At 61.1% G+C, this 57671-nt stretch carries 48 protein-coding genes and 1 tRNA gene (1 of these 49 only partly in view); 22 read left to right on the top strand and 27 right to left on the bottom strand.

The window, feature by feature from the left end:
- Positions 1–117: 117 nt before the first annotated feature.
- Genes BRA49_RS07430 through BRA49_RS07410 form a run of 5 tightly spaced genes read left to right on the top strand, consistent with a single transcriptional unit; the run spans position 118 to position 8507 of the window.
- On the top strand, positions 118–2025 hold the full coding sequence (locus BRA49_RS07430) for an ATP-dependent nuclease (RefSeq protein ID WP_292384804.1): 1908 nt from the start codon (positions 118–120) through the stop codon (positions 2023–2025).
- Positions 2015–3940, top strand: coding sequence for a UvrD-helicase domain-containing protein (locus tag BRA49_RS07425; protein WP_292384801.1), 1926 nt, complete (start codon positions 2015–2017; stop codon positions 3938–3940). Before BRA49_RS07430 ends, BRA49_RS07425 begins: the two co-directional genes overlap by 11 nt.
- A complete protein-coding gene (locus BRA49_RS07420; protein WP_292384799.1) occupies positions 3937–4092 on the top strand; it encodes a hypothetical protein in 156 nt (51 codons plus the stop codon). Before BRA49_RS07425 ends, BRA49_RS07420 begins: the two co-directional genes overlap by 4 nt.
- A 45-nt stretch (positions 4093–4137) precedes the next feature.
- Positions 4138–5526, top strand: coding sequence for an RNA-binding domain-containing protein (locus BRA49_RS07415; protein ID WP_292384797.1), 1389 nt, complete (start codon positions 4138–4140; stop codon positions 5524–5526).
- Positions 5523–8507, top strand: a complete 2985-nt coding sequence (locus BRA49_RS07410) for a type I restriction endonuclease subunit R (protein WP_292384795.1) — start codon at positions 5523–5525, stop codon at positions 8505–8507. Before BRA49_RS07415 ends, BRA49_RS07410 begins: the two co-directional genes overlap by 4 nt.
- 171 nt (positions 8508–8678) lie before the next feature.
- Here the strand turns inward: BRA49_RS07410 and BRA49_RS07405 are convergent.
- The 6 genes from BRA49_RS07405 to cfbA form a co-directional block, all read right to left on the bottom strand.
- Positions 8679–8751: transfer RNA gene (locus BRA49_RS07405), tRNA-Glu, on the bottom strand.
- 110 nt (positions 8752–8861) lie between these two features.
- Positions 8862–9731: a branched-chain-amino-acid transaminase gene (gene ilvE / locus BRA49_RS07400; RefSeq protein ID WP_292384793.1), complete on the bottom strand. Its 870-nt coding sequence runs from the start codon at positions 9729–9731 to the stop codon at positions 8862–8864.
- A 104-nt stretch (positions 9732–9835) separates the two neighbouring features.
- Positions 9836–11203: a Ni-sirohydrochlorin a,c-diamide synthase gene (gene cfbB / locus BRA49_RS07395; RefSeq protein WP_292384791.1), complete on the bottom strand. Its 1368-nt coding sequence runs from the start codon at positions 11201–11203 to the stop codon at positions 9836–9838.
- Complete coding sequence (gene cfbD, locus BRA49_RS07390) at positions 11200–12264, bottom strand: Ni-sirohydrochlorin a,c-diamide reductive cyclase catalytic subunit (protein WP_292384790.1); 1065 nt, start codon at positions 12262–12264, stop codon at positions 11200–11202. The genes cfbB and cfbD overlap by 4 nt, the downstream gene beginning before the upstream one ends.
- A 2-nt stretch (positions 12265–12266) precedes the next feature.
- Positions 12267–13421 carry a coenzyme F430 synthase gene (gene cfbE, locus BRA49_RS07385; RefSeq protein WP_292384789.1) on the bottom strand — a complete coding sequence of 385 codons (1155 nt, stop codon included), beginning with the start codon at positions 13419–13421 and terminating at the stop codon, positions 12267–12269.
- Positions 13422–13426: 5 nt separating this feature from the next.
- Entirely contained in the window at positions 13427–13819 is a 393-nt protein-coding gene (cfbA, locus tag BRA49_RS07380; RefSeq protein WP_394339111.1) for a sirohydrochlorin nickelochelatase, read from the bottom strand.
- A gap of 65 nt (positions 13820–13884) precedes the next feature.
- Between cfbA and BRA49_RS07375 the strand changes: the two genes are divergently transcribed.
- From BRA49_RS07375 to BRA49_RS07340, 8 genes are all read left to right on the top strand, one after another.
- Positions 13885–14409, top strand: a complete 525-nt coding sequence (locus tag BRA49_RS07375; protein WP_292384785.1) for a Holliday junction resolvase — start codon at positions 13885–13887, stop codon at positions 14407–14409.
- Positions 14406–15545 (top strand): methanogenesis marker 9 domain-containing protein, encoded by a 1140-nt coding sequence (locus BRA49_RS07370; protein WP_292384783.1) that lies wholly within the window; start codon positions 14406–14408, stop codon positions 15543–15545. The genes BRA49_RS07375 and BRA49_RS07370 overlap by 4 nt, the downstream gene beginning before the upstream one ends.
- Positions 15532–16338: a triphosphoribosyl-dephospho-CoA synthase gene (locus BRA49_RS07365; protein ID WP_292384782.1), complete on the top strand. Its 807-nt coding sequence runs from the start codon at positions 15532–15534 to the stop codon at positions 16336–16338. Before BRA49_RS07370 ends, BRA49_RS07365 begins: the two co-directional genes overlap by 14 nt.
- A complete protein-coding gene (locus BRA49_RS07360) occupies positions 16326–16895 on the top strand; it encodes a DUF447 domain-containing protein (RefSeq protein WP_292385250.1) in 570 nt (189 codons plus the stop codon). The genes BRA49_RS07365 and BRA49_RS07360 overlap by 13 nt, the downstream gene beginning before the upstream one ends.
- Before the next feature lie 178 nt (positions 16896–17073).
- Positions 17074–17520, top strand: a complete 447-nt coding sequence (locus BRA49_RS07355; RefSeq protein WP_292384780.1) for a fasciclin domain-containing protein — start codon at positions 17074–17076, stop codon at positions 17518–17520.
- Positions 17521–17553: 33 nt separating this feature from the next.
- A complete protein-coding gene (locus BRA49_RS07350; protein ID WP_292384779.1) occupies positions 17554–17988 on the top strand; it encodes a fasciclin domain-containing protein in 435 nt (144 codons plus the stop codon).
- Between the two features lie 69 nt (positions 17989–18057).
- Positions 18058–18483, top strand: coding sequence for a fasciclin domain-containing protein (locus BRA49_RS07345; RefSeq protein WP_292384778.1), 426 nt, complete (start codon positions 18058–18060; stop codon positions 18481–18483).
- Positions 18484–18547: 64 nt separating this feature from the next.
- The gene (locus BRA49_RS07340; protein ID WP_292384776.1) at positions 18548–18973 is read left to right on the top strand and encodes a fasciclin domain-containing protein; all 426 of its coding nucleotides are present in this window, start codon (positions 18548–18550) and stop codon (positions 18971–18973) included.
- Here BRA49_RS07340 and uvsE read toward each other — a convergent pair.
- From uvsE to BRA49_RS07285, 11 genes are all read right to left on the bottom strand, one after another.
- Positions 18963–19883, bottom strand: coding sequence for a UV DNA damage repair endonuclease UvsE (gene uvsE / locus BRA49_RS07335; RefSeq protein WP_292384774.1), 921 nt, complete (start codon positions 19881–19883; stop codon positions 18963–18965). The genes BRA49_RS07340 and uvsE overlap by 11 nt on opposite strands.
- Before the next feature lie 33 nt (positions 19884–19916).
- Positions 19917–20801, bottom strand: coding sequence for an A/G-specific adenine glycosylase (locus tag BRA49_RS07330; RefSeq protein ID WP_292384771.1), 885 nt, complete (start codon positions 20799–20801; stop codon positions 19917–19919).
- Between the two features lie 628 nt (positions 20802–21429).
- Complete coding sequence (locus tag BRA49_RS07325) at positions 21430–25221, bottom strand: bifunctional RecB family nuclease/DEAD/DEAH box helicase (protein WP_292384769.1); 3792 nt, start codon at positions 25219–25221, stop codon at positions 21430–21432.
- A gap of 120 nt (positions 25222–25341) precedes the next feature.
- Positions 25342–25758: a HEPN domain-containing protein gene (locus BRA49_RS07320; RefSeq protein WP_292384768.1), complete on the bottom strand. Its 417-nt coding sequence runs from the start codon at positions 25756–25758 to the stop codon at positions 25342–25344.
- Positions 25745–26305 (bottom strand): nucleotidyltransferase domain-containing protein, encoded by a 561-nt coding sequence (locus tag BRA49_RS07315; RefSeq protein ID WP_292384766.1) that lies wholly within the window; start codon positions 26303–26305, stop codon positions 25745–25747. Before BRA49_RS07315 ends, BRA49_RS07320 begins: the two co-directional genes overlap by 14 nt.
- Before the next feature lie 75 nt (positions 26306–26380).
- Positions 26381–26977, bottom strand: a complete 597-nt coding sequence (locus BRA49_RS07310) for a fasciclin domain-containing protein (protein ID WP_292384764.1) — start codon at positions 26975–26977, stop codon at positions 26381–26383.
- Between the two features lie 81 nt (positions 26978–27058).
- Entirely contained in the window at positions 27059–28522 is a 1464-nt protein-coding gene (locus BRA49_RS07305; RefSeq protein ID WP_292384762.1) for a thioredoxin-like domain-containing protein, read from the bottom strand.
- A gap of 49 nt (positions 28523–28571) precedes the next feature.
- A complete protein-coding gene (locus BRA49_RS07300; protein WP_292384761.1) occupies positions 28572–29468 on the bottom strand; it encodes a hypothetical protein in 897 nt (298 codons plus the stop codon).
- Positions 29469–30212: 744 nt separating this feature from the next.
- On the bottom strand, positions 30213–31121 hold the full coding sequence (locus BRA49_RS07295) for a UbiA family prenyltransferase (protein ID WP_292384759.1): 909 nt from the start codon (positions 31119–31121) through the stop codon (positions 30213–30215).
- Positions 31122–31412: 291 nt separating this feature from the next.
- A complete protein-coding gene (locus BRA49_RS07290; RefSeq protein ID WP_292384757.1) occupies positions 31413–32243 on the bottom strand; it encodes a helix-turn-helix transcriptional regulator in 831 nt (276 codons plus the stop codon).
- Between the two features lie 79 nt (positions 32244–32322).
- A complete protein-coding gene (locus tag BRA49_RS07285; RefSeq protein ID WP_292384755.1) occupies positions 32323–32520 on the bottom strand; it encodes a hypothetical protein in 198 nt (65 codons plus the stop codon).
- Between the two features lie 7 nt (positions 32521–32527).
- Here BRA49_RS07285 and BRA49_RS07280 point away from each other — a divergent pair, with 7 nt between their 5' ends.
- The 5 genes from BRA49_RS07280 (at position 32528) to BRA49_RS07260 (ending at position 37138) form a co-directional block, all read left to right on the top strand.
- Positions 32528–33736, top strand: coding sequence for a lamin tail domain-containing protein (locus BRA49_RS07280; protein ID WP_292384754.1), 1209 nt, complete (start codon positions 32528–32530; stop codon positions 33734–33736).
- A gap of 2 nt (positions 33737–33738) precedes the next feature.
- Complete coding sequence (locus tag BRA49_RS07275; protein ID WP_292384752.1) at positions 33739–33972, top strand: DUF3006 domain-containing protein; 234 nt, start codon at positions 33739–33741, stop codon at positions 33970–33972.
- A 40-nt stretch (positions 33973–34012) separates the two neighbouring features.
- Positions 34013–35119: a geranylgeranyl reductase family protein gene (locus BRA49_RS07270; RefSeq protein ID WP_292384750.1), complete on the top strand. Its 1107-nt coding sequence runs from the start codon at positions 34013–34015 to the stop codon at positions 35117–35119.
- Between the two features lie 42 nt (positions 35120–35161).
- On the top strand, positions 35162–35443 hold the full coding sequence (locus BRA49_RS07265; RefSeq protein WP_292384749.1) for an ATP cone domain-containing protein: 282 nt from the start codon (positions 35162–35164) through the stop codon (positions 35441–35443).
- A gap of 273 nt (positions 35444–35716) precedes the next feature.
- The gene (locus tag BRA49_RS07260) at positions 35717–37138 is read left to right on the top strand and encodes an MATE family efflux transporter (RefSeq protein ID WP_292384748.1); all 1422 of its coding nucleotides are present in this window, start codon (positions 35717–35719) and stop codon (positions 37136–37138) included.
- A 9-nt stretch (positions 37139–37147) separates the two neighbouring features.
- Here BRA49_RS07260 and BRA49_RS07255 read toward each other — a convergent pair whose 3' ends face one another.
- The 3 genes from BRA49_RS07255 to BRA49_RS07245 all read right to left on the bottom strand — a co-directional run bounded on the left by BRA49_RS07255 (position 37148) and on the right by BRA49_RS07245 (position 41415).
- Complete coding sequence (locus BRA49_RS07255) at positions 37148–38737, bottom strand: sensor histidine kinase (RefSeq protein ID WP_292384746.1); 1590 nt, start codon at positions 38735–38737, stop codon at positions 37148–37150.
- A gap of 224 nt (positions 38738–38961) precedes the next feature.
- Positions 38962–40404 (bottom strand): heterodisulfide reductase-related iron-sulfur binding cluster, encoded by a 1443-nt coding sequence (locus BRA49_RS07250; protein ID WP_292384744.1) that lies wholly within the window; start codon positions 40402–40404, stop codon positions 38962–38964.
- A 378-nt stretch (positions 40405–40782) separates the two neighbouring features.
- Positions 40783–41415 carry a superoxide dismutase gene (locus BRA49_RS07245; protein WP_292384742.1) on the bottom strand — a complete coding sequence of 211 codons (633 nt, stop codon included), beginning with the start codon at positions 41413–41415 and terminating at the stop codon, positions 40783–40785.
- Positions 41416–41803: 388 nt separating this feature from the next.
- Here BRA49_RS07245 and BRA49_RS07240 point away from each other — a divergent pair, with 388 nt between their 5' ends.
- Entirely contained in the window at positions 41804–43345 is a 1542-nt protein-coding gene (locus BRA49_RS07240; RefSeq protein ID WP_292384740.1) for a glycosyltransferase, read from the top strand.
- Positions 43346–43382: 37 nt separating this feature from the next.
- Here the strand turns inward: BRA49_RS07240 and BRA49_RS07235 are convergent, their stop codons facing one another.
- Both BRA49_RS07235 and BRA49_RS07230 read right to left on the bottom strand, forming a co-directional pair.
- Positions 43383–45425 carry an acetate--CoA ligase family protein gene (locus BRA49_RS07235; RefSeq protein ID WP_292384738.1) on the bottom strand — a complete coding sequence of 681 codons (2043 nt, stop codon included), beginning with the start codon at positions 45423–45425 and terminating at the stop codon, positions 43383–43385.
- Between the two features lie 463 nt (positions 45426–45888).
- Positions 45889–46344, bottom strand: a complete 456-nt coding sequence (locus BRA49_RS07230) for a class I SAM-dependent methyltransferase (protein WP_292384736.1) — start codon at positions 46342–46344, stop codon at positions 45889–45891.
- A gap of 383 nt (positions 46345–46727) precedes the next feature.
- On the opposite strand from BRA49_RS07230, the gene BRA49_RS07225 reads away from it, so the two are divergent.
- On the top strand, positions 46728–47660 hold the full coding sequence (locus BRA49_RS07225) for an RNA-guided endonuclease InsQ/TnpB family protein (RefSeq protein WP_292384734.1): 933 nt from the start codon (positions 46728–46730) through the stop codon (positions 47658–47660).
- Positions 47633–47899: a zinc ribbon domain-containing protein gene (locus tag BRA49_RS07220; RefSeq protein ID WP_292384731.1), complete on the top strand. Its 267-nt coding sequence runs from the start codon at positions 47633–47635 to the stop codon at positions 47897–47899. The genes BRA49_RS07225 and BRA49_RS07220 overlap by 28 nt, the downstream gene beginning before the upstream one ends.
- 36 nt (positions 47900–47935) lie before the next feature.
- Here BRA49_RS07220 and BRA49_RS07215 read toward each other — a convergent pair whose 3' ends face one another.
- From BRA49_RS07215 to BRA49_RS07205, 3 genes are all read right to left on the bottom strand, one after another.
- Entirely contained in the window at positions 47936–49114 is a 1179-nt protein-coding gene (locus BRA49_RS07215) for an ATP-binding protein (protein WP_292384729.1), read from the bottom strand.
- Between the two features lie 214 nt (positions 49115–49328).
- Entirely contained in the window at positions 49329–50579 is a 1251-nt protein-coding gene (locus tag BRA49_RS07210) for a PAS domain-containing sensor histidine kinase (RefSeq protein ID WP_292384728.1), read from the bottom strand.
- A 13-nt stretch (positions 50580–50592) separates the two neighbouring features.
- Positions 50593–53568 (bottom strand): chemotaxis protein CheB, encoded by a 2976-nt coding sequence (locus BRA49_RS07205; protein ID WP_292384726.1) that lies wholly within the window; start codon positions 53566–53568, stop codon positions 50593–50595.
- A gap of 488 nt (positions 53569–54056) precedes the next feature.
- On the opposite strand from BRA49_RS07205, the gene BRA49_RS07200 reads away from it, so the two are divergent.
- On the top strand, positions 54057–55262 hold the full coding sequence (locus BRA49_RS07200; RefSeq protein WP_292384724.1) for an MFS transporter: 1206 nt from the start codon (positions 54057–54059) through the stop codon (positions 55260–55262).
- 84 nt (positions 55263–55346) lie between these two features.
- Here the strand turns inward: BRA49_RS07200 and BRA49_RS07195 are convergent, their stop codons facing one another.
- A complete protein-coding gene (locus BRA49_RS07195) occupies positions 55347–56609 on the bottom strand; it encodes an McrC family protein (protein WP_292384722.1) in 1263 nt (420 codons plus the stop codon).
- Positions 56610–56873: 264 nt separating this feature from the next.
- Positions 56874–57671, bottom strand: the 3' portion of a protein-coding gene (locus tag BRA49_RS07190) for a multidrug effflux MFS transporter (protein ID WP_292384720.1). The gene runs 411 nt beyond the window's last position; 798 of the gene's 1209 nt are visible here — the last part of the coding sequence; its start codon lies beyond the right edge, outside the window; it ends in the stop codon at positions 56874–56876.

The following is a 57671-nucleotide window of genomic DNA, read 5'->3' as shown; positions in this document are numbered from 1 at the left end:
TGTAAGAAAGAATGACCCTCACTATGCTGAATAACACCGAGACAATGATTTTCAACGCAGGTATTCGACCAAATGCCGCAGTAGAATGCCCGAATTTCCTCAGAACAAGCAGGTAACATGTATCTTTCTGAATTGAAACTCTGGAATTTCAGAAAACATGGGATTGGTGGTGGGTCAATCGAAAGTTCACCACCCGGATTAACTATCCAGTTCCATGAAGGAATGAATGTCCTCATTGGTGAGAATGACTCTGGTAAAACTGCGATTGTCGATGCAATCCGGTACACCTTAGGAACCCAGAGCAGAGAATGGATCCGCTTGGATGAATCCGACTTTCATACAGAAAGCGGACACAGAGCGGAAGAATTAAAAATCGAGTGCATTTTCCGTGGGCTTACAGATCAGGAAGCAGGGAGATTCCTGGAATGGCTTGGCAATGAGGACGTTGAAGGTGTCAAGCGTTATGTCCTTAAAGTTTCTTATACCGCACGAAACAAAGGAAACCGAATTGTTACCGACTTGCGAGCGGGCCAGGATTCAACTGGAACTCCTATAGATGGTGATCCACGAGCGCTCTTGCGCACCACGTATCTTAAGCCTCTACGCGATGCCGATGCGGAATTAACTCCTGGAAGGCGCTCACGATTTGCCCAAATCCTTAAAGCACATAAACTCTTCCAAAAAGACGGTACCAACAGGCATGAGCTGGAGACCATCTTTGATGAGGCGAATGAGGCTATCGAAGGTTACTTCAAACATAAAGAGGATGGCTCCAATGCTAGCGAGCTAATGGGGCTGCTGAATTCCTATGTTAGAGCATTTTTCCCACAGAACGAACACTATTCACCTTCCGTCACTGTTTCCGGAAGTGATCTATTTGATATCCTCCAGCGCCTCTCTCTATCACTCGACGTAAATCCTTCCGGCCTTGGGGCGGCTAACCTCTTGTTTATGGCGACAGAATTGTTATTATTACAATCTGAAGAGAATTTTGGCTTGAAACTCGCTTTGATCGAAGAATTAGAGGCCCATTTACATCCACAGGCCCAAATTCGCCTGATTCACTACCTCAAAGAAAAATCCACAACGGGCCAGTATATCCTTACTACCCACAGCACCACCATGGGATCAAGCATTCCGCTTGAGAATTTAATCCTGTGTAAGGGGAGTAAAGTATTCCCAATGGGGAGTAATTACACAAAACTTGAGAAAAAGAACTACGATTATCTCGATCGATTCTTGGATGCGACCAAGGCAAACCTCTTTTTCGCTAGGGGTGTGTTGCTAGTAGAAGGCGATGCTGAGAATCTTCTGATCCCCACTATCGCCAATATTGTTGATCGACCACTGCACCGCTACGGTGTTTCAATTGTCAATGTGGGTAGTACAGCGTTCTCGCATTTTGTGGGGATTTTCCATCGTCAGGATGGCGAATCAATGGGGGTCAAGGTTGCCCTCATCACCGACATGGATGTGAAACCTCTCGAGTATAATGAAATAACTGAGAAAAAGCAGACAGAAGAAGAGATAGAAACAGCAAAAGGAGAGAGAAAACTGAGCGTCTCAAAATTTGAGACCGATGACATCAAAGTATTTGTCTCACCGAACTGGACCTTGGAATATGAACTTGCTCTATCGTCGCAATTCCGTGCTGATTTCTATCGCTCGGTGTTATGGGCAGAAAAAATAGCAAATTCAAAGAATGGTGTTCCTCAAGAGGGCAAAGCAGAAGAAGTCCAAGAGATAGTTCAGTCTGACTTTGAAAGATGGTTAGACACCTGGGGCGACGATCCTCGAAAAGACGAAAAGATTGCTTTTGAGATCTACAAAAAGCAAATGCTTGACAAAGAAATATCTAAGGCCATGACCGCCCAAGCCTTCGCGCGGGTTTTAGATGATAAAAATGCAGTTGAAGGAGCAGTAAAATCAGTTAGGTCAGATCTAAAGGCGGCCTGCACCCTCCAATATCTTCTCGATGCCATCTATCATGTTACTGAGCCGCGGGAGGCCCCAAATGACTGTTGAGGTAACTGAAGATGACATCGCCTACGCAGAGAAACTGCTGCTTCCGGCAGGGCAATCCTTTGATGACGAGCGCAGGGCGTTCATTCGTTGCATGGAGTCACGCGATGTCATTGCCAGTCCAGGGAGCGGTAAAACAACCGCGTTGCTTGCAAAAATACTAATATTAGCCAAAAAGATGCCATTTGAGGATGATCGTGGCATCTGCGTTTTAACACACACTAATGTAGCAATTGATGAAATTACGCAACAAGCGGATCATATAGCTGCTGATACGTTATTCCGATACCCAAACTTTTTCGGGACGATACAAGGTTTCGTGGACCAATTTTTGGCAATGCCGAGTTATAGATCTGAATTCCAAAAACCAATTGTTGCAATCGATAATGACCGTTTTTTCTCGGAACTTGAGAAGCTTTACTCCAAAGACTACAAACTCAGAGGTTGGATGGAACGTAGAGGTGGAATTAGCACCCTCGGCAGATACTGGCTCCACCCAAAAACACTGAAGGTTGGAAAAAATCTAGATGAGCCAATAAGTAAACTGCGTGAAGATACCCCCACATATCAGAGAATAAATGAGATCCGAAAGGAAGTACTAGAGAGAGGTTTTCTCAGTTATAATGACGCGTATTCTATAGCACTAAGATACCTCAATTTTGTTCCGCCAATTTGTCAGGCATTCCAGGATCGCTTTCGTATGGTTTTCCTTGACGAGGCTCAAGATACATATGAGCATCAGTTCCGTGTGTTGGACGCCATTTTTCAGCCAGATAAACTCATGATTCAGCGCATAGGCGACCCCAATCAGGCCATTTTCAATTCGGGTACGGAGAGCGATACGGCCTGGTCGCCAAGATCTCCACTTCACTTCTCTGATTCCCAACGCTACGGCAATACAATTTCAAGGTTATTGAACTCGGTCCGACTTCGTGATGACATCTCTTTACGGGCCTGTCTATCGAGACACTCTCACCCACCACAGATAATTACATTTCCATTGGGTAAGGAGCATCAAGTCATCCACGCCTTTATAGAACTGATCCGTAAGTTTGAGTTATGTGAAAATTCATATTATGCAATCGGATGGATTGGGAAGGACAAAACCGCTGAAGGTAAATTGTGTATTCCCGCATACTTTCCTCACTTTGATAGATTTCAAAAGTCATCAAACAAGCGATTCTCCAACTTGATATCTTACACTACATACGCGATCAAGATATCAAAAACGGAGTGCTTAAAGCGCTTTTTTGAAATAGTCTTACAAGGCATTGCTCACGCTCTTGATAACGTTGGAATTAAATATGAAGAATCCAATCGTTCTTACACCCTATATACTGTTAAGAAACACTGGGAGTGTCAAGATGAAGAGAGCTATAGCAAGTTCCGTTTGCAAATCGCATGGAGTTACCTTCAGGCCCTCGACTCGCAACTTGACGCTATTAAGTTCAGGGACTTTATCAAAGCAAGTATGGCGTCTATCTGGCCAATAAACGAGGAAAAAACGACTTTCCTAACTAGTGATGCAATCGACTTCGCAAATCAACCAGGTACAAAAGAACCAGTCAACCAGGTCATCTCAGATGATGGCATTGTCGTTAATGTCGGAACAGTTCACTCCGTTAAAGGTGAAACACATACTGCAACGTTATACTTGGAGACGTATTATCAGAAGGCAACGGATTCAAAGCGGTTAATAGAATTTCTAAAGGGTAATCGACCAAGCTCCGATTTGAAAAAGGTACATCATCAGCAGAATTTGAAAGTTGCTCATGTTGCCTTTAGTCGCCCAAAGCACCTGTTAGCCTTCGCATGCCAGGCATCAAATGTTGCTGGGCACGAAAAAGAATTGAGAGATAATGGGTGGGAGATTCATTCGGTGTCCGATCTGATTAAAGAGAAAGAGGCGCCCACATGACCTCCACCGAAGCGAGCACAGTCGAGCAGATGACCCTCGACACCGTCACCCTCCGGCGGCGGAGCGAGCGGCCGGTCGTCCAGGAAGTCCCCCTCGCCCGGGCTCGTCCGACCGTAACGCCGAACGGGAAGCCAGAGGAGGCTATTCGATGACTAACCCGACGGCCGGGATAACGCACCCCACGGAGAGGCACCCCCATGATCCCTGATACCCTTCAGGCCCTGCTCGCCGCCGGTGAAGACAGTCGCCGCCAGTTCAAGCGCGACATCACCAATACCGATGCCCTTGCTGCGGAGATGGCGGCATTTGCCAACGCCGATGGAGGTACGCTCTTTCTCGGTGTGTCTGATGACGGTTCCGTGCCCGGTCTGTCGCGCAAGGATGTGAGCCGGATCAATCAGCTCATCAGCAACGCGGCCTCTCAGCACGTGAAGAGCCCGTTGACGGTACAGACCGAGAATATCCAGGTGGACGAAGACCGCATCGTCATTGTGCTCACCGTTCCGAAGGGACAGGATAAGCCATACTTTGATAGGAACGGCGTGATCTGGCTCAAAAACGGAGCCGACAAACGGCGGGTGAACTCCAGGGAAGAACTCCGCCGCCTCTTCCAGAGCGTCGATATCTTCCATGCCGACGAGCTGCCGACCAGAGCAGGCGTCGACAAACTGGACAGGCTGCGCTTCCGCGATTTCCTGCGGGACACCTACAACCAGCCCTATCCGGATTCGCCTGAAGAACTGTTGACGCTCCTGCAGAACATGAACCTTGCCGCGGACGACGGCATGCTGAATCTGGCCGGGGTGCTCCTCTTTGCTGAGAAGCCCGAGTGGATCAAACCGCAGTTCATCATCAAGGCCATCCGCTATCCGGGCAATGCCATCCACGTAAGCGAATACCTCGACACAGAGGATTTTTCCGGGACATTTCCTGAGCTCTTCGAGGGCGCCATGGCCTTTATCATGCGCAACCTGCGGAAGGTCCAGGCAGGTAAAGGAGTCAATGCACCGGGGGTTCCGGAGATCCCGCTGGTAGTCTTTGAGGAACTCCTGGTCAATGCTCTGGTGCACCGGGATTATCTGGTCAGTGCACCGATCCGGCTGTTCATCTTCGATAATCGCATCGAGATCATCAGCCCCGGCCACCTCCCGAACAACCTGACGGTGGAAAAGATCCGGACCGGCAACTCGAATATCAGGAACCCCATCCTGGCATCGTACGTCGCAAAGGGGCTGTTGCCGTACCGCGGCCTCGGTTCCGGCATCAAGCGTGCCCTCGAAGACTGGCCCGAGATCGACTTTGCCGACGACCGGGACGGTTGTCTCTTCACCGCCACGGTTCACCGAAAGGAGGAGAAAGGTTCGGAGAAAGGTTCGGAGAAAGGTTCGGAGAAAGGTTCGGAGAAAAGTTCGGAGAAAATTCTCGCACTCCTGAAGGCCGAACCCAACCTTTCAGCAAGAGTAGTCGCAGAAAGGCTCGAGATCACGCAGAGGGCCGTCGAAAAGCAGATCGCCAACCTGCGTAGAGACGGCCGGCTCCGCCGCATCGGCCCTGCCCGGGGCGGCCGCTGGGAGGTGCTGGAATGACCTTCACCGAATCCTCCACCGTCGAGCAGATGATCCTCGATACCGTCACCCGAAAGCGATCTCTCGCCCGCCCGACCGTCCGGGAAAACCCTCCCGGCTGGAGCGGGTCCCTCAGCGGCGATCTCCGCCCGGCCCACTGGGAGTACGTGCCGGCCGCCGCTCTCCCCCGGCAGTGGGGCGACGTGATGGTGGAGGCATGGCTGCGGGACGCGCTCATTCGCCTCAACCCTGAGATCGCTGCCGGGCCCGACCGGGCAGACGAGGTCATCTACAACCTCCGCGCCATTCTCCTCGCCGTGCAGGCCGACGGCCTCGTGCGGGCAAACGAGAACTTCATGGCCTGGCTCCGGGGCGAGAAGACCATGCCCTTCGGGAAGAACGGGGAGCACGTTCCCGTGCGCCTCGTCGACACAACGAACCCGGCCAATAACCACCTCGTCGTCACCAACCAGTGGACCTACCAGGCCGGCTCGGTTGAGAAGCGGTTCGACGTCGTCTTCGTCGTCAACGGACTCCCGCTGGTCATCGGCGAGGCGAAGACGCCCACCCGGAGCGCCGTGACCTGGTTCGACGGCGCCTACCTGATCAACGAGATCTATGAAAAGCAGGTGCCGGCCATGTTCGTGCCGAACGTCTTCTCCTTCGCCACCGAGGGTAAGGCCTACCGTTACGGCTCGATCAGGATGCCGATCGATCTCTGGGGGCCATGGCGGACGGAGGAGAATGAACCGGAGGGGAGGCTCGCCGATGTCCGCCGGGCGGTCGAGAGCATGCTCCAGCCGGAGGTGGTGCTCGACCTCCTGCAGTACTACACGCTCTTTGCTACCGACAAGAAGCACCGCCGGATCAAAATCATCGCCCGGTACCAGCAGTTCTTCACCGCCAACCAGATCGTGGATCGCGTGGTGAAAGGCTATCCGAAGAAAGGACTCATCTGGCACTTTCAGGGCAGCGGCAAATCACTCCTCATGGTCTTCGCAGCGCAGAAACTCCGCTTGCACCCAAAACTCGCCAACCCCACGGTGATGATCGTCGTCGACCGCATCGACCTCGACACCCAGATCACCGCCACCTTCAACGCCGCCGACGTGCCGAATATGGTGGGCGTAGCCACGCGGCAGGAGTTGCAGACACTTCTCGCGCAGGACGTCAGGAAAGTGCTTATCACCACCGTTCACAAGTTTGCTGAAGCCGACGGAACGTTGAACGAGCGCTCGAACATCATCGTGATGGTGGACGAGGCGCACCGCACGCAGGAGGGTGATCTCGGCCGTAAGATGCGGGAGGCTCTGCCGAACGCATTCCTCTTCGGCCTCACCGGGACACCCATCAACCGTGCCGACCGGAACACGTTCTGGGCATTCGGCGCCGATGAAGACGAGAAGGGCTACATGAGCCGCTACTCGTTCCAGGAATCCATCCGTGATCGGGCCACGCTGCCTCTGCACTTCGAGGCGCCGGAGGTAAGGCTGAAGATCGACAGGGCAGCCATCGACGAAGCATACCACGAGATCACCGGCTCCTTAAACGAACAGGACCGCGATGATCTCGCCAAACGGGCAGCGAAGATGGCCGTCCTGGTGAAGAACCCCGAGCGTGTCCGCGCCGTGGTGAATCACATCGTCAAACACTACCAGGCCAGGGTGGAGCCGAACGGCTTCAAGGCACAGGTGGTGACCTTCGACCGCGAGTGCTGCGTGCTCTACAAGCAGGTGATGGACGAGCTAATCGACCCGGAGGCGAGCGCGATCGTAATGATCAGTCAGGCAGGCGATCCGCCCGAATGGAAGACCCACGCCCGCGATAAAGACGCAGAAGAGAGACTGCTTGACCGCTTCCGCGACCCGGCGGACCCGCTGAAGTTCCTCATCGTCACCAATAAACTGCTGACCGGTTTCGATGCGCCTATCCTGCAGGCGATGTATCTCGACAAGCCGATGAGGGATCACAACCTCCTGCAGGCCATTTGCCGGACAAACCGCACATTCGGCCAAAAAAAGACTCATGGCCTCATCGTGGACTATATCGGCATCTTCGACGACGTGGCAGGGGCGCTTGACTTCGACGAAAAAGTTGTGCAGCAGGTCATCACCAACATCGACGAACTGCGTAAAGCGCTCCCGCTTCAGGTTCAGAAATGCCTCGCGTTCTTCCCCGGAGTGGACCGATCGGTGAGCACCTTCGAGGGACTCATGGCCGCACAACAGTGCCTGCCCAACAACGATCTCCGCGATAGGTTCGCAGCGGAATACTCCGTTCTAAGCACAATCTGGGAAGCACTCTCCCCCGATCCCGTGCTCGGCCCGTACGAGACGGACTTCAGGTGGCTCACGCAGGTCTATGAATCCGTGAAGCCGCCAAGCGGTCACGGCAGGTTGCTGTGGCATGCACTCGGCGCGAAGACGATCGACCTGATCAACCAGAACGTCCATGTTGAGTCGGTGCGGGACGACGTCGAGACGCTGGTGCTGGATGCGCAGGTGCTCCACGAGATCCTCAATGATACCAACCCGGGGAAGAAAGCCCGGGAGATCGAGATCAAACTCGTTGCCCGTCTCCGCAAGCATGCGAACAACCCGGCATTCATCGCGCTGGGCGAGCGATTGGAGAAGATCAGGGAACGCCATGAACAGGGCTTCATCACCAGCCTGGAGTTCCTGAAAGCGATTCTTGAGGTGGCCAGGGATGTTGTCGAGGCCGAACGGGAAGTCGATCCGGAGGCAGAACGCGTTCAGGCCAAAGAAGCGCTCACCGAACTCTTCAACGAGGCAAAGAGCAACGGAACGCACATCATCGTCGAGCGCATCGTGAACGATATCGACGAGATTGTGCGGAAGGTACGTTTCCCGGACTGGCAGCATACCTCACAGGGCGAGCGACTCGTGCAGAAGGAGCTCCGGCGTACTCTGCTCAAGTACAAACTTCATACCGACCAGGAGCTCTTCGATCGGGCCTACGCCTACATTCGGCAGTATTACTAACTTATCGAGCGCTCTGTCGACCAGAATGCCGAAACTGAACGTAATGAGCCCATAGTCCTAGAAGACAGTGAGCTCCCTTACCTATTTACCAGAGGTTTTTAACGGAGTAAAGCAGTCTTTTTGCTCAAACTCATAGATGTAACTCCAGGGCATTGAACCTCAGAACAGAAATGCTGCTAAGGGGATTCGAACCCCTGTCGTCGGCGTGAAAGGCCGACATGATTGGCCTCTACACTATAGCAGCATGCACAGTGTGCCATACAACTTCGACACCGCAAGATAAAAAAGTTGCGCCGGAAAAATGGGCCGGCCGCCCGGTGACCGGAACTTCCCGGCCCGGAGACCCGGGCTCCCTCACGCGTCGATCGGGGAGCCTTCCTTCTGGGTGACGGTCTTGAAGGCCGCCATCAGCTGCCGGCTGATGGGGCCGGGCTTGCCGTTCCCGATGACCCGGCCGTCGATCTCGCGGATCGGCCCGACTTCCGCCGCCGTTCCCGTGACGAAGACCTCGTCGGCCGTGTAGAGGTCGAAGTAGCCCAGGTTCCGCTCGAGGAGGGTGATGCCCATCGACTCCGCGATCTCGAGCACGACCGCCCGCGTGATGCCGCGCAGGTTGTTTAAGGTCGGCGGGGTGATGATGGCGCCGTCCTTGACGACGAAGATGTTGTCCCCGGAGCCCTCGGCGATGTAGCCCTTGGTGTCGAAGAAGATCGCCTCGTCGACGCCGCGGTAGTTCGCCTCGATCTTCGCGAGGATGTTGTTGAGGTAATTGAGGCTCTTGACGTTCGGCGGCATCGACTCCGGCGGGGTCCGCCTGACCGAGACGCAGACCGCCCGGAGGCCCTTCTCGTAGAGGTCGCCGTACATCGCGCCCCACGAGACGGCGATGACGATGACGGTCGGCTTCGCGCACTTCCGGGGGTCGAGGCCGAGGTCGCCCTTGCCCCTCGTCACGATCGGGCGGATGTAGGCGTCCCGGAGGTTATTCTTCCGCAGGGTCTCCTTGATCGCCTCGGCCATCTCCTCCTTCGCGATCGGGACGGCGAGGTCGATCGCCTTCGCCGAGTCGTAGAGCCGTGCGATGTGCTCGTCGAGACGGAAGACCCTTCCGTTGTAGGCGCGTATCCCCTCGAAAACGCCGTCGCCGTAGAGGAGACCGTGGTCGAAGACCGAGACCTTCGCCTCCTCTTCGGGGACGTATCTGCCGTCAAGGTAGATGATCATAGTACAAGAATGGGCCCGGTTCGTTTGTATGTTTTGCGCTTCATGCTGCCGGACCGCCCCGGCACCCCGGTCGCCGCCTGAGAGAAGAGGAGGGCCGGGACCGCTCAGTCCCGGCAGGAGCCGACGAAGTGCGCGAGCATCCCTCTGCTCGTCACCGGGTGGAGGTGCGTGTAACTCCCGATCGTCCGGTCCCGGACCGCACCATCAAACCCTCCCCGGATCCCGCTCCCCCGGCTGAGCCGGTAGGCGAACCGGGTCTCCGGCGCGAGGTCGACGCTGCTGTAGTGGAACTCGTGCCCTTTGAACGCCGCCTCGCCCATGGGGCTTCCTGCCGCGCTCGTCCCGACGACGTAGCCGAGCATCCGCCGCCCCGGCATCCTTGTCTCGCCAGCAAAGACCCCGGCGAGGTCGTAGGCCTTCTCCACGTCCGCGTCCATAAACCCCCGGGCGAGGACCATCCGCTCCGTGAGGTAGATGAGCCCACCGCACTCCGCGTAGATGGGGGTGCCGTTCCGGGAGGCCTCGAAGAGCCCTTCCCGCATCGCGGTGTTCGCCGCGAGTTCACGCCCGAAGAGCTCCGGGTAGCCGCCGCCGAGGATGTAGCCGTCGGCCTCCGGGAGCCGGTCGTGGACCGGGGAGAACGGCACCACCCGGGCACCGCACGACGCTAAAACGTCGAAGAGATCGGCGTAATAGAAGTTGAATGCCTCGTCGAGCGCGACGCCGATCCGGACGTCCGGCTCGACCGCCGCATATATGATATTCTCCTCCGCCGGCGGCTCGGCCTCTTTCGCGAGGGCGAGCAGGGCATCCAGGTCGACGTGCTCCCCGATCATCCGCTTCACCGTCTCGATCCGCGCGAGGAACTCCCCGTGCCCCTGCCCTTCCCGGTAGGGGACGAGGCCGAGGTGGCGCATGGCGAGTTCCATCTCCGCCGTCCGGGGGATGGCGCCGACGACGGGGATCCCGCAGTAGTGCTCGATCGCACGGACCGCCTTCTCCTGGTGGCGGGTCCCGGTGACGTTGTTCAAGACGACCCCCCGGATATCGACATCCGGGTCGAAGGCCAAAAAGCCCTTCACGATCGCCGCCGCGCTCCGGGTGATGCTCCGGGCGTTGATGACGAGGACCACCGGCAGGTCGAGCTGTTTGGCGATCGCGGCCGTGCTCCCGAGATCCGTGAGGGCCTCCGCGCCCTCGAAGAGCCCCCGGACTCCTTCGACGACGGCGACATCCGCTCCCCGGCAGCCGTGCGCAAAGATCGCCCGGACCTCGCCCGGGCTCATCACGTAGCCGTCCAGGTTCCGGCAGGGCCGGCCCGTCACCCCCGCAAGGTAGGAGGGGTCGATGTAGTCCATCCCGACCTTGAAGGTCTGGACGGTCCGGTCGGCCGAGAGGAGGGCCGAGAGCGCGAGCGTGATGCTCGTCTTCCCGCTCCCGGAGCGGTCGCCGGCGATGAGGAAGGACTTCATCGCATGCTCCGGAGGACCGCCCCGAACTCGCTCTCGACGATATCCCGGACCCCGAGGGTCTTCGGGTGCAGGTCGATCTCGACCATGACGTGCCGGTGCCCTATCTCCCGCAGGGGCTCTACCTGCCGGGGCCCGTTCGTGATCGAGAAGACCTCGATGCCCTCGGTATACTCCGGCGGGACGGCGTGCGGCACCCCGACGATGAGGGCGAAGTCGGGGTCGATCTCCCGGAGTCGCTCCCCGATCGCGGTCCCGTTCGCCCCGTACTCGTCGAGCGCCCCGAGGAGTTCGGGGTCGACTTCTTTCTCTCGCATCCCCGCGAGGATCCGGTCGGCGTCTGCCCGGACCTTCGGGAGGCCCCGGTCCTCGAGGTTTGCGATGTAGGTGACCGCGGCGTCCGGGCAGGCGTCGTGGAGGCCGATGAGTTCGTCGGCGAACATATACGCGGTCTCCTTCTTCGCGTTCATGACGGCAACGCCCGTCGCGCCGGAGTCGGCGAGTTCCACCAGACGTTCTGCCGCGAGGTGCTTGAGGTCGCCACGAGAGGGCTCGATGTAGGTCCGGGATGCCGCCCCGCGGAGCCGTTCCACCTCGTTGGCCTTGCCGAGGAGGTAGCGCTGCCGTTCCAGTTCGCCGGCGCTGATCCAGCCTGCCGCTGCCGCGGGCTCAAGCGTCGCGAGCACCCCGTCGATGTTCTCGCGGAACCCGGCGTGAATGTCCACGGCGATCGCGGGCGTCGCGACCCCTGCGTCGAGGATCGCGGACTGGAGGTCTTCGCCGATGATCATCGAGACGCACGTCCCGACGACCGCCATCCGCCGGGGTGAGAACTCCTTCTCCGCGTAGCGGAGCACCCGCATCAGCGGGTCGTGCCCGCCGAAGATGAACTCGTTGTCGGCGAGCGATGTCGTCAGCACCCGCATGCCGTCCTCCTCGAGGAGCCGGGCGTGCTTGAACGAGCAGCCCGACGGGCCGTGGAGGATCGCCACGTCCACCCCCAGGTCGCGGGCGGTATACAGCGCCGCGACGATTGAACTCGGTCTTGGTTGAATGTAATCCATGGTTATCTCCACGTCTTTACCGCGAGGACGATCGCCCCCGCCGGGGTGATCCTCCGGGCGGCATCGAGGCCCGCCTCAAGCGTCGTGGCGGCCTGCCCCTCCCCGACGTAGACGGTCGCTGTCGGCCCGACGGCCGTCACCGTCCGCCGGATATCCTCGGTCGAGAACCCCTCGCAGATTGCCCGCGCCTCCTCGCCGATGACGAGCGTCAGGGGAGCGCCGCCGGCAAGTTCCCGCGCGTAGCGGGCGGCCTCGATAGTGGTCGCCGCATTCGTCCCGCTGTTCGCGTTATCGAGGATCAGGAGACCCCCCTCCCACCGGGCCGCCATCCGGCCGGGCAGGGCGGAAAACCGCCCGAGGGGAGAAGGATCGATCCCGAGGAGGCAGGCGGTCGCCGCCGCAAGCGCGAGCGGCGTCCGGTAGCCCGCAAGGGTGCAGAGGGGGTTCGTGAACGTGCCGGCAACCCCGAACCCGGCATACCGGCAGACCCTTCCCTCGAAGGAGACGACCTCATCGGCCATGACTCCTCCCGGGAGATCGATCCCGTCCGGGAGGACGATCCTCCGCGCCCGGGAGAGCAGCCGGCATTTCTCCGTGATCGCGTGTTTCTTCCCCGCCGCGACCGGGTAGTCCTCTGGTGAGGTCAGCACCGCCACGTCTCCGGCGCCGGTGACGCCGAGCGACTCCTCCGCGACCAGCCAGCCGCCGATCCGTTCCGCCTCGCGGACTGCCGCTATCAGGGAGGCGGGCGTGATGCTCCTCTTCCAGAGGCGTTCCCGCTCCGGGTAGCGGTATGTCCCGGTCGATGTGTGGAGGATCCCCGGCCCCGGCAGCAGCGCTGCGAGGGCGTGGGCGGTGGTGGTCTTCCCCCTCGCCCCGGTGATCTCGATGAACGGGTGCGGCAACCGTTCGTCGAGGACCCACTTCACCGCCTCGTGGTGCGAGACCGCGGGCCCGTGCCGCCGGAGGAGGAGATGGTCCGGGTCGAGGTGGACCGGCGCGGTGACGAGGTCGTAGGTGCGGACGAGCGCCTCTTCGAGGGAGATGCCGGTCTTCCCGCGGTAGACGTCCACCTCGTCTGCCTCGTGGCCGGCATCCCGGAGTGCCGCGGCGAGGTCGGCCCCGCCATGAATGGTATCCAGCACCAGGACTCGCATCGTCCTCAGGGCTTCAGTTCGGCGATCGCGTCGGACGCGTTCTTCAGCATCAGTTCGGCAAGGAGCGGGTCGCTGCCGATGGGATTTGCGTAGACGAGCGGCACCGTCTTCCCGTTCAACTGAAATTCGCCTTTCCGGACACCTGCCGGGAGGCCGAGGATCTCGGGGATGTCCTGGTTGATGTGGACGCCTTTTGCGAGGAAGAGCGGGACGACGACGAGCATGTCGATATCCTCGCTCCGGAACGCCTTGAGCTGCTCCTCCACTGTCGGTGTGTTCAGGCTCATGAAGCCGGGTTTGACGAGGTACATGTCGGTCTGCTCGGCGATGATCCCCGCGGTGGTCTCGATCAGTTCCTTGTTGTAGGGAAGTTTGCTCCCGTGGCCGACCAGTAACATTCCAATTCTACCCATATGTTACAAGGTACTACGGGAGCATATTAAAATAATTACCTATTCTTTTTATGGCCCTGTTTCCAACCCTCTACTGGATGGCAAACTTCGAACGGGAGATCACCTCCTGCCTCAACCGGTTCTTCGCTCACCGGAAGACACAGGGGTTCGCCTACCGGCTCAAGCAGAGCAAATTCAACACCCAGTATGTCGACGTCCTGGTCGATTCTCTCGACCCCCGCTACTACCTGGCCATCGAGTGCAAGTCAATATCGGGTAAGAAGATCTACTTCTCCCAGCACTTTCACTCCGACAAGAACCATGTCCATCAGGTCGACTCGATCACCGACTTCATCAGGAAGACGGGCCGGCGGGGGTTCCTTGCCGTCGAGTTTCGGTTCGGCGCAGGGAGGGCGAAGGAGGCATACCTCATGCCCTGGGAGACCCTGCTCGGCTACTACGGGAACGTGCCCGGCATCCCGATCGATGATTTTCGGCTCTGCTGCACCCTCGACCGAGCCGATGAGGAGTACGACCTCCCGGGACTTGATACAAATCAATATCCTCTCTCACCACCAACGGATAGAGAAGTATGATGGAAGCATATGATCGTTTTGAGCTCCTCATAAACGATCGGGTTGTAAAGACACCGGTAGCGATAGCATCCATGGCCGGGATCGTGGATGCGGCCTACGTGCTTGAGCGGGCGGCTCATGTCGGAACCGCCTTCATCGGCGGCTACTCCATCGACGACCTCACCCTTGATGCAAGCCGGCGGATGGCGGCGGGGGGCCGCAAAGAGTTCGTGTACGATGATCCTTTAAAAGCGCTGGAAAAGGAGATTGACGCTTTAAAAGAGAGCGACGTTGTGACCGGCATCAACCTCCGCGGGAGCACCCCTGCCGCCTACGCGGAGGTCGCTGCAGCGTTCGAGGACCGCGTGGTCTATGAGATTGACGCCCACTGCCGGCAGCCGCCGATGATCGAGGCCGGGTGCGGCGAGTACCTCCTCCACCACCCGGTGGACCTCGTCGCGATCGTCCGGGCCTTAAAGGCGGAGGGTGTGACCGTCTCGGTGAAGGTGCGGGCCGGTATCGCGGGAAACGATGCGGGCCTCGCCCGCGCCGTCTGGAAGGCAGGGGCGGATATCCTCCATGTGGACCTGATGGACTTTGGGCACAACAAGGTCCGCCAGATCCGCAACGCCTCACCCATGATGCTGATCGCAAACAACTCCATCAACACCTTCGATAAGGCGATGGATGCCTTCTCCCACGGTGCGGACCTCGTCTCGCTCGCCCGGAAGTCCGATCCCTGGACGCTTGCCGGGCTCGATGCCGCCATCAGCCGGGCCGCCGAAGAGGGCGGTTGGTACAACGCCCCGAAACAGATCTGCCGCGGCGGCGATATCAGGGGGCTCGCCTTCTGCTGCATGCCGGTGAAGGCCTGCCCGCTCATCCCGACTCTCGATAAACTCGGAATCTCCCGGAACGAGTACCTGACACTCAAACAGGAGGCAGTGAAGGGAACGCCGCTTGAGGACGGGAGGAGCACCTGTTTCGGGAGCCTCGCCTGGTGCTGCAAGATCAGTTCCCCCTGCATGTTCCGGAATATGACGCTCGAGAGCAGAGGCCTCTCGGCGCGGGAGTACATGCGATGCAAGCACCGCCTCTCTGAAAAGATAATGAACAGGATATTCGATGAGAGCAAGACCGTCGATGAGTCGTGCTGAACGGGCACAGATGGCGATGATGCTCGAGGTCTGCGCCTACCCGAAGCCCGGGAACGTGGACCGGTGCCATGACTATAGCGATACCCGTCTCGAACATTTCCTTGCCTCGACGATCTTCGCGCGGCCCGCCTTTGATGCGGCCGAGCGGACCGGCGGCAGGGTCGGCAGCCTGATCCGGGAGGCGGTCATGCTCACGAACAATCATTCCGGGGGAAACACCCACTTCGGGGCGTTCATCCTTCTCTTCCCGCTCATCCTCGGGGGAGATATCGAGGGTGCCCGGCGGATCGTCGCCGGGACCGACGTTGCGGACGCGATCGAGTTCTATGCGGCGTTCGGCCTCACGGAGGTCCGTATGGGGAAGAGCGACGATCTGGACGTCAACGACCCCACCTCGGTCGCCGCGATCCGGGAGCGGGGGATGACGCTTGCCGATATCATGGCCTACTCGGCGAACCGGGACATGGTCGCCCGGGAGTGGACGAACGGATTTGCCCTGACGCGCCGGTGCGCGGACCTGCTCCATGAGCACGGGCCCGGGCGGCAGGCGATCGTTGCGGCGTTCCTCGACCTCCTCGCGACGGAACCCGATACCTTCATCGCGAAGAAGCATGGAGACACGGTCGCCGAGCAGACGATGCGCTGCGCGGCCGGAGTGCTCAGGGGAGAACATGACCTTGCCGCCTTTGACGCGGAGTGCGTCCGGGACGGGATCAACCCTGGCTCGATCGCCGATATCACCATCGCGGGGCTTTACGTGGCGCTCGGGGAGGGATGGCAGTGGGACTCCTGACCGAGGGGATCAACGAGGTCATCGCGACCACCGACTGCAACGCCGCCCCGATGGGGATCATCAACCGTGGCGGCTCGTTGCATATGGTCCTCTTCCGGGGGAGCCATACGGCCCGGAACATCGCCCGAGAACGTTCGGTAGTGGCAAACTTCGTCTTTGACCCGGTAGTCTATGTCCGGACCGCCTTTGAGGACCTCCCCGAGGAGAACTTCGTCCGGGAGGAGGTCGACGGCCGGATTATCTGCCGTCTCCGCGACGTGGAGGCCTGGGCTGCGTTTGCCGCCGACGTGGAGCGGTCGAGTACCGAGGCTATCATCGTCCGGCTCATTCCCTTCCACGAGGAGGTGCTCAGGCTCCGGCTGCACCCGGTGAACCGGGGGTTTGCAAGCATCGTAGACGCAACGGTTCATGCCACCCGCTACGTCAGGAACCACGACCCCTGGCTCGGGCGACTGATCGAGCATCACGCCGGCCTTGTCCGGAAATGCGGCGGCCAGCGGGAGTGGGAGGCGCTCGACCTCCTCGAGCGGTATATCGCCGACCTTACCCGGGAGTGACGGTCTTCGTCCGGCATGACCGGTCCTCTGAAGCCCGGATATCCCTTCCCCTGGGCAGCCGGTCATCCGGCCCGGAACCGGGGGAAGGTACCTTCTCAGTTTTCATATTTTTGAGGATATAATAATCAATATATACGATAACATACCACGAAGAGCCCCTGGAAGGAGGTAACCCCGTATGGCGAAGATCCTTGATACCTTGAAGAATGATGGAAGGTTCACCCGGCTCGTCGAGATCATTCAGACCCTCGGCGAAGATACGGCGCTGCAGGGCGAAGGGCCCATGACGTTCTTTGCCCCGGTCGATTCGGCATGGGACGCGATCCCCGAGTCGAACCGGGCGATGATCTTAAACGACAAACAGATGCTCTCCCACCTCATCGACTTCTTCACAATCGGCAATCATAAATGCACGCTCGACGCGCTGCTCTCAAAGAACGTCGTGCAGACGGTCGAAGGCAATCCCATCATGGTCAGGAAGACCGACCAGGGAACGCAGGTGGACGAGGCCATCGTGCTCGAGGGGAACATCGAGGCGGAGAACGGGATCATCCACGTCCTTGACGGCGTTCCCTTCGTGACGCTCTCCCAGGCTTTCGAGGCCTACACGGCAGCGAGCCAGTGAGCCCGGGTTCGGGGCGCTCCCGGAGGATCAAGCGTGAAGAGCATATTTGAGACAGCCCGGGAAGACAGCCGGTTAAGCACTTCTGTTCGGATGGTGCAGGTCGGAGGGATAGCGGAGACCCTTCAGGGAGAGGGCGAGTATACGGCCTTCTTCCCGATCGAAGAGGCGTATTCCGAGTTCCCCTGGACGATGCTGGACGCTATCATGGGGGACCGGGAGAGGCTCACGGGTATGATCAGGTACCACGTTGTCCAGGGCAAACTCACCGTGCATGAGCTCGCACAGCTGGAGGCTATCGAGACTCTCCAGGGAGATTTCCTGGATATAACGGGGCCCATCACGGCGTTGCAGTTAAACGACGCCACCGTAATCCAGCCCGACATCGAGTGCACAAACGGCATCTACCACATCGTCGATAGGGTGCTCCTGCCGCGAGCGGTCGAGGCACGGGTCAAAAGGCTGGTGTGAGCCGGGGGAGATCACGCCCGTCGCGGAACCATCCGCACTTATATATACTCCCGCCGAAAGTTGGTCCGCATGAAGAGCATCCTCGCAACCCTGCAGGAATCCGGGTCGTTTGCCACGTTTCTCGACCTCATACAGGCAGCCGGCATGGAAGAGCGGTTGAGCACCGGAGGGCCGTATACGATCTTTGCCCCGGACGACGATGCGCTTCGGGTGATACCCCGGTCGGAATTTGACGCGATTCGGGGGGACGCCGACCGGCTCGTCGATGTTTTGAACTACCATATCGTCCCGGGGGTGCACTCCATGATAGACCTCCTCGGCATACGGACCCTGCGGTCGCTCCAGGGAGGGGACCTGACCGTTGACATTGCCCCGGAGGGGGTGGTGGTCAACAACGTGCCGCTCGTGGAGTCCGATGCGTGGTGCACAAACGGCATCTGTCACGCGATCTACACCCTGCTCCTGCCGCCCGTCGTCAGGGCAGCTGCTCCGTAAGGCTGGACCCCGTGAGAACGTTTAAATATCCCGGCGCACGACTGGGGCAGGTGGAGAGAGCAGTATGAAGAACATCATCGAAACCCTGGAAGACTCCGAGGGCCTCAGCGTCTTCCTCGAGCTGGTCCGAATTGCGGGCATGGAGCCGATGCTCCGGGAGCAGGGGCCGTTCACGGTCTTTGTCCCGACGAACGAGGCATTCTCAAGGGTCCCGCAAGCGCGGATGGACGAAATCCGGCAGGATCCGGATAAACTTCTCCTGATCGTGAGTTACCACGTCGTGCCGGGACACCTCACCTCGGAGGATCTCCGGAACATTGCCGCCATCAGGTCGAGCCTCGGGACGGACCTCGTCTTCCGGTCATCGGATAGGGGCATCACCGTCAACAGCGTCCCGCTTGTCGAGACCGACGCGGTCTGCACGAACGGCATCTGCCACGCGATCGCATCAGCGCTCGTCCCGCCGACGATCGAGATCGTCACGCCCTGACCGGATCTTGCTCTTCCGGCCGGCGGAACCGCCCGTCATGGCGGGCAATCCCGACGGCGGCGAGAGCGCTCTTTTCTTTATCCTTGATCTCGAGCATGATGTCCATATCCGCCGGTCCGGTCCGGCTGAGGAACTCCGCGAAATCGGCAGCGTCAAGGCTCTCTGTGTGCCGGCCCCGCCGTCCGCCGGGCATCGCGGTGCTGTAGTCGACCATCAGGATGCCGTCGGGCGACCGCCAGGTCGCGCCGGATCGCTCGACCGCCTCTGCCACCCCTTCTCCGGAGGGGTTGACGGTATGGTGGAAGAAGTCAAAGAGCACGGGAATGCCGGTCTCGTCGTGGATGCGGAGGCAGTCGGCAAGGGTGTAGCGGGAGTCGTCGTTCTCGACGACAAGCCGGCGGAGGATGCTCTCGTCAAGATGGGCGTATTCGCGGCAGAACCGCTCCATCGCGGCCTCCTTATCGCCGTAGACGCCGCCGACGTGGATCTGGATCTTTGCCGTTGCATCGAGGTGCAGGGCGTCGAGGACTCTGGCGTGGTAGCGGAGCTCCGCGACGCTCCGGCCGATGATCTCCGGGTCTTTTGCGTTGATGATGACGAACTGGTCGGGGTGCATCGAGATCCGCATCCCGTGGTCGGTGATGAACCGGCCGAGCGCCATAAACTCGCCGGCGAAGATCTCCTCCCACGGGGCGGTGCAGACCGGGTGCGACCCGAACGGGACGAGGTCGGAGGTGATCCTGAAGAAGAGGAGGTCCGATGCGAGGTTGAAGCGGAGGATCGCGTCAAGACAGCGGAGGTTTTCCCGGACGGTCGTTATCAGCCGCTCGTCGGAGTAGGAGGCGAGCCGGAACGTGCGGCCGCTGGAGCAGCCGATGCTCCGGTTGATGCACGGGTAGCCGATCTTCATCCCTTCAGGGGTGGCGCCCGCCCGGCATCAATCTTACCGGCAGGTGTAGGTACTCCCACTCTCGGCGACGAACCCTTCCCGGGCGAGGTCGGCGAGGATCCGCTTCACCCGTTCGGGCTCTTCCCCGGTCCGGGCGGCCGCTTCCGTCTCCGTGACCGAACCCTCCTCGAGGACGAGGGCGAGGAGCCTTCCGCGCACCTGCCGGTCGGAGCCCTCGAATCTGCTCTGCCGGGAGTATGATGCGCTCCGCCGGTTGGGATTCGCCGTCCGCTTCTTCAAGACCGTTCCGTAATCCATCAGGGCGCTATACCACTCCCGCGGGTTCTCGCGGTAAAGGGCCCGCTCCACGAGCGGGAGGATCTCGTCGTCCCTGACCCCCTCGCGGTCCTGGAAGAAGAAGTGGATGAAGACCCGGCGGATGTTCGTCTCGATGTAGACGACCGGCGTGTTGAAGGCGTATGCGCAGATGGCCGCCGCGGTCGCCTTCCCGATGCCGGGGAAGGTCGCGAGCGTCTCGACGTCGGCGGGGAGCCGGCCGCCGTACTCCTCGACGACCCGCTGTGCAGTCCTCTGGAGCGCGAGCGCCCGGCGATTGTAGCCCATGCCCTGCCAGGCGAGGAGGACCTCGCTTCTGGGGGCACCGGCAAGGCTCCCGAAGTCCGGGAACTGTTCGAGAAACTCGCGGTACTTCACGGCGACCCGCTCGACCTGCGTCTGCTGGAGCATGATCTCGGAGACCAGGATCCGGTAGGGGTCGGTGGTGCGCCGCCAGGGGAGGTCGCGGCCGTGGGTGCGGAAGTGCGAGAGGATGAGGTCGCGAAAGAGGCGGACGGCCTCCGGGGTGGGCCCGTGCTCGCGGGTCTCTGCGAGGATTCGCCGTTCGAGGTCGTTCTGGTCGGGGTCGAGGCTGCCGATCACACCATCTGGTTTGTCTGACAGGGGGAAATAGGTTGGGCGGGGGGTGTGGGCCTCTTGAATTGCGTGGGTTGTGTTTATGCCATTGCAACACCTGGCACGGATTTCCATCGGACTATGCACCTGCCGGTGCTCGAGCTCCGTTCCTCGAAGCCTGATGGCTTCTCAAACTCCTGTCCTACGGACAGTCGTCCCTACCGGAACGTCGCCTATCGCCACGCACTGCCCCTGCCCCCTGGGGCTGGGAACGACTGCCGGAACGGCAGGAATTGGAGCACCGCAGGTGCGACTGAGGAGGCCGGAGGCCGGGCGGGGTGGGGTTGACGAGAAGTGCGGATTAGGGTGGGGTTGAGACAGGGGAGGGGGAGACCCCCTCGCACCTAACGGTGCTCAAGCTCGCTTCGCTCGCACTCCGCACCCTTCGGGTGCTCGAGCTCCGGGCGTTCCGCCCATCGCACTCCCCGTCAGCCCCACTTCGCACCTTCGGTGCTCGAACTCCGCTCCTGCGGAGCGTCGTTCCCCCCGTGGCGATAGCCATCACGGTCCACTATATCAGGACACGTGGGGAGAAAATCTGCTGAAAACCTCTGAACGGCTCAAAATATTGGGAGATTGCTTTTTCGGAATTTCTTCACTCTATCTGCGCCCGCATCACCGTGAGCCGGACCCCTTCCGCCTCCCCATCAAGGGAGAACGTCCGCATCTCCCCGTGGGTCCGGCAGAACTCCTGGAGGTCGAGCATGTGCTCGAGCCCCGCCGCCGCCGTCTCGTCTCCGACGAGGTCGAGCGGAGGCTCGAGCAGCGGCCGGGGGAGGAAGACGACGCACTTCGCCCGGCTCCGGGTCAACGAGACGTTCAGGCGGTTCCTGCTGTAGATGAACTCCGCCTCCGCGAGGGCGGTCTCGACGTCGCTCACGCCGTAGCTGACGATGACCGCCTCCGCCTCCTGGCCCTGCATCTTATCGACGGTATCGACGAACGGCCGGGACTCCCAGGCCCGCTCGCGGGCGAGGCTCTCCTGGACGGCGCCGATCTGGGCGTGGTGCGGGCTGACGATGAAGAGGCCGTGCTGCCAGAAGCGGGCGTCGCCGTCGCCCCCCGCAGGGTAGGGCCGGCCCGTGTCGGGGTCGATGAGCCGCTCCCGGAGGGTGCAGGCGAGCCGGGCGGCGAGCCCCGCCTCGATCCGGTTCTCAACTGTCGTCCGGACGTTCTCGAGGACGCAGAGGACCAGGGGATAGGCCGGGTCGAGGACCCACTCTATGTACTCCTCCGCCGCCCCCTCCGCGAGGGCGATATGCCGGCCGCCGACCGCATCGGTCGCCGGGGCGTATCCGGGCCCGTAGAGGGTCTCGGCCGCGAACCGCGAGAGGGTCCGGTTCATCCGCCAGTTCTCCTGGAGCTGGCAGGTGTAGGCCGGCCGGACGGCATCGTCGCGGTGGCGGAGGTAGGCAAAGATCGAGTCCTCGAGGCCGGGGAGGCCGTCCTCCGGCGGGGGGTAGGCCCCCTGGACGACCGGGGGGAGCTGCAGGTCGTCCCCGGCAAGGACGAGCCTCCCCTCGCGGCCGAGCACCGAGAGGACCATCGCGAGTTCCGCTGGCCGCATCTGCGACGCCTCGTCGACGATCAGGAGGTCAAGAGAGGGGAGGGACTTCTCGAGTTTGCCGAAACTGTGGACAGTCCCCCCAAGAAGGAGCGACGGGCAGCCGACGACGGTATCGGCCCGCTCGTGGGGGAGGGCTTCTAGGCTCCGCTCGCCCCTCGCGGTCCGGGTGCCCTTCAACTTGTAGATCGCAAGATCCGTGTCCAGCCCGAACTCGCCGACGGACTCCTGGACCTTGACGAGCAGGTTCTCGATGGCGGCGTGGGTGAACGCCGTCACCCCGATCCTGACCTGTTCCCCATGCACCCGCCGGGCTTTGACGAGCGAGAGGAGAGCGTTCGCGAGAAAATGCGTCTTTCCGGTCCCCGGCGGCCCCCAGACCAGCGTGAGCCGGTTCTCCAGCACCTGCCGGAACGCCCGCTCCTGGCTCTTCGTGAACCCCGAGTCACGGGCGAGCCGTTCCGCATCGCAGACGACCTCCTCGCGCTCCCTGACCGGGACGGCAAAGCCCCGCGGGTCGCGGAGGAGGCGGATGAACGCGTTCCCCGGCTGAGCGTCGAGGTCGAGGAGGCGCTCGACGGCGCGCTCTACCGTGAAGTCCGTGAACCGGGGGTGCAGCACCGCGAGGTCGCCCTCCTCGAAGGGCGGGAACCCCTGGCCGTAGGTCACCTCGAGGACGAGCCCCCTGACCAGCCCGGCCTTCCGGTCGACGATGCTGTCGCGGACCATCGCAAAGCAGGCCCCGCTCCTGCCGGGGTTCATGCTCGCCCGGTAGCGGGCGTCCTCAAAGGAGAGCTGCGCCTCCCTTCCGGCGTCGTCGTCCCGAACCAGGAGGTAACTGAAGACCTGCGACTGCTCGAAGAGCGCGAGGTCGAGGGGGGCGAGGACCTTCCAGAAGTTCCCCTCGCTCTTCCTGAGAGGGATGCTGATCCCGTCCCGGACCCCGGCGTCCCGCGGCCTGCTCCGCATCTCCTGGACCTTCTGCGCACCCACGGCCGACTCGTACTCCGCGATGAAGAGGAGGCGGGAGATCTCCGGCGTTTCGGCATCCCACGGCCGCGGGAACCGGAAGTTCTCCGCCCAGCGGACGAGGTTGCCTTTCACCCGCTCACGGAGCCCGTCGAGGATGCTGCCTGCCGCGATCAGCCTTCGCGAGACCTCCTGCCGGATCCAGTCCGCAGCCTCCGGCTGGCTCCCGCTCCAGGCCATGATGACGGCATCGCTCTTCATGGCGTTGCTCTGCTCGTTCCAGAAGAGGTCGCCCGCGTTGAGCCGGTAGGCGAAGCGGGAGGAGGGAATGGCCGCGAGGACCTCCGGCATCCGGAGGGTGAACGGGACCGGGAGCGCGAGGAGCCGCCTGATCTCGCGGGTCAGGACGACGAGCGGGAACGGGACCGAGCCTGATGGGTGGGCGGATCCCGTGGCGATGCCGGGGTCCTGGTAGTAGAACCGGAGCCGGAGGGCGTCCTCCGCCGTCGCGGGGTCCTCGATCGCCTTGACGATCAGCCGGGTGAAGAGGTCCTCCTCGTAGGTGTCGTAGACGTAGGTCTGGACCGACTTTTTGTCGGCCCACTCCCGGTCCTGGTTGTACTCATCGACGGCGCTGAGTTCCGCGGCGAGCGCACGGACGAACTCCCGCCGTATGCGGTCGCAGTCGCCCTCGTCTGCCGCGATGAAGATTTCCTCGCGCGATGGGGTCCCATAGACCGCATTGCCCCTGTTTCGCCGGAAGCCGAGGGCGTAGACCCGGCCGGAGACGGGGTCCTTCTGGAGTGTGAGGACAAGCCCGACGTCCTCGAAGATCGGGAGGGCGAGCGACGTCGCGGCGAGGGGGACGACCTCGCCTGTCCGGATCGCCCGGACCGTCTCCCGCAGGCGGTCTCCCCGGCCGGCGAGCGATCCGCAGCCGTCGAGACAGCGGTCGCTCTCGGGATCCGAAAGGAACCCCGCGAGGTCATCGAGCGTGTTGATGGGACGGCCGCCGTTCCACGCGGCCTCCCGGAGGTAACGCCGCCCGACGGAGGAGAGGCCGGGGATCTGCGAGACCGAACCGGTCGTCTCCGCCTCGTGCCGGCAGTGGGGGTAGAACTCGCAGGACTCACACCGCGAGGTGATGTGCCAGGGAACGTCCGCCGCCGGGCCGGCAAAAACGCCCGGGATCCGGTGGCGGAAGAAGTCCTCGATCACCCGGACATTCAGGTGCAGGCGAAACGTTTCCGGCTCGTCCTCGCCGTAGAGCCAGATCCCCGCCCGGTCGAGGTCCACCGGGAGATCGATCCCGAGGAGGGTGAGGGCGTGGTCGAGGATCAGGGCGTAGAGCGTCGCCTGGATCCGGTGGCTGACGCTGAGGTCCTCACTCGCCTTGATGTCGATGACCGAGAGGGCCGGCTCCCCGTCGCTCCCCTCCCCGAACCGGATCAGGTCGGGGCGGCAGGGGGAGAACCGGTGCAGGTCCGGGTTGAGGCCATAGTTCCGGAGAAAGTGGACCGAGACCGGGATGGTAGACTGGTAGAGCACCTCCCCCGGGGTGAGGCGGGGGAGGAGGTTGAAACTCTCCTCGATAGAGAACGACCGCCCGGAGAGTGGCCCCGTCCCGTCCGGGACCCGGACGCGGCCCGTGAGTTTTGTCCGGACCACCTCCTCCTCCCACCGGATGCCCGCCGCGAGGAGGGCCTGCGTCACCGGGCTCCGGTCGGTCGCGACCGCCGGGATGCCGGCCGCTTCCCGCTCCTGCTCGGGAGTCGCGTGGTAGCGGAGGTAGCGCTCGCAGTCGTGGTAGAAGAACCAGCCGATGAGCGACGGACTGAGGTTGAAGCGGGGCATGGAAGAACCCGGGGAAAGCCCCCGTAATGACTCACCTGTTTGTGCCGCCGCGGGAAAATGGTTGGTATTCGGGCTTTTTTGCTATCTGGACGAGATATGGGAAACAGGTCGAGATCCCCGTCAACGAAGAAGATCCTCAACGGCACTGAGGAATGATTCGGCGCGAGAAACGGCGTTTTCTGCCTCCAGTTTTGAGACCGTGCCCGCCATGTCATAGACCACGATATGTCGCCTCCTTCGCATCCGATCAAGAACATCCACCGTTTCAGCGTCGAGGAATTGCCCGGAAAAGCGGACCACCGTGGCATGCTGATTGTTTCCTGCCGGGCGGTAGCCCTTCGAGAACATAAGCGCCCTTGCGGCCTGTAACATGGCGTTATAAGCGATCGTATATGCCCAATCGGCGTTGCTGGTAAGGGCGTTTCTCGCAACCGCTACATCTCTGTGTGCCAGAGCGATAGCGTTCTCCACTGCCTTTGGATCCGGGGGGAGTTTCCGGATCAGCCCCTGTCGCTCCAGGTCTTCACTTTTTGTCAATCAGCATCACCCTTGGTTCATTGAGCACATTCACGACGAACGGATCGCCCTCGGCGATTCTTTGATCCATCTCCTCTCTCGGGAAGAGAACATAGTTTATCTCTCTTCCAAGTGCTGCTTCTGCCTCCCGGACGGCGGCCATCAGGAGGTCTTCATCAACATGCCCGACGACGAAGAGGTCGATGTCGCTTGCCGCACCGGCCTTTCCGCTGGCAAAGGAGCCAAAAATGAAGACGGTATCGACGCCGCCGACGCCAGCGAGGTGTTCTCGTACGACCTTTGCCACTCCTTCGGTCTTGAGGATGATGGCGGTCAACTCGTTGTAGATCGGAAAATCCCTGTTTACCACGTAGTACCGCGCATTACCACGGCGGGTGCTTATCAGGAGGCCGATCTCTTCGAGGTTCGTGAGTTCCCGCCGGACAGCGTTGAGGTTCTCCCCGGTCATCCGCTGCGCCTCTCGCAGGTAGATCTCGCGTTCCGGGTTCAGAAGGAAGAGAGTGAGGAGTTTCACCCGGGTCTTAGAGGGGATGAGCCGTTCGAGCACGAATACATATTGTATACTATCGTATATATATTGTATACTATTCCGGCGCGGAAGGAGGGAGCCGGGTCAGCCCTCTCACCCGGTCGCGTTCGTCGTATTGCCGGTTTCTTCCACCACCGCCGTCCCCTCCGGCAGGGGCACGTCCGGCGGGAGCATGACCGTACCGATGACGTGAATGACACCGTTTGAGGCCGGAATGTCGGCCCGGAGCAGTTTCACACCGTTCACCGTCACCTCGCCGCCGGCGGCGTCGACGGCAAGCGGGCTGCCCTGCACGGTTGCGAGGGTATCGTTCTCCGCGATACCGGCTGCCGTATGCCTGCCCGGGGCCACGTGGTAGAGCAGGACCTCGGCGAGGTGGCCCTTCGGATCGCCGAGGAGGTCCTCCATCACGGCGTCCGGCAACCGGTCGAAAGCCTCATTGGTGGGCGCAAAGACCGTGTAGGGGCCCGGGCCGGTGAAGATCCCCTGAAGCCCGGCTAACTTGATGGCGTCGATGAGCGTCGAGAAGTTGCCGTCCCGGCCCAGCACCTCGTCGATCGGCAGGCTCTCGCCGGCCGGCGTGCTGTTCGTCCGGTTCAGGGTTCCGTCTCCCGGTGGGGCTGTGCAACCGCAGGCGAGCACCGCCGCGACGGCCAGGGCGGTTATGATGAGCGTATAATCTGTTCGCATGGTCCCCTTCTGGAGACTTTCTCCTCCCTTCATCTAGATAAAACATTGGTCTCCGGAGCCCGGGAGAGAATCCGGGCATTCCTACTTCCAGAGCACCATGGTCGAGACCACGTGACGGACCGGGTCATAGACCCTGATGGCGTGGTTGCCGGTATCGGCGATGTACCAGAGTCCTCTGAAGTCCGCGAGACCCCCCGGCCCGTTCAGGCGTGCGTCCCCCGAGAGCCCGTCCCGGTCGCCGCGGTCGCCGCTCCCGACGACGGTGAGGACCCAGCCGGTGGCCGGATTGAACTCTTTGATCTTGTGGTTGTAAGTATCGGCGATGTAGATCGAGTCGTTCCGGTAGGCTACGCCCACCGGGTGGTTGATGCGTGCCATGCGAGCGATGGTATCGAGGTCACCGAAGTCCTCGAGGGAGTGCCCGATGGGCGTCTCGACCATGCCCCGCTTTATGCGGCGGATCGCCGACGCCTCGGCGTCAGCCACGTAGAGTGCCTCGCCGTCGGTGACGATCCCGGAGGGCCCGGCGAAGGCGGCCTCATGAAGCGGCCCGTCGACCAGGCCCTCCCGGCTCGACCCGGCGTACGGCTCAATCTCGCGGGTCGCAAGATCCATCCGCCAGATCTGGTTTGTCCCGGCCATCGCGACGTAGAGGTGACCCCCGAGCAGCGCGAGGTCCCTTGGCGCGTTCAGCGCTACACTGGTGCCCGGTCCGCCTTCGCCGGGTGAGGGGGCCGCGAGCCCCGTCCCGGCGATCGTTATCACCCTCCGGTCGGGCCAGGTGACCTGCCGGATCGTGTGGTTTCCGGTGTCTGCAACGTAGAGGATGCCCGTCTCTTCGTCGAAGACGAGGCCTTCCGGCAGATAGAACGCCGCCTCACCGAATCCCCCGTCGGCGTCTCCGGCGGTCCCGGAGCCGATCGTCTCCAGAACTTTGCCGTCTCCGTCGGCGACGACAATCCGGTGGTGGCCGGTATCGCTCACAAAAAGCCGCATCCCCGGGTTGTCCGCTGCAATTTTGCCGGGCCGATAGAGGGTCCCTTCCCGTTCCGTCTCGAGTGTGGCCCCGGACTGCAACGGTCCCTTCTCAAGCTGGCCGCGCTGCTCGAACTCGCGGGTGAGCCGGTCAATCTTCGGGCTGAGCCGCTCGTAGAGCCCCTCTCCGGCGGTCTTTCCAACCAGGTTTCCCGCCGGGTCGATGAGGACGAAGGTCGGCCAGTCCCGGACCCCGAAGGCCCGCCTGAGCAGCCAGGCGGGGTCGATGGCAACGGGGTAATCCGCTCCGGCACGGCGAATCGCCTCCCGGATGTTCCCGGTGGCGGCACCTGACTCTAGATCGGGGGAATGGACCTCGATGACCACCAGGTTCGGGTGCTCGTCCCTGAGGCGCCGGACCTCCGGCGCCAGCCGCATGCAGTTTGAACAGGCGAACGTCTGGAACGCGAGCAGCACCACCCTGCCGCAGAAGTCGCGGATGGAGGGGGGGTGGTCGACGTTGAACCACTCCAGACCTGCGGGGAGATCGGGGGCCGTTATCGGTTTCATGTGGCACCCCTGGTTGTCCGGGATTATGAACCTTCGCGATCCGGGTGAGTTACGCCGGCGGCGCTGCGATCACCGGCTGCAGTGCGGCGAGCAGTTCGTCGCAGAAGGCGATCGCTCCGGCAACCCTGCTCTTCTGGTAGACAACGGGTTTGATGCGGGGCGTCTCCGGGATCCTGCTGATCACCCGGAATACCTCCCGCCAGGGTATCGCGTCGTTCATCGACGGCAAATTGAGGTTGTTATGGATATGAAAGGCCCGCAACGCCTCGGCCGGAATCTCGCCGAGCGATCCGGGGAACTCCTCTCTCGCGGCGGAATAAAGGTGCCAGGGGTCGAGCGCTATCCCGGCGAGGCCGGCGATCTCGGGGTGGAGGTTCTTGAGCGTAGCCCAGAATGCCTGGATCCGGCTCCCGGTGGAGACGCCCTGATCCTTGTGGTTCTCGACCAGCACCAGCGGTTCCACGCCGAACGCGTCCCAGTGGGCGACGATCAGGGTATGCATCGCCGCGACGATAGCGGCATGGGTATTCTTCCGGTCGCCGGGGTGGATCTCGATGATATCAGGGGGGATGCCAAGAAAATCCTCGATCTCGAGAAGCATGTCCGAGAAAGCGCCCACCCAGTCCGCGTCGTGCCACCGCAGCGCCGCCGTCACCTGCCGGCCGTGCTGGTCTCTCCGCGGGATGGCCGGTTCGGTATGGATGACGTAGCTGAGGGAGCCCGGGAGGTCCCGGTCCTGCTCGTACAGGTGCTCGATAGACGATCGGGTGAGCATGGAGCCGATCTCCTGTCCGGTTCGTTCCACCTCGGTCCTGTTCTTGACGAAGTCTGCGGGAATCTCTATGTACGTGCACCCGAGCGGTTCAGCGAGGTGCCAGCGTTCCAGGAGCCCGCCCCGCCGGGCCAGTTCCGTGACGTTTGGGTATATGTAGTCTGCACCTGGCATGGCGTTCAGGCTACGCCATAGCGCAAGTGATACAAAAGTGTTGGGGGTCGGATGGTCCTCACCCCGGCGTGACCGATTTTCCATCGGCCCTGGCTTCGGACATATTTCCTGGTTCCTCGCAACCGGCAACCTTGCGCCGAACAGGATCGGTATGGTCTTCGTCTGTGATCAGGTCTTCCCGGTCGCTCTTGTAGCATACGGATGTATGCAAGGCCTGTCGTGTTGCGGTGAAGGACGGGAGGCCGTGCAGGCCACGGATTGGCTGAAATCCGGGAGTTACCTGCGGTTATCGAGGGTCTGCGGGCAGACGAACAGGATCGATATAGGTGTATGGATGTACGTGCAGTAAACCCGCCCAGGTTCATAGTACATGCATGAAACACATTCAAAGCGTCGTGGCTTCTCCTCGTTTTCCTGCGTTAACCCGTCTGTTGAGAGCTCGTACACGCTACCGCCGTCCCGGCCCGGAGTCTCCGGATCCGATGGTCCGTAATACTGGGTGCCGGTGTTACTCTTCAGCGGATCGATGTTGTTGAGTAACTTCATTGTCGTACTATAAGATGCTCTCGGGCTGCCAGACATTTATTGCGCCGGTGAATATTCATCACCACGATTAAAAATCTCGGGGGCCGGAGCCCGGCCTCTTTATCTGTGTTAAAGGTTATCTGTGTTAAAGGGCGTTTTAGAGCAGTGCTGCTACGGAGAACTCGAAAAATAGGGGTAGAGTGGCGGAGCAGCGTTGAATCATACCAGAGACGGCATTGCGAGGGTGAGCAGGTAGAGGGCGCTGCCCAGCATGATGAATTGTCCATCTGCAAGCAGCTCGAAGAGGAGTTTCTCCTTTACAAGTTGCTCGAAGCACAGAATGTATCCCTGAGCGTAGGCTATGCCTGATGCCAGTATCAATGCCGTGCTGGATCCCGGGAGAGTTCTGCTGATGAGTACCAGGGCGACCCCGATGGTCAGGTTAATACCTGTCAGGAGATGGAGTGTCCTTCGGATACCAAGGATTGTCGGGATCGTCCTGACGCCCGATGCCGCGTCACCTTCCACATCCCTGGCATCAAAAACTACTGTGTTCAAGAAGACCAGGAAAAAGAGAAAGACACCGACGGTGCTGGTGGCGATGCCCGCGGGAAGGGCGGCGTGACAGACCGGCAGAAGGGCCGGGGGAACGGCCCAGGAGAATGCGACAACAAGGCTTTTCATGACGGGTATTTCTTTCAATCGCCGGAAGCCGAACCGAGCGGGAAAGAGGGGTACGCTGTAGACAATCCCGGCAGCCAGGGGGACCACAGCGATCAGAAGGCTGCCGAACCCCTGGAGAGCTGAGAAACAGAGGGCAAGGGCGTAGGTGCCGACTGCCGAACAAAAGAGGATGGATCCGTAATTTTCTGTGAAAACATACCGTTCGGTGTGGTTTATGGCGTCTTCGTCCTCGTCGGTCTTGCGGTTGAGGTTGTAAATGGCAAACGTGCCGAGCATTACTATTACTGCGGCAACCGGGTCGAAGGGGAGGCCCTGCAGGAGGCATGAAATGTATACCATCGCCGCTCCTGCGACAGAGAGGTACAGGGAGCTGTACACGATGAAGTGGATGGAGGCCTGGAAGATTGATTGAATCAGGTCGGTTTGATTGACGAATCTGAACATGAATTATTTGTGATAAATGATGTGAACATTTCTTACGATGATGAAGATTCATCAGTTCGATTAATGCGGGTGCCTGAGCGCGGTGCTCCGGAGAGATTGCGTGAGCATGCGAGGTGTACCTCCGCTACCTTGAGTGGTCACACTCTGTTCCGGCTTGTCCCTGGCCGGTAGTAACGGTACTTGAGGGGGATGGCTGTATTCGAGAAGATCTGTTATCCCTGGCCGGCCGTGGAGCGATCACGCTACCACGGATCTCAGTCGGTCGCCGGATATTGGAGATCGAAAAATAGGTTATTCCGGGGACACTTGCAGTATTCTGGCGGTCGATTTATAGCGCTTGAAGAGTCGCTCGCCCCAGGCAACCGCCGCCGTGTCGGTGCTGACGAAGTCCGTGGCGGCATCATAGGAGTTCGTATCATATTTATACAGGCCTAACGATAGATATGCGTCAGTCACCGTCATCCCAAGGCGGATTGGCTCGGAGGAGATGTATATTCTGAAATTGGTATGTCCATTTACAGCCCTCCGCAGAGCGCTATACTGCTCATCGATCAGTCTGGGAGCAAGTTCCTGGGAGACGATGAGTTCAACCTCTTTCCCGTCCAGAATTGCCTCTGTAATCACATTTGCATGGACCGGGCTCATAACCGACGATACACCGTGGATCCACGAAGCTTTCTTGAGTATGCTCAAAAAAGTTGCGTACACGGCGAAGATATCCTCCTCAACGTCCCTTATCACTTCCGCATTGTACAGATGGGCTATCTCTATCAGGGAACCGGGTGGTATGCCCTCGATCTCGTGCTCGACCCAGAACTCCCGATGACGCTGGAATACCCCCATAAGCGCCGCAAGCCGCCCAATCTCCGGTTCGACGAGCCTGCCCATAGGGGTGAGCGCGTAGTCGCCCCGCACCGACTCGACGTAATGCAAGGCCTCGAGCTGCCGGATCTTTGGGATGAGCGCTTGCGACGAACTCCCCGTGACATCACGAAGGACCGAGAGAGGTTTGGTCCCGTCCCCGAGGACAAGCAGTATCTGCGTCAGCAGTCTCGACCGAAAGATCGCCTGAATGTCGCCGTGGAACTCATTGTAGATCTTGAGAGGGGCTGTCTCTTTCATGCTCTTACAGATAAGAGGTGCCGGTCGACACATATCACCCTTTCTATTCCTGCGCACCCTTTCTATCCTGTGCGTTTCCTTATCCGGCGCCTTCTATCTCCTCCTCTGGTGGTTGGCCGCGTATCTGGAATGGGCCGTCTACCCCCGGTGAATCTCCCTTTTGAATGTTTTTCCGCCAAACCCCAGCGTACTTATACCCGGGAGTCCGATACCTCTTGAGCAGCATGTCGTTCATACCCAGATACCTGTCCAGCATCGCATTCTGTGCCTGCATCATAGCTTGTTTGCTCACTGCCGGCTGCTTCGTCAAAGGAGATCAGCCCCAGATCATCCCGGGGACCTCCGGAGACCTCGCCGTTCACTTCATCGACGTCGGCCAGGGTGACTCGACCCTTCTTCTGTTCCGCGATAAGGCCATGCTCATCGATGCCGGCGAACGCGGGATGGGAGAGCGTGTCGTCGCATATCTCAAGGAGCAGAACGTCGACCGACTCGATGTGGTGGTGGCGACTCATGCGCACTCCGACCATATCGGCGGGCTTCCCGACGTCATCTCGGCCTTCCCGGTCGGTGAGTTCGTCGATGCCGCACAGGTCCACCCCACCGCGACCTATGAGAACCTGCTTGTCCTGGTCGAGGAGCAGGGGATACCGTATACGGCCGCCGAACGCGGGCAGACGGTTCCCCTCGCCCCCGACCTTGAGGTCCTGGTCCTGAACCCGGCCGCGGAACCGATCGGCGACATCAACCAGGACTCGGTCGTCTTGAAGGTCACCTATGGTGGCATCTCCTATCTTCTCGTGGGCGATGCTGAGAAGCCTGCGGAGGAGAGCATGATGGAGGCGGGGCTCGATCTGAATGCCGATGTCCTGAAGGTCGGCCACCACGCGAGCCAGCACGGATCTTCGGCCGATTTCCTCGCCGCAGTCAGCCCTGCGATCAGCGTAATCCATGTCGGGGAAGGGAACGACTACGGCCACCCGCACGAGGAGGCGGTCGAACGCATCGAGGCAACGGGCTCGAGGATCTACCGGACCGACCTTGACGGGACGGTCGTCGTCGCCACCGACGGGCGGACGCTCTCCGTTACGGCCGGTGGGGCCCCGGCCGCCACCCTGACGCCTGCGGCGGCGACTCCGACTGCGACCCCGACCCCGACCCCGGTAGCGACGCCGGCACCGACGGCGGCCGCCACCCGCGTCTCCATCGCGGCGCTTGACCTCCAGGAGGAATGGGTCACCGTCACGAACGGGGCTTCGGAGCCGGTCGACCTCACCGGCTGGACGATCGCCGACGAGGGGATGCGGAACACCTACACCTTCCCGGTCTTCACCCTTGATTCGGGCGCCGATGTCACCGTCCACTCTGGGAGCGGCAACGACACCGCGACCGACCTCTACTGGGGCCGGTCGAGTGCGGTCTGGAACAACGACGGCGACACCGCCACGCTCGCCGACGCGAACGGGACAGTCGTCAGCACCCTGGAGGGGTGAAGATGGAGTCGACCTTCTGCGTCAGCCTCGACCGGGTCGAGGAGGGACTCGCCGTCCTCCTCCTCCGCGAGGACGAGTCGGTCCGTTTCACCCTCCCCGTCGCCCTCCTCCCCGGCGATGCCCGGGAGGGGGATATCCTGGAGATGACGGTCCGCCGGGACGTCGAGGCGACCGAGGCGGCCCGGCAGCGGGTCGCTGAGCGGATCGCGCGGCTGAAGAGTCGTAGCGGCCAATAACCCCACCCTTTTATATCCCGCTGCTCCTACGGGAGCACCGATGCAGGACCGGTGCGATCTCCTCGTCGTCGGTGCAGGCCCCGCCGGCAGCACCGCCGCACGCTACGCGGCGGAGACGGGGCTCGACGTCCTCCTGATCGACAGGAAGAAGGAGATCGGCACCCCCGTCTGCTGCGGGGAGTTCAACGCATCCCCTGCGGTGCTCGCGGAAGCGCTCCCGAACGCCCCGGGTCTCGACGAACTCTTCCCGGTCGATCCCGGGCAGGTCAGGCGGGCGATCCGGGGCATGATCGCCGTCTCCCCGCAGGGCCGGGAGTACGGGTTCGATCTCGATGGGTATACCGTCGACCGGGATGCCTTCGACCGGCACCTCGCGGATGCGGCCGTCCGTGCGGGCGCCGCGCTCGCGCCGGAGACCACGTTCCTCGGCCGGGAGGGGCGCCGGGTGCGGACCAGCCGGGGCGATGTCGAAGCCAGGATCGTGATCGCTGCAGACGGCCCACTCTCCCGGGTCTGCCGCTTTGCCGGGATGGAGCGGAGCGCGGTCCTCGCCCCCGCCATCACCTGCCGGGTCGACGGGGAGTTCGGCGACCGCCTCCGGATCTTCTTCGGGAGCCGCGTCGCCCCCGGAGGCTACGCGTGGATCTTCCCGAAGCGGGGGTGCGCGAACGTCGGGCTCGGCGTGCAACGTCCGGCGCCGCCGGTCCCCGTCCTCCTCCGGGCGTTCCTTTCGCAGCATGGGTTTGCCGCCCGGGACGTCCAGGCCGGGTTCGTCCCCGTCTCCGGTCCCATCCAGACGACGGTCCGCGGCAACGTCCTCGCCGTCGGGGATGCCGCGGGGCAGGTCGTCGCCTCGAACGGCGGCGGGATCGCGACCGCCATGATCTGCGGCCGGCTCGCCGGACTTGCCACCGCACGCCACCTGCTCGCCGGCGAGCCCCTCGAGGCCTACGAGCGGGCGTGGCGGTCGGCGATGGGCCGGGAACTCCTGGCCGCCGCGGGGACGAAGAGAATGGCCGACCGGGTCTTCGCCTCCGACCTCCTCATCGAGCAGGCTATGCGCATGCTCGGGGCCCGGGGCATCAGGAACGTCATCGTCTACGGCGGCGTGCGGGGACCCGGGCACGGGCCTGACCGTAAGTCTTAATACCCCCGGGCGGACCCGGGACACCACCTGGAGGTGTATGAGGTGGTCGATGTTGTCAAGGCTGATGGCAGGCGAGAACCGTTCGTGCGGGAGAAGGTGATCGTGAGTGCGCTCAAATCAGGCGCACCGCCGGAGGATGCCCGGGCGATCGGGGAGGCGATCGAACGGGTCGCTTACGACGGGATGCCTACCGGCGAGATCCGGCGGCGGGTGCTCGAGCAGTTCCATGACCGGAATCCGGAGTGGGAAGAGAACTGGATTCTCTACGACCGTGCCGTGAAGAAGCGGGGGGCGGCGGCGATCGCAGCGTCGCCCGCCCGTTGAACCTTTTTTGCCCCTTCCCGGGGGTGAGCCCCCCTTCCCCGGAACAAAGGTATATTTACCAATCCGCGCTCATATTTCTCTTGTATTGTCGTATGCCGCCCGGAAATCAGGTGATGGAAATAATCCCTTAAAGGCCGTTTTCAGTTCGGCCACCGGTACCGGGCGGACCTGACAATCAGTAGCCACAGAACGGCACGGCGTCCCAGCCCCCCTATAACCGCTCCCGGATTCGACCGGGAAGCCGCGGCGTGGGCACGCCAGCAGGCGATATGTATGCCAACCAGCGACTCAGAAGAAGACACACCATCAAGTAGTAACCAGAACGAGACAGAAGGAACAAAACTCCTCCTCGCCGATCCGAAGACCGCCATCATCCGGCTCTCCCTGCCGATGATGGTCGCGATGACCCTCATGACCCTCTACAACGCCGTCGACGCGTTCTGGGTCTCGGGCCTCGGTGCAGATGCTCTTGCCGCCGTCGGGTTCTCATTCCCGCTTACCATCATAACCATCGGGTTAGCGACCGGCCTCGGCACCGGCGGTGAAGCGGCGCTCTCCCGGATGATCGGCGCCCGCAACCGGCCCGGCGCGAGCAGCGTCGCGATGCACACGATCCTCCTGATGACCGTCCTCGCCGTCGCCGTCACCATCCCGCTCTCCCTCTTCGCCGAAGAGATCTTCGTCCTGATGGGGGCGGGGAGTGCCGCCGGCCTTGCCACCGAGTACGCCCGGATCCTCTTCCTCGGGACGTTCGCCCTCCTCTTCGGCGAGATCGCCTACGCGCTCATGCACGGGGAAGGGGACGCAAAACGGGCGATGTACGCCATGGCGCTCGGAGCAGTGGCAAACGTCGTCCTCGACCCGATCCTGATCTACACCCTTCATCTGGGGATCGGCGGCGCAGCCTGGGCGACGATCATCGCCGAGGTCATCGCCGCCGTCCCGATGGTCTACTGGCTCTTCGTGAAGCGGGATACCTATGTCTCCCTTCACCTCAGGGAGTTCGTCCCCGACGCCGGGGCCACCCGCGACATCCTGCGGGTCGGCTTCCCTGCCGCCGTCGAGCAGCTCTCGCTTGCCCTGATGACTCTGGTCTTGAACGGCGTCATCGTCCTGATATCGAGCACGGACGGCGTCGCGGTCTACTCGACCGGGTGGCGGATCGTGAGCATCGGCTTAACCCCCATCCTCGCCATATCCTCGGCAGTGGTCGCGGTCACCGGCGCCACCTACGGCGCCCGGGCGTATGCCCGGATGGAGTCCGCCCTCCTCTACGCCGTCAGGCTCGGGGTCTTCATCGGGCTCGGCCTCGCGGTGGGGATGTTCGTCTTCGCCCCCCAGATCGCCGCACTCTTTGCGGCGCCGGGCGACGGTGCCGGGATAACCCTGGAACTGACAACCTACCTCCGGGTGATGAGCCTGGTCTACCCGATGATCGGGTTCGGGTTCGTTTCGGCGTCGTTCTTCCAGGGGACGGGGCTCGGCGCACGGTCGCTCACGATCACGGTCCTGCAGACCGTCGTCCTCTCGGCCCTCTTCGTCTGGGTCTTTGCGATCGAACTCGGGTTCGGCCTCTCCGGCGTCTGGTGGGGGGTCGCGGCGGGCAACGCGGTCGGTGCGGTGTTCGGGTACGCCTGGGCGCGCCGCTATACCACAGGGCTCAGGGGTAGGCAGGCTGCAGCGGCAGCAGCGTGAAGAACACCTTCACGCCGTCTCGTCGGTCCCCGTGCGGACCACCTCGCGCAGCGTGAAACGGAACGACGCCCCTTCGTCCGGCCGCCCGCGGAGCCGGTCTTCAACCCAGACCCTGCCGCCGTAGCGCGTAACGAGCATCCCGACGATATAGAGGCCGAGCCCTTCTCCGTAGCCCCGGTTGAACCGGTCAAAGACGGCTTCTTTCATCCCGTCGGGGATGCCGGGGCCGGTATCCTCCACCGAGACCACTACCATCTGGTCCTCTTCGGGAGAGTCCTCCACCCGGATCGTGATCCCGACCTCCGGTCCGCCGAACTGAACGGCGTTCCCGATGAGGTTCGTAAAGATCTCAGGGAGCAGGTCGTCGGCCCAGACCTCGGCCGACGCCCCCTCAAACGAGACGCTCGTGTCCGGGGTGCGGTCGAGCCCGGCCCTGATGACGTGGCCGAGGTGGACCGGTGCGAGTTCGGGCGGCTCCTGGTGGATGCGGCGGATCGTCGAGACGTTCTGGAGGATGCCCGTGCTCTTCCTGACGCTCTCCTTGAGTTTCTTCGCGTATGTTGCGGCGTCTCCTTCGAGCATGTCGAGCAAGAGGTCGCAGTAGAGGCTCGCGACGTTCCCCGCGTTCTTGATGTCGTGGGTCATGATGTCGAGGTAGAGGTTCGTCTCGCGGTGGGCTGCCTCCAGCCGCTTGTGGAGCATGCTCCGGAGGACCCCCGAGCCGATCTCGTTCCCGATTGACTCAAGAAGGCGGCGCTCCTCATCCTGCAGTCTATCTCTTTCCCTGCTCCCGAGAAAGAGCGCGCCGACCACGACTGACTCCGCAAGGATAGGGATGCAGGCAAGGGTGGCGACCCCGAGCGATGCAAGGATATCTCGCTCGATCGTGCCCGGCTCGCTGCAGAGTTCAAGATAGCGCGGCTGCCCGGCAATAAAGACGAAGTTCCAGGGCCAGTGGTGGACTTTTATCGCCCTGTTTCGGGCGAGGAACTCCGCCGGGACGGCGTGGTGGTAGCGCGTCAGCGCGAGCGTCCTCTCCGGGTTCAGGAGGCAGGTCAGCCCGATATCGAAGCCGATCAGGTCCAGCGTCTTTGAGAGGGACGCCTCAAGCAGCTCGTCGAGCGAGAGGGACGATGCGGATACCCCCATGATCTGGTTAAGGATATGAAGTTGTCTGTTTGCGGAGAGCAGCCGCTCGCTCGTTTTCCTGCCGGTGACGTCCCGTATCCGGAGCACCCACATCCCTGCGAACGGCTCCCGGTTCAGCCGCCGACTAGAGTAGACGTAGCGGCGTGCCTCTCCCTGGCCGTCCTGCACCCGGAGGTCGAGGCAGGGCACCTCGTCTCCGGCACCAACCGCGGCGAGGAGTTTCCCTGTCTCTTCCTCCTCGTCTACGAGCGGCATCAGGTGAGTATCGAGGACCTGGCAGATATCGGATCCCAGGAGTTCATCCTCGTTGGCCGAGAGGATCTCCCTGGCGTAAGCGTTTACCCAGGTCACCTGCATATCCCGATTGAGCACAAAGATGCCCACACCCGGCTCGTCGAGGATCTGAAACGTCTCTTCCGGTTGAGTAGACACCGAATCTACAATGCTCATATGAATTTGCCCCTCAAGAATATTATTCGGTGGAAATTATGTAAACAAACTCATATTCCTGTAGATAAGAGATTTGCGGTAATAACCCTCTTAAAGCCGGATTGCCGGTGGTTCTGGTGGGCCAATGTATGCGCACCTCTCGTCCTTCTGGAGGCTGCATGCTCTCCGTGCGGCGGAGGGAGAGCACCGGGGGCCGGCGCCCCTCTGCTCACCGTTGCCGGGGGTTACAAAAGCCCGATCCGGCCGAGTGCCGGTTTGAGCGATGTCAGGTGGCCCTGGATACGGACCGTCTCCCGGGGGTCGGCACCCAGCGAGAGCGCGAGGAGCTCGGTAATATGAAGTACCGGCACCCCCATGTGGTCGTAGACCAGCTCGCACCCCGGGCAGTCGACGACCATCACGTCCAGATGCTGCTGCACGAAGTCCTGGTAGACCATCTGGTTTAATCGGGAGAGTCCCTCGACAGGGAACGTCAGGTGCCGGTCGAAGAGGTTCTTGACCCCGCCGCAGCAGTAGTGCTCCATCTCGCTCCTGACGACCTTCGCCCCGGTGACCGCCGCAAGGTCCCGCAGCCCCGGCGGGACGGCGAGGCTGCCGTTCATCTTCCGGTAGTGGCAGCTGACGTGCACCCCGACGCGCAGCCTCGATAGCCGCGTCTCGACGAGCCGCCGGAGTTCGTCAAGATAGAGAGGGTAGAGGTCGAGTATGTTTGCGACCCGGAAGACCCCCGGATCGCCCACATGCCGTCCGATCCGGCCCAGCACCTCGTTCACCGCCGCTCTGTTCCCGTTCCCGGAGAGCAGCTTCAGTGTGGACGCATACGAGTCGCTGCAGGTCGGGCATATCCCGGTGATAGCGATCTCGTCGCCCGCTCCGGGCGTATCCTGGAAGACACTGAGGTTCCGGGCGGTGAGGAGCAGCCGGTCCGCAAACCCTGCGCTGCCCATGTAATGAGGCGCTCCCCCGCAACAGGTCTGCATCCCGGAGGTCTCATACCGGATCCCGAGCGAGGTGAGGATCGCCCGTTGCGAGAGGTCGGAGCCCGGGTAGTTGAAGGCGCAGCAGGAGGTGAGGTGAACGACTCGATCCGGGGGGGCGGAGGGCCGTTCTGGCACGTGCCCGCCTGGATGGGAGAACGTCGATGCCCGGACGGGGTGGAGCAGCATCTTCCGGACCTCGTCGACGGCCCTCGCATCCACCGGGGACGGGCGCAGGGCGGCCTTTGCGACGAACTTCCTGAACCGGCCCCTGCCGGTGTACAGCGGGAGGAAGGCGGGAGGGGGGAGGCACCCCCGGTCGAGGAGCATTTTTCTAAAGAGCGGCTGCGCATGCTCCGCCTCGTATACCGCGTTGATGATCCCACCGATGCTGACGGATCGTGGGCAGGCAGTCTCACAGGAATAGCACTGGACGCAGTCGGAGAGGTCGATATCCGGGCACCTACCTGCCTGGAGGGCGGCGGTCACCTTCCGTGCAAGGTATCCCCAGTCTCTCTCCGTCCCGGGATCGTTGATCTGTGCCGTGCAGTAGGGCGTGCAGGAGCCGCATGCGTTGCAGAGCTGGAAGTTCCGGAGCCGTGGGTCCTCTTCGCGCAGCAGGTGACGTATCGCCCCCGCTGTGATCGCGTCCCGGATCCGCTCGTCTGCCGGGAGAGCTTTACTGAGCATGGTCGATCCCTGCGCCGGCCAGATCTACCCATGAAAACGGGTCCGGAGTATGACATGATGAGGTGCAGGGGTCTCTGGCCCCTGCTGCCCGTACATGAGGGCTACCGGTCGGCCCTCCCCTTGAAGAGCCCGGATATCTAAGGATGGCGGTATACGGCCTGCAGTATCGGTTCATTGGTCCCCCCCTTTATTGACAACGACGTTTGACTACGATCCGAAGGGGACCACATAAAGATTGTGATAGATGCAGTGAGAGAGCCACCTCTCCCCCCGACGCGACGCTTCCTCCCCCGACCCGCCCGGTATAGAGAAACGGTGACTGCCCCGGAGGCATCTTTAGTGAGAAGCCGGGTGCGGGCTCGTGGAGGGAAAAAAAGGTTAGAGGTTTTCCAGTCTCTTGCTCACGACATCCCAGTTCACGACGTTCCAGAACGCGTCGATGAACCCGGCCCGGTTGTTCTTGTAATCGACGTAGTAGGCGTGCTCCCAGACATCGAGCACCATCAGGAGCGGGAACGAAGGGTAGACGTTGTTGTTGTGCTTCTCGACCTGCATGATCGCCAGGCGGTCCGTCATGGCGTCGTAGGCCAGCGCCGCCCAGCCGGACCCCTCGGTGCTCGCGGCGGTCTTTGTGAACTCGGCCTTGAACCGGTCGAAGGAACCCCATTCCCGGTCAATCCTTTCTGCAAGGGCACCGGTCGGGGTTCCGCCGCCGCCCTTGCCTCCCGGTGCCATGGTCGGCCAGAAAAGGGTGTGCAGGACATGACCGCCTATGTTGAAGGAGAGTTCCTTTAACAGTGCTTTCATGTCGAGCTCGGCGCCTTCCTGCCGTGCCTTCTCCAGCTTCTCAAGGTTCGCGTTCGCCCCGGTCACGTATGCCTGGTGGTGCTTGTCGTGGTGGAGGGAAAGTTGCTCTTTTGAGATGTGCGGCTCGAGAGCGTCGGGCGCATAGGGCAGGGGCGGCAGTTCATACTTCTTCAACGGCGTCGTTGCCATCTTCTGTGCAGCCATAGTTATCAGTTGTCAGAAGGAAAGCAATCTATTTCATAGTTACGGCGGCCGGCGGTCATACGGCAGAGCGCTCTCCCGCGTCTCTGCCCGACGTGTGCGGTTCGGGTGCCCGGATACGACCCAACCCTATCATGCCCGGAGATCCGGCTTGAGCACGAGTATTTCGACGATTATTCCCGACAGCCTGAAGACCCACCTGAAAGGACCGCTCCGAAACCCCCGGCGCACCTCTCGCCACAACCTTTAAATGCACCGGTATGATGGATGCTACCTGAACCGCATCGCGCGCCAGGAACCTCGCCCCGGTACCCCGGTCATGACCGGATCTCCGTACAACCGCGAAGGCGTCGTACGCACGCGTGCTTATCCGGACAACGGTGGACCCTCCATGAAGACGGCAACACGTATCTCGCTCTTTACCGCCACGCTCATGGCGCTGCTCGCGTTCGTCCTCCTCCGGGACCTGCACCTCATCCTCGCCGGAGCGGAATGGGGACTTGTTGCGAGACTCCTCTCGGCCTTCCTGGTCGTTGTCACCGCGTTCGGGGTGATCCAGTTCGTGAGTTACGCCGATCACCTCCTCCGTTCGCTCTACGCCTACTCTGGACATCCCATAGCGCCACAACGATCCGACGGACTCCTCCCTCGCGTTGCAGTCTTCATCCCTGTCTACAACGAAGAGCCCGATGTGGTCGAGGCCTGTGCTCGGGCATGCACGGCGATTGCCTATCCGGACGTCAGCATCTTCCTTCTTGACGACTCCACGGATGAGAAGAAACGCGTATCGATGCAGGATATCTGTCGCCGGTACCGCCTCCGCTACGTCCACCGCAACCATAGGGGGGGGTTTAAGGCCGGGGCGATCAACCATGCCGTCTCCCTCCTCGGCGCCGATACACCCTACCTCATGGTCATCGACGCCGATCAGAAGGTGAAGCCGGCGATCCTGGCTGACCTCATCCCGGTCCTCGATGCCGACCCCTCCGTCTCCTTCATCCAGACCCCCCAGTTCTTCCGGTCGGAGCGGAATGACTCGATAAGTGTCACGTTCTCGTACCAGCAGCATATCTACAACAAACACGTCTGCAGGGGGCTCTCCGCCAACGACACCGCCATGCTGACGGGCTCAAACTGCATCTTCCGGGTGAGCCACCTTGTTGCCATCGGGGGAATGGACGAGATGAGCATCGCCGAGGACATCGCCACGTCCTTCCTCTTCCACCTCTGCGGACGCCGGGGAGTATTTCTCGACGTCGTCTACGCGGAAGGCATCGCGCCGCCGAACCTCGCCGCGTACTTCACGCAGCAACTCCGCTGGGCATACGGCAACACCAGGCTCCTCGGGACCATCCTCCGGCAACTCGTGATGCACCCCGGGAGCATGGCCCCGGTACAGTGGCTTGAGTTCATCGTGACCGTCTCGATCTACCTGCTCGGCGGGGTGAACGTGGTGCTCTTTCTTCTCCCCGTCGCCACGCTGATCTTCGGTGTCCCGATCCTGCCTGTCTGGCTCCCCCCGGTCTTTGCCGTGGTGCTCGCCGTGGTGATCGCGATCCAGGTCATCATCAGCATCCGCGAACGGCAGTACTCCCTGCGTGACCTCGCTCTCTCGCAGGCGATCTTCAACACGCTCGCCTTCGTCTACGCCCGGGGGATATGGTACGCCGTCTCGGGAAAGCAGCTGCCGTTCGTCGTGACGCCGAAGGTGGCGTCGGGGTCCGCCCGGGTCCGGATAGCACCGGTCCTCATCGTGATCGCGGCCGTTCTGGTATCGATGACTGTCGGCATCGTGCGGCTCGCCTCCGGGGGATCGGGTTCAGGTACGGCCATTCCGCTCTTCTGGGCCAGTTACACTCTGGTCGTCCTCTCGTCGTTCCTGGTGGTCTGGCGGAGGGATGGGCGAGTGGTGCCCGGTGAGGGCGGGGAATGACCGCCGGCTAAAAAAGGTGTTCGTCCCGGGAGAAGCCTTACCGGAATCTCTGCCAGAGGATTCTTCCCATCACCCGGAAGGTGAAGTCGAGTTCATCGAAGAGCGGGATGCCGTTCTCTCTGAGGATCTTGCGGCCCCGGTCCATGGACCCGCCGCCGAGGAGCGTTGAGACGATCATGTTCTCGGTATTTCCTGAGAACCCGATGATCTGGTTTGCGAGCTGCTCGGAGCCGATGACGAGGTTGGGGAACCCGACGACGAACGCGATGTCCCAGCAGTCCTGGTGCCTGGCGAGGACGCTGAATACCTGCTCGAATCGCTTTTCGTTGGCGTCGCCGAGGAGGTCGATCGGGTTGTTCTTGTTCCAGAAATCGGGCAGGATCTCGTTGAGTTCCTTCAAGACCTTCGGCGGCAGGGTGATCAGATCGATGCCGTAGCGTTCGGCGTAGTCGGAGGAAAGCACGGCGAACCCGCCGGCATTCGTGATCACGACCGCCCGCTTGCCGCGGGGGTAGCCCTTCGGGAGCGAGAGCATCTCTGCGACCTGGAACGTGCCGGTCAGGGTGTGGACGGGAATCACGCCGGACTCGCGGAACGCCTCCATGTAGACGTCGTAGGAGCCCGAGAGCGAACCGGTATGGGACGAGGCCGCCGCCTGTCCTTTCTCGGACGAACCGGACTTGATCGCCACGATGGGTTTGGTCTTTGCGACCTCGCTCGCCACCTTCATGAAGGTCTTGCCATCCTGGATCTCCTCGATGTAGAGGATGATGCCCTTGGTCTTGGGGTCACGCTCCACGAACCTGAGGAAGTCGATGAAATTGAGGTCCGCCTGGTTGCCCACCGAGACGACGGCGGAAAAACCGATGTCCTGCCTGATGCTCCAGTCCACGACCGTGTTGACGATGGCGCCGCTCTGGGAGATGAAGGCGATGTTGCCGGGTTTCGGGGACTCGTGGACGTAGGTGGTGTCGATGCCCTTCGGGGGGACGATCAACCCGAGGCAGTTCGGTCCCACGATCCGCGTCCCGTAGCCCTTTGCGATCGCGAGGACCCGTTCTTCGAGGGCTTTTCCTCCCTCGCCCATCTCCTTGAACCCGGCCGTTATGATGATCGCCATGGAGACTCCTTTCTGACCGCACTCCTCGATCACGCTCGGAACGTGTTTTGCCGGGACGGTGATGACCGCCATATCGACGGGGTTCGGGATCTCAAGGATGGAGGTGTAGGCTTTGAGCCCCTGGACCTCCGGGCGCTTGTTGTTCACCGGGTAGAGCTGCCCCGGGAAGTGAAGGAGGTTGTGCATCACGGCGTATCCCATCTTCTTGGGTTCGGAGGACGCGCCGATAACCGCTATGGAACGGGGTGTGAAATACTCGATCGGCACGAACGGTCGCTCTTTGGCTACCTTTTCGACGGCTTCGTCGTCGACGAAGATCCGGGCGTCGACGATGCAGGCGCCGGACTCGTAGAGCCTGACCGGGTTGATATCGAACTCGACGATGTTGGTGTTCTCGGAAAAAAAGCGGTTGATCGCCCAAATTACCTGAACAAGCGTCTCTTCGTCCCTCGGTTTCGATCCCCGGTAGCCCTTGATTATCGGGTATCCGTTAATCTCCCGGATCATCTCCCGTATCGTCTCTTCAGTGACGGGGAGGATACGCAGGGTGACGTCTTTCATCAGTTCGACGAGCGTCCCCCCCATACCGAAGGTGAGCACCTTCCCGAACGCCGGATCGGTCTTCCCCCCGATGATGAGCTCAAGCCCCGGTGCCGCCTGCTGCTCGACGATGGCGCCCTTGATCTCGGCATCGGGGTTATACGCCTTCGCGTTCGCGACAATCTTATTGAACGCCTCTTCCGCGGACTGTTTTGACGATATGCTGACGATAACACCACCGGCGTCGCTCTTGTGGACGATCTGTGGCGAGTGGATCTTCATAACGACCGGAAAACCTATCTTCTCCGCCACTTTGCCCGCTTCGGCAGGGGTCTTGACGATGGCATGTTCGGGTACTGGTACACCGTACTGTTTCAGGAGATCGTACGACTCGAATTCACTCAGCATTCTTTTGACCATGGTTGTCTCCTCATGTCTTTGAGTATCTCTACTCAGGTGTCTTTATGATCCTGCGAGTTCATGTTCCCTGAACGATGGGCCGTTTCCGGGAAAGCAAAACCAGTAGGTCGGAATGAACTGTAAAGCGTGGTCTCATATGTGCTTTATAGGTTTTGTAATGATTCAACATGATAAATACCCCCGGGGAACGGCGAATTTCGTCAATCGGGGCCTTATTTCCAGAATAGTCGAATATTTGCTGTTGTTCTGGTGTCGTGCATGAGGTCTTTCCCGGGGATGCCCGGGAGCGGGGACCGGGGCTTTCGCCGAAAAACCGCCGCCCGGGCATCCTCGGGCGGGTGAGTTCTTTCAGGGGTGTGCAGTCTGGAAGGTCGTGCAGGGATCCGCTTTCGTCAGATCGCCGTTTATATCCGCTCAATCAGGAACCGACCCGAGAACAGGGCCAGTCAACAGCCCGGCCCCGTCAACTCTGCATCGCTCTCGATATTGATGAGAGCCAGGCGCGGTGCCCGTCGATCCGGCTCTCGAAGATCGCCGGTCTGATATAATTGATGGACCATCCTGCCCGGAAGGTATCCCGTATCTCTCTCTGTGTGATCCTCCCCGGAAGAGGGTATTCGCCGGGCTCCAGGTCGCTGAAGCAGAGCATGAGGTATCTCCCGCCCGGTTTCAGGACGGCTGCAAGATTTTTCACGAAGGCCGGCCGGTCTTCGCCGGAGGGGGTATGGAAGAGCCCGGAGTCGATGGCGGTATCGAACTTCCTCTTGAGCCTGGAGAGGGCCAGTGCGTTCAGGACAAGAAATTGCACCTGGAGCCCTCTTCCGGCAGCTTTCTTCGTTGCCTTCCGGATCGCAAGAGAGGCGGTGGCGATCCCCACCGCTTCGTGCCCTTTTTCGGCAAAAAACCGCATGATACCCATTGGGCAGCATGCATACCGGATGAAAATATCTGGGGGGCATTTTCATACGAAAGAGGGCATGCTCTCCCGTTCCGCATCCTCAGATCCCGGGGAGGGTGGAACCGGCGGGCTCGCTCCCCCGAGGTTTTGCCGGTCGCCGGGGCTCTCTGGTTGTTCGGTGTTCGATCGATTCGCAGAGAACGTGCGGTTGCCGCTTAACTTGCGGGGTTGAAGGGGCGGAGCGGGAAGTCCCCACCCAACAGGTGTGGGGATGAAAGCGGAGCCCCTTCTTCACTTTCACCCCGCATGGATCGAGTATATCGTGTCTCTGACGAATTCTTCTATTGTCTATGCTTATCTCCTACAAGTATCGAGCATATCCGGATGCAACCGTAGAACCACGATTGCATGCCGCACTCGATACCTGTCGGTGGCTCTACAACACACTCCTCGAAGAATGTAACACCGCCCGGGAGAACGGGTTCACGCCGACGATGCGGGGATCGCAGGCGCGGATCGTCACGCTAAAGGACGAGAATCCTGCATTGAAAGAGGTCTACTCAAAAGTGCTCCAGATGGTGAACTATACCCTCTGGAGCAACATCCGTGCCCTTTCACAGTCGAAGAAGAAGGGACGGAAGATCGGTAAACTCCGGTTCAAGAGTGCATTCCGGTATCGGACGCTCACCTACAACCAGTCGGGGTTCAAGATTGACCGTGAACACAGCGCGATTACGTTCTCGAAGATCGGAACCGTTCTGTTCACCATGCACCGACCCTACACCGTTCCGGTGAAAGGCGTCCTGATCACCCGTTCCGGTGATAGATGGTATGTGATCATTCAAGCGGAACAAGAAGTTTCCCGGTCGAAGCGCGAGGGGCGGTCTGCCGGTATCGATCTCGGTCTGAACGCATTTGCCGTCGATAGCGACGGTGCAGTGATCGAGAATCCCCGGTTCTATGAGCACTCGCTTGACCGAATCAAGAAGATCCAGCAGAGCATTGCCCGAAAGCAACGGTTCTCGCGGAACTGGACAAAGGCGAAAAGCAGACTGGAGAAGGTCTATGAACATATCACGAACCAGAAGAACGATTTCCTGCACAAACTTTCCCGGCAGTACGTTGACACCTATGCAACGATCTGTGTCGAAGACCTGAATATCAAGTATCTCAAGGAGAACAGCAAATCTCGCGGACTCCGCAGGAGTATCCACAGTGCATCGTGGGGACGATTCTTTTCGTATCTTTCGTACAAGCTGCAAGTGCTGGTACGAACTTCATTCAGATCGATCCCCGTGATACGACGCAGATGTGCGCGAACTGTGGAAGCATCGTGAAGAAGAGTCTCTCCGAGAGAGTCCATGAATGCCCGTACTGCGGGTTCGTTGCCGATCGAGACTACAATGCTGCGGTGAATATTCACCGCGTGGGGATGGAACAGCCCTTTGAGCCTGTGGAAATGCAGAGCATTTCCCTGTCAGGGAAATCTTCGATTTCCCGTGCTGTGGAGACGATACCTCTACGTCACACCTCTGTGGCGCAAGTATTATCCATGAAGCAGGAAGCCCCGCCCTGAAGGGCGGGGTAGTTCACGTGTATCCATCTTCCCCGATCACTCCAGATACGGGACGATCGGCTCCAGGTCCCGGTAGCCGATGAGCCGTCCTGCCGCCCGGCGCTGGGACTGGTCGCCTCCGTAGACCACGAACGACCGATCCGGGGTGTTACCGGAGAGTCCGTTCCAGTAGGTTACCTCTTTAAAGAAGTCGGAACTTACCGTTCGGCCCGACTTGATCTCGACCGGGATGGGGTCCCACCCCGCATACTCGATGATGCAGTCGATCTCGTGCCCGAGTTTGTCCCGCCAGAAATAGAGGTTGGACTCTCTGCCCCGGTTGAACCGGAACTTCAGGAACTCCGTTATGATGAGCGATTCAAAGAGCCCGCCCTTGAGGGAATGGTAACTGAGGTCGTCGGCACTCTGGATCCCGGCCAGGTGTGCGGCAAGGCCGGGGTCCGTGAAGTAAAGTTTCGGCATCTTTACGAGCCGCTTGTTGAAGTTTTTGTGGTGGGGCCGGATCAGGGCGATCACGAGCGACGTCTCAAGAAGGGATAACCACTCTTTCGCCGTGTTGTGGGTGATGCCGCAGTCGTTCGCGAGGGACGAGTAGTTCACCACCTGGCCGGACCGGTAGGCACACATCTTCATGAACGTCTGGAACGTCGAGAGGTTCTGCACCTGCTTGAGAAGGCGGAGATCGCGCTCGAGGTAGGTCTGGATATACGATGCATAGAAGTCTGTCGGGCGAATGCCGCTGCTGTAGGGACGGGGGAAGAGGCCGGCGTAGAGGAGGTCCTCGTACCGTTCGGGCTCAATCCCGGCACGGGCAAGTTCCCTCATCGAGAGGGGGAGGAGTTTGACGATCCCGACCCGACCGGCGAGCGACTGGGATATCCTCTCCATCATCAGGAAGTTCTGGGACCCGGTGAGGATGAACTGCCCCGGCCTCTGGTTTATATCAAGGACGCCCTGGAGGTACGAAAAGAGTTCAGGGACTCTCTGCACCTCATCGAGGATCGCTCCGGTCTTCTCGTACTGCGCAAGAAAACTGCGCGGGTCCTCTTCGGCAAAGGCCCGGGTGTCGGGATCTTCCAGTAGGACATAGGGCAATTGTGGGAATACTGACCTGACGAGCGTCGTCTTTCCCGACTGGCGGGGGCCGATCACGGCCACTGCCGGAAACCCGAGGGCGAGCGACCGGATCTTCTCCTCCGCCTCTCGCTGGATCATTCTCCGCACCTGGCTGGACATATTGTAAATACGATTTACAATCTGTCCACATAAATGTGCTTCGGCGAGAGTCAATGTTGAACTACCGTTGAGTGAGTCGAGCATCCCTTGTAAGACCCGGGTGATGTGGTCGTCCGGACGATCAGAGCACCTGCCGCCACCTGACCGGATCGGAGTACCGCAGAGGTGCTCTTCGTCGACAACCCCTCCCGCTCTACGCACCGTTCCCGGCTTTCCTGAGCGTGAACCGGAACGCCGCTCCCTCTTCCGGTCTGCCCGGCACCCGATCCTCGACCCGGACCGTGCCGCCGTAACGTGTAACAAGTGTCCGGACGATGAAAAGCCCGAGCCCCTCGCCTTTCCCCCTGGCCATGCCCCTCTCAAACCGGGTGAAGAGGGTGCGCTTCACTGCGTCGGGGATGCCCGGGCCGGTATCCTCGACCGAGACCAGCACCTCGCCGTCCCGCTCCCCGACCCGTACGGTGATCCCGGCGTCGGAGCCGCCGAACTTGACGGCGTTGCCGATGAGGTTATTGAAGACGGTCGAGAGGAGACCGTCCGCCAGGACCTCGACCGGAAGGCCAACATAGCGGATCGATGCCCGGGGGAAGGTGGCGATCTCGGTCCGGATGACCGCATCAAGGTCCACCGGCGCCAGGTGAACGGATTCTTCCTGAGTTCGCCGGATAGTGGCGACGTTCTTGAGGATCTCGTTGCTCCGCTCGATACTCTCATGCAGCTTCACCGCATACGCCTTCAGGTCTCCTTCTGCAAGGTCGATCAGGAGGTCTGCATACATGCTCGAGACGTTGTTCGCGTTCCGGACATCGTGGGTCATGATGTCGAGGTAGAGGTGCGCCTCGTTGCGTGCCGCTTCGACCTCAGCGTTGAGCCGGATGAGGTCGTCGGTCCGGCGCATAAGCGCTTCTTCCGCCTGTTTTCGCCCGGTAATATCGATAAGAGCGGCCCGGAGCGTCTGCCCCTCGCTGACCTTCCCCTCAACGAGGACCCAGGCGGACTCATGTTCCCGCGTCGCCCTGAGCCGCACCACGATCGTCTCTTTCCCCTCGGTCGCGAGCACACGGTCACGGAAGATGATAAAGTCCCGGATACTCTCCCGTTCCAGGAAGTACTGGAATCGCTGGTTCGTGAGGGACGCCCGGGGCTCCCCGAGCATTGAAGCGGCCATCAGGTTTGCTTCATGGATCCGGCCGTCCGCATCCAGGGTAATGTAGCCGATAGGGGCAAAGTCGTAGAGGTCGCGGTACTTCTCTTCGGAGATCTGCAGGTTGTACTGCAGCTCCCGTAACGCCTCGTTCTGGAGTTCGAGCTCGACCTGGTGCACCTCGAGATCGTGACAGAGTCTCCGCAGGTCCTGCTCTGGAAGGTGAGCGGCGTGTCCTCTCTTCTGCGCTTCATCCTCGGCGCGTTGCCGAAGATCCGGGTCCCGGTCAGGATCCTGCATGATACTGGTACCGTTATTCTGCGGTGGTCTCACCGCAGTTCTCTGGTCTCAACCGATCGGTGACGTCCTCGATGGCGAGCAGGATCAGGTCGGGTCCTGTTTCGGAAGCGATCCGCCGTGCGTTGAGGAGCATCCTCTTCTGCCCGATCTCCGGGAAGTCGTGATTCATTTCGAACCCTTCAAATTGCACCTTCTCCGGGAGGATCTCCTCGAGCAGCCGGCGCAGGTCGGGGATATCCCACTGTCCGTTCCCCAGCGTGTAGAGGAGTTCCCCTTCGGTCTCGCCGGGCGTGGCCCGGAACATCTGGTAGAAGGACCGGTTCGCTGAGACGACCCGGAGATCGGGGTCGAGGACGACAAGCGGCTCCCAGATCGTCGCGATGATGTTTTCCGCATAGGTGCGGGCGTTTCTGAGCGACTGCTCGAGGTTTTTGATCTGCGTGATCTCAACGAACGTGATGACCACCCCGTCGATCTGGTTGGTCGCCGTCCGGTAGGGCAGGATCCGCATCTGGAACCACCGCCCGACCGTCGTCTGCACCTGCTTTTCCAGGGGCAGCAGGGTATCGAGCACCTCCCTGACATCCTCGACGAGCGGCTCGCCCCGGAGGCCGACGGCGAGATCGGTGACCGGCCGGTCGAAGTCGGTCGATCGCAGGTTGATGATCTCCGTGACGGCCCTGGTGAACCGGCGCACCCGGAGATTGTTATCCAGGAAGAGCATAGGAATCCCGGTGCCCCGGAGGAGGTTCTGCAGGTCGTCGGTCGTCATGGAGAGCTCGTCGATCTTGGTCTGGAGTTCGGTGTTCACCGTGAGGAGCTCCTCGTTGAGCGACTGGAGTTCCTCTTTGGAGGTGGTCAGCTCCTCGTTCGTCGACTGGAGCTCTTCGTTCATCGACTGGAGCTCCTCGTTCATCGATTTCTCCTCCTCCTGCGAGGCCTGCATCTCTTCGATGGTGCTCTGGAGGTGTGCCCTGGCTTCGGCGAGGTTCCGCTCGAGTTCGGCGCACCGGGCATCGTCCCGCACCTCCCCCGGCGCCTCACGGACCCGATTCGTCTCCGTCTCCACGATATCCTCAAAGGCGATCAGGAAGAGGTCTTCCGCTCCGGAAGGCCGCTCGATTGGTGCGACGGTCAGGCGGATCTCCTGAACATCGCCGTTGGTCTTCACGGAGACAGGTTCTGTTACGATCCCTTTCTTCTCCTGCCGCGCGGAGCGGAGAGCCGCAATCAGCGGGTAGCTAAGTCCTTCCCGGACCATTGCGTGGATGTTCAGGTTTGCCCTGCCCGGGGAGGGCTCCAGGTACTTCCCTGTCTTGCTGTGGATGTACAGGATGTCCCCGTTCTCGTTGACGATCACCGCAGGCGGGGCAAACCGATCGAGCAGCGCCCGTGGTGCGATCTCGTCGACAGGGGTGGGGCGTCTCCGGGTGCCGGGGGTGCCGGTCGGTTGCGGGGTGAAGGAGATGGGAATATCGATCCGGTCGATGAGAGGGGCGGACGCCTCCCGGCGCCGGAAGATCTTCTGCCTGCCGTCGATGGTCTTGAAGAGCTCGCCGTAGCCGCCGATCGTCTCTGCCGGTCCGAGGAAGAGCACCCCGCCGGGTTTGAGCGTGTAGTGGAAGACGGGGATGAGCTTCTCCTGCAGTTCCCCGGAGAGGTAGATGAGCAGGTTTCGGCAGCAGAGGATGTCGAGGTGGATGAACGGGGGAGATGTGATGAGGTTCTGCCGGGCGAAGACGATAGTCTCACGGATCTCCTGGCGGATCCGGTAGTGCTCGTCTTCTTTGACAAAGTAGCGTTCCAGGCGTTCCGATGAGACATCTGCTGCGATGGAGGCGACGTACCGGCCTTGCCGGGCAACCTCGATAGCCTCCGGGTCAAGATCGGTTGCGAAGATCTGGTAGCGGATCTCTCCGTAGCGGTTCAGGTTGCCCAGGCACTCCCGGAGCACGATCGCCATGGTGTAGGCCTCCTCCCCGGTGGAGCACCCCGCAACCCAGACCCGGATCACGCTCCGCTCCGGGGCGCTGCGGACGAGCTCGTGGATCGCCTTCTCCTGCAGGACCCCCCATGCTTCGGGGTCGCGGAAGAACCGGGTCACGCCGATGAGCAGTTCCTTTGCCAGGATATCAATCTCCTGTGGGTTCTCCTGGAGATAGCGGGCGTAATCCTCGATCCGGGTCAGCTGGTGCAGCCCCATCCGGCGTTCGATACGGCGCCGGATCGTGCTCTGCTTGTACATCGAGAAGTCCTGGCCGGTCCGGGTTCGGATGAGGATGAAGATCTTCTGCAGCCCGCTTACTGCCGTTTCCGTCGGGACTGCCGGTTCCCGGGCGATGGTATCTGCAGAGCGGATGTAGGTCAGGAGCAGGTGCGGAAGCTCGGTTGCCGGAGCGACGTAGTCGGCAAGCCCGGTGGCAATGGCGTTCTCCGGCATGCTCCCGTACGGCGCGGAGGAGGGCTCCTGTACCAGCACCGTCCCCGTTCGCTCTTTGATGGCCCGGATCCCCTGGGTTCCGTCCTGACCCATCCCGGAGAGAACGATGCCGACTGCTTTGCCGTCCTGGTCTTCGGCGAGATGCCGGAAGAAGAGGTCGATGGGCGTCCGGCTCGTCCGTGTCGCCACCGGCTCCAGGAGGGCGAGGGTGCCGTGCAGGATAGAGAGGTCGGCGTTCGCCGGTTTGACGTAGACGGCGTTCGGCCTGACTGCCGTGCCGTCCTCGGCCCACGTCACCGGCATCGCCGTCACCCGCTGGATGAGTTCCGGGAGCATGCCTTTATGGCTCGGATCCATGTGCGTGACCAGCACGAATGCCATCCCGGTATCCGCCGGCATATGCGTGAAGAACTCTTCGAGTGCCTCAAGCCCGCCAGCGGATGCTCCTATCCCGACGATGGCGCGGGGAGCCCCGGGGGCCGGCACCGTGGCAGTTTCGCCACGCGTATCCTCTTTTTTCTGTGAATTGTCCGTTTCTCCGTCGTTCATGCCCAGTCTCCTCTCTGCAGGCGGCCCGCCTTTCCGTTGCCGGCCACAACCGCCGGCGGGGTTCTCGGAACGGTCTTCTCCCGGCATCGCCGGAAAGCTGCGCAGATCCATACCCCTGCGGCGCGCCCGGGTTATGCATGCGCCATGCTAGCAACGGCCGACCCCGCCTGAAGATCTCCGGATAGCAGGGGGAAGCAACGGAATGTATTAATTTATTGTGGTTTTGTTCGAAAGGTAATCAATGCTTCTCCGAGAGTTTCACGATCCTGCCGGTTTGCCGTCGGTTCATCAGGATCATGAAGCAGTTTCCGCCGTTCCCGGTTGCCCGTGGGAGGGTTCTCCTGTGGATGCCCGGCCACGGGGCCGTCGTTTGGCGCCGGACGGGGGGGCTGTGCCGCGCTCGGTGGCAGGTTCTTGCACGGGTGAGACCCGTCTCCGATACGATCGCTGTCTATATGTCCATCTAAAGCTAACCCGAGATAAGAACCATGGTCGGGCACCATTCCGCACCGGACGCAATGTACGGTCTCTTTCTGATCGGGTTCTTTGCAATCTTCTCGACGACCATCTCGAAGAACCCGGTGCTGCCCCTCTTCTCTCAGGCCCTGGGTGCCGGCGATGCGGTCATCGGTCTCGTTGCGGCAGTCTCCCCGCTCGCCGGTATCCTCTTCTCGTTCCCGGTGGGGGTCCTCTCGGATCACCTGGGGAAGAGGAGGCTGCTCATCGCATCCGGAGCGGTATTCCTCTCGGCGCCTCTGCTCTACCTCTTCATCACCGACCCGCTCTGGCTGATCCCGGTCCGGTTCTTCCACGGGATGGCAACCGCAATCCTCGGGCCGGTGATCGCTGCGATGATTGCAGTACGGTTTCCCGGGAAGAAGGGGGAGGTGCTCGGGCAGTATTCTTCCGCAACGCTGATCGGGAGGACCCTTGCCCCGCTCGTCGGCGGGGCTATCATATCGTTCTTCATCGTTTACCCCGGAATTATCCCTTATCGGATGGTCTACCTCACTGCGGCGATTGCCGCAGTGCCGGCAGTTATCCTGATCCTGCTCTACCGGGAGGATACTCCGGGCCCCCTGAAGGTCCTCCCGTTCTCGGCGTTTCGCAGAAGCTTTGTAACGTTCTTCACGAACCGGAGACTGCGGGCAACGGCACTCGTGGATATGGCGACCTACTTTGCCTTCGGGGCGTTCGAGACGTTCCTGCCGCTCGTCTTGCTCTCCCGGGGGATGGGTGCGTACCAGGCGGGGATCCTATTCGCTGCCCAGACGCTGATCATCGCGGTGTCGAAACCAGTCTTCGGCAGGCTCGCCGACCAGGTCGACAAACGTCTCCAGATCGTCGTAGGACTCTTCATCCTGGGGGGCTCGGTTGCCGTTATCCCGTTTGCATCGACGTTTACGACGTTTCTCCTCATAAGTTCCCTTCTCGCTCTGGGTATGTCGCTCTCTACGGTTGCGACCAGTGCATACGTCGCAGACGTTGCAGAAAAAGAGCAGATGGGGGCCTCGATGGGGGCGTTGTCGTCGATCATGGACATCGGGCACTCGGCAGGGCCCCTGATTACCGGGATCATTGTTGCCGCCGCCGGGTTTGGCCCGGGATTCTTCGTGAGTTTCCTGATCGCTACAGCAGTCTGCGGGATCTTTGTGCTGTCCGTCCGGGAGCCGGCACCGCAAGCGGAGAACTGATACCGTTAGCGAGTCAACTACCCCGCCCTGACGGGGGCTGCTGTCTATTGACCCCTTACAGCACAGCGATGTGATGTAGCGGCGTCATTTCCGCTTTACGGGCATGCTCATGGCAAGGTGATTACACCTATGCGTTAGCTCTGCCGCTCCCCCTGTCGCCAGGGGATTCTGCTTCGCGATAAGGGGCCTGACAATCTCCCGGATTTCGCTATGGAACGCTTCCCATCCCTCCCGACGGTTGAGGTCGTGGGAGAGTCGGATAGCCCGGATCATGAGCAAAATGTCCACGTCCATCCCCTCCAGAGAGCGCACTGTGAGGAAGAAGTCCTGCTTCTGCTTGAGGAGTACTTCCGGATAGAGGAGCATACATCTCCTGGCGTTTGTCTTCGCTGCATATGCATACATCTGATAGAGATCTGCCTGTAAGATGCCTGCTTTCCGATCGGCCGTGTCCAGCTGCTTATACTTGGTATCGATGACGGCCTCGATCTGCGGGCACCCGACGATGATATCCGGCCTCATGCTGAAGAGTTCAGCCCCGTTCGCATCCCTGGCAAGCCTGCCCACGGTTGCCTGCGATCTGACCGGCACATTCCGCCCGAAGAAGTAGGCCGGGTCTTCTGCAAGGACTGTACCGATAAACTCTTCAAACAGCCTCTCCATCGGGATCAGCAGAGAGAATGATTCGACTTCTGAAGCCTGCAGGGTGAGGGAAGAGTTCGAGAGGAATATCCTGCACATCCGGATATAGGGCTCGAAGATGCGGTTGAGACGGGAGTATGCGATGCGATCGATCTCTGCTACGCAGATCGGTGTCAGCGTCACCGGCTCGAGGAGGTTGACGATCGCGCCGAGCAGCCGGATCGTCGTAAAGTCAGAGGCTGTCCTCGACATCAGATAACAGGTATACTTGAAGGTTCGGTTCAGGAGACTGTCGGCCGAGAGCTCGTGATACCGGCAGGGAATGATATGCATGCGAGCAGGGTTTATGTGGTGCCGGAAGTCTATCCGCCCCCGGATTACATGGAGTTCATCTGAGCTCCGGATGTACTCTCTTCTCAGCGAGTTCTTTATCGTAGTCAGCAGGTTCTTTGCGAAGAGGCGGATGAAAACCTCGAAGAGGTCCATCTTCCTGAGATCGAGGCCTACCTGGTCCAGTTCGGTGATGGGGACGTTTCCCGTATGGGAGAGCATCTTGAGGAGGTTTCCTGCAACCGTGGCTCTCTGTTCCTGGTAGATATCACACGCACAGAGTTTGGGAAAGATCTGGACGGTAAAACGTCCTTCTGTTCTCGATCTCCTTAGATGCAAATGTATTTCCCAGCATCTCAACGGTTGTATTCTCACGCTTTGCTATCGCTTCAAGCAACTGGAGAACTGTTTATCAATATCCCGGCCCATGAAAAACCCCTTTCAGAAACTCGGCTTCACGCGGCATTAATTTTGCCAGTTGCTTTTTTGGCAATCTTCTCCGGAATCGGTCCTCCTACAGAGGCTCTGCCGTCCCGGGAGCTGCGATGACCGAGATGCCTTCAGCAGTGGGGATATTCTGAGGGCTCATCCGAGGATATCAAACCAGGATAACTCGGGAGCCGCGAAGGACGCCTCCCTTCAGCACCTCACCACCTCCCTTCTCCCGATCGCCGCCCACCCTGCGAGGCACACCGCCCCGACGGCCACGTTGATCGCGCCGAGGGCAAAAGCAAGGCTGCTTCCGCCGAGGAAGACGAGGACCATCCCGGCGCTGCCGAAGACGAGGCTTGAGCAGTTGATCAGGGCGGCGGCAGAGCCGGTGTCCTCCTTCTGCTGGTCGAGCATCAGGAATGCACCCGGCGGGCGCACAGCGCTCCCCATCAAGGACGCCGGGAAGAGAGCGAGGGCAAAGATGAGAGGCCCCAGGTTCCAGAAGAAGCAGACGATCAGGCCTGCCGCAATCATGACGGCAAACCCGGCCCCGACGATTGCCCTGCGGCTGAAGTTCCGGGAGAGCCGGAGGTAGAGGAGCGGGCCCGCAATCAGGGCGACGGCATTGATGGCAAAGTAGAGGCTGTACCCCTGCTCCGAGAGCCCGAACCCCTCCTGGTAGATGTACGACGAGGCGGAGACGAACGCAAGCGATGCGGTGCTCACGAGCGAGAAGACGATGAGGAGCGAGGTGAAGCCGGGGTTTTTGAGCACGACGCCGAGCCGGCGAACGGACTGCGCCACGGTGCCGGCATACCGAGAGGGAATGGTCTCCTGGAGGAGAAGACCGCCGGCCATCGAGACGACCCCGATGAGAGCGAGTGCCACGAAGAGGCCCCGCCACGATGTGTAGGGGAGCATGAACGCGCCGAGGACCGGGGCGACGGCGGGCGAGATGACGACCATCGACTGGACGAGCGCGAGGACCGACTCACGCTTTCTCCC

Source organism: Methanoculleus sp. UBA430 (genome assembly GCF_002506585.1).
Taxonomy (GTDB): domain Archaea; phylum Halobacteriota; class Methanomicrobia; order Methanomicrobiales; family Methanoculleaceae; genus Methanoculleus.
Note: the sequence above shows the minus strand (reverse complement) of the source record. Positions and strands in the feature narration are given on the sequence as shown.

What these genes read in the sequence shown, in the direction of transcription:
- BRA49_RS07230 (WP_292384736.1), bottom strand. Translation starts at nt 46,344, where the DNA reads ATGGGTATCATGCGGTTTTTTGCCGAAAAAGGGCACGAAGCGGTGGGG.
- BRA49_RS07290 (WP_292384757.1), bottom strand. Translation starts at nt 32,243, where the DNA reads ATGAAAGAGACAGCCCCTCTCAAGATCTACAATGAGTTCCACGGCGAC.
- uvsE (WP_292384774.1), bottom strand. Translation starts at nt 19,883, where the DNA reads ATGAAGATCGGCTACCCGTGCATCAACCGGAGCATCGGCTGCTCCAGC.
- BRA49_RS07425 (WP_292384801.1), top strand. Translation starts at nt 2,015, where the DNA reads ATGACTGTTGAGGTAACTGAAGATGACATCGCCTACGCAGAGAAACTG.
- BRA49_RS07235 (WP_292384738.1), bottom strand. Translation starts at nt 45,425, where the DNA reads ATGGTCAAAAGAATGCTGAGTGAATTCGAGTCGTACGATCTCCTGAAA.
- BRA49_RS07340 (WP_292384776.1), top strand. Translation starts at nt 18,548, where the DNA reads ATGAAGAACATCATCGAAACCCTGGAAGACTCCGAGGGCCTCAGCGTC.
- BRA49_RS07260 (WP_292384748.1), top strand. Translation starts at nt 35,717, where the DNA reads ATGCCAACCAGCGACTCAGAAGAAGACACACCATCAAGTAGTAACCAG.
- BRA49_RS07245 (WP_292384742.1), bottom strand. Translation starts at nt 41,415, where the DNA reads ATGGCTGCACAGAAGATGGCAACGACGCCGTTGAAGAAGTATGAACTG.
- BRA49_RS07370 (WP_292384783.1), top strand. Translation starts at nt 14,406, where the DNA reads ATGATGGAAGCATATGATCGTTTTGAGCTCCTCATAAACGATCGGGTT.
- cfbB (WP_292384791.1), bottom strand. Translation starts at nt 11,203, where the DNA reads ATGAAGTCCTTCCTCATCGCCGGCGACCGCTCCGGGAGCGGGAAGACG.
- BRA49_RS07255 (WP_292384746.1), bottom strand. Translation starts at nt 38,737, where the DNA reads ATGAGCATTGTAGATTCGGTGTCTACTCAACCGGAAGAGACGTTTCAG.
- BRA49_RS07295 (WP_292384759.1), bottom strand. Translation starts at nt 31,121, where the DNA reads ATGTTCAGATTCGTCAATCAAACCGACCTGATTCAATCAATCTTCCAG.
- BRA49_RS07300 (WP_292384761.1), bottom strand. Translation starts at nt 29,468, where the DNA reads ATGCCAGGTGCAGACTACATATACCCAAACGTCACGGAACTGGCCCGG.
- BRA49_RS07325 (WP_292384769.1), bottom strand. Translation starts at nt 25,221, where the DNA reads ATGCCCCGCTTCAACCTCAGTCCGTCGCTCATCGGCTGGTTCTTCTAC.
- BRA49_RS07275 (WP_292384752.1), top strand. Translation starts at nt 33,739, where the DNA reads ATGGAGTCGACCTTCTGCGTCAGCCTCGACCGGGTCGAGGAGGGACTC.
- BRA49_RS07250 (WP_292384744.1), bottom strand. Translation starts at nt 40,404, where the DNA reads ATGCTCAGTAAAGCTCTCCCGGCAGACGAGCGGATCCGGGACGCGATC.
- BRA49_RS07215 (WP_292384729.1), bottom strand. Translation starts at nt 49,114, where the DNA reads ATGATCCAGCGAGAGGCGGAGGAGAAGATCCGGTCGCTCGCCCTCGGG.
- cfbD (WP_292384790.1), bottom strand. Translation starts at nt 12,264, where the DNA reads ATGGATTACATTCAACCAAGACCGAGTTCAATCGTCGCGGCGCTGTAT.
- BRA49_RS07305 (WP_292384762.1), bottom strand. Translation starts at nt 28,522, where the DNA reads ATGAAACCGATAACGGCCCCCGATCTCCCCGCAGGTCTGGAGTGGTTC.
- BRA49_RS07205 (WP_292384726.1), bottom strand. Translation starts at nt 53,568, where the DNA reads ATGAACGACGGAGAAACGGACAATTCACAGAAAAAAGAGGATACGCGT.
- BRA49_RS07430 (WP_292384804.1), top strand. Translation starts at nt 118, where the DNA reads ATGTATCTTTCTGAATTGAAACTCTGGAATTTCAGAAAACATGGGATT.
- BRA49_RS07410 (WP_292384795.1), top strand. Translation starts at nt 5,523, where the DNA reads ATGACCTTCACCGAATCCTCCACCGTCGAGCAGATGATCCTCGATACC.
- ilvE (WP_292384793.1), bottom strand. Translation starts at nt 9,731, where the DNA reads ATGATCATCTACCTTGACGGCAGATACGTCCCCGAAGAGGAGGCGAAG.
- BRA49_RS07420 (WP_292384799.1), top strand. Translation starts at nt 3,937, where the DNA reads ATGACCTCCACCGAAGCGAGCACAGTCGAGCAGATGACCCTCGACACC.
- BRA49_RS07210 (WP_292384728.1), bottom strand. Translation starts at nt 50,579, where the DNA reads ATGCAGGATCCTGACCGGGACCCGGATCTTCGGCAACGCGCCGAGGAT.
- BRA49_RS07240 (WP_292384740.1), top strand. Translation starts at nt 41,804, where the DNA reads ATGAAGACGGCAACACGTATCTCGCTCTTTACCGCCACGCTCATGGCG.
- BRA49_RS07345 (WP_292384778.1), top strand. Translation starts at nt 18,058, where the DNA reads ATGAAGAGCATCCTCGCAACCCTGCAGGAATCCGGGTCGTTTGCCACG.
- BRA49_RS07310 (WP_292384764.1), bottom strand. Translation starts at nt 26,977, where the DNA reads ATGCGAACAGATTATACGCTCATCATAACCGCCCTGGCCGTCGCGGCG.
- BRA49_RS07285 (WP_292384755.1), bottom strand. Translation starts at nt 32,520, where the DNA reads ATGATGCAGGCACAGAATGCGATGCTGGACAGGTATCTGGGTATGAAC.
- BRA49_RS07220 (WP_292384731.1), top strand. Translation starts at nt 47,633, where the DNA reads ATGTGCGCGAACTGTGGAAGCATCGTGAAGAAGAGTCTCTCCGAGAGA.
- cfbE (WP_292384789.1), bottom strand. Translation starts at nt 13,421, where the DNA reads ATGCGAGTCCTGGTGCTGGATACCATTCATGGCGGGGCCGACCTCGCC.
- BRA49_RS07415 (WP_292384797.1), top strand. Translation starts at nt 4,138, where the DNA reads ATGATCCCTGATACCCTTCAGGCCCTGCTCGCCGCCGGTGAAGACAGT.
- BRA49_RS07375 (WP_292384785.1), top strand. Translation starts at nt 13,885, where the DNA reads ATGGCCCTGTTTCCAACCCTCTACTGGATGGCAAACTTCGAACGGGAG.
- BRA49_RS07365 (WP_292384782.1), top strand. Translation starts at nt 15,532, where the DNA reads ATGAGTCGTGCTGAACGGGCACAGATGGCGATGATGCTCGAGGTCTGC.
- BRA49_RS07355 (WP_292384780.1), top strand. Translation starts at nt 17,074, where the DNA reads ATGGCGAAGATCCTTGATACCTTGAAGAATGATGGAAGGTTCACCCGG.
- cfbA (WP_394339111.1), bottom strand. Translation starts at nt 13,819, where the DNA reads ATGTTACTGGTCGGCCACGGGAGCAAACTTCCCTACAACAAGGAACTG.
- BRA49_RS07200 (WP_292384724.1), top strand. Translation starts at nt 54,057, where the DNA reads ATGGTCGGGCACCATTCCGCACCGGACGCAATGTACGGTCTCTTTCTG.
- BRA49_RS07270 (WP_292384750.1), top strand. Translation starts at nt 34,013, where the DNA reads ATGCAGGACCGGTGCGATCTCCTCGTCGTCGGTGCAGGCCCCGCCGGC.